This is a genomic window from Photobacterium ganghwense (assembly GCF_003025595.1).
GTDB lineage: Bacteria > Pseudomonadota > Gammaproteobacteria > Enterobacterales > Vibrionaceae > Photobacterium > Photobacterium ganghwense.
The window spans coordinates 461,372-519,042 of sequence record NZ_PYMI01000003.1 but is presented as its reverse complement, the minus strand read 5'-3'; the positions used below and the strand labels follow the sequence as shown (position 1 = coordinate 519,042).

Below are 57,671 nucleotides of genomic sequence, written 5' to 3'. Positions count from 1 at the left end.
GATGACGGTTTCCTTTGATGTTGCCAGCAGAACAACATGGTGTTCAGAGTCCAGCAATGCGGCCAGCCAAGCGGTCGTTTCTGCGTTTTCGGCCGGATACCCTAACTCACGGGTCAATCCGTTGATGGCGCTGGCCTCGGCAAGTGAGGCAGGGACGATATCAAAAGGCAAACGTCTATCCTTGTACGCTGCGGCGATGTCTTCGCATTCAGTGTATTCAGTAAAGCCGGAGCTGTGCTGACAGCTCACTGGGTTACTTGGACTGACTGCTGATTTTCTGTATATCCGCCATCATCTGGTCGGCTTCTTTAACCTGCAATTTGACCTGCTGGGCCAGAAGCTTGAGGCGATCATTGTTCAGCATCGCCAGATGATCTTCTTCTGCCTTTGTCAGCTCGTCTTTGCTTTCAATCAGATAAATCTGATCTTCCAGCATTGCGATCTCACGCTCCAACTGCTCTAACGGGGTTAAGGTCTGATCCAGCTGCGCAATCCAGCGATCAAGCTGAGTAGTTGTCACGGATAATGACTGACTCAGCTGTTCATTGATGCAGTGTTCAATAAAATTATCATCATCTTTGGGCTCTTGATTCAGACACGTCGACAAAGACTGACGAAACGCTTTCTCAAGCCGTTGTTCACTCAGCCCGGAGACATTGGCAAGGTTGGAAAATTCGCCGTCCCGTTTCATCTGGTTAACGGTAAATTCCACCATGCTGTCGATCATATCTGAGCCGTAGGAGGCAAAACTAAGTGTCCCTATAAATAAAGACAGAATGAAATTCTTTTTCATACTGAAACCTGTAATGACAAAATCCTTATTGAATTCAGGCGTTATACCCGCCAGATAATCGATACCATGTGAATGGGTCAAAGATACCGCACTGAGAGATATCTTTGCGAATCAAATTTTTCACTCATCTCTTGCCTTGGCGACCGCACTCAGCGAGTTCAGCCATGTGCCCTTCCCTTCTGCGGCAAGAAAAAGACCAAAGGTAAAAAGGCAACCGTCGGTATGTTAGCCAAGCACACCCACTGCCCCTGACTGTACATAAGCGTTTGTATTATTTTAGTATTTGCGATGCCATAGCACTGACAATCCACTGCGGATTTACATACAGGCTTCTGGATGCATTTACATGGATATACATACATTGTACGGCATACTATGCACTATTCCGCTCCTTCAAGATAGTGTGCGCTGTATTCCAGTTTTACAACTGTGATTCATTTTACTTGTCACGGCACTCGCCAATACTTCCGGCTTTCCTGGCTCATCATCGGTTAAGCCGATGCCGGGCGCACTGATACCTCTCCTGCCGAACCATCTTTAAAAATATTCGCTCTCACACCGAATCGCTCAGGCATACCCCAGCATGACGGCGGTGAACTATTTACGGAAATACTGATTACTAAAACCCAATCGAATAGAAAAAACCGATTGATGCTATTGAGAATTCCATCTGCGACAAGCTCTAGCTGCGTCTATATTCAATGTCAGTAACAGAGAGCTATGTAAAAACGACAGACTGAAAGTTAGTTGAATTGAAAGCGACATGAAGAAAGACGCACTCATCATCCCTACCGAACAGGAGTGACCTATGAGCAACGAAGGTAAGTGCCCGGTAATGCACGGAAGTAACACTCGCTTAAGTGGCGTTGGAACCAAAAATGTAGACTGGTGGCCTAACCAGCTTAACTTAAGAATTCTTCATCAAAACGACCGCAAGGCGAATCCAATGGGGGAAGGCTTCAATTACAAAGAGGCATTCCTTAAGCTCGATCTGAACTCCGTTAAAAAAGACATTGAAGATGTGCTGACCACATCACAGGACTGGTGGCCAGCCGATTATGGCCATTATGGCCCGCTGATGATTCGCATGGCCTGGCACGCCGCCGGGACGTACCGTACCGGTGACGGACGCGGTGGTGCTTCAACCGGTAACCAGCGTTTTGCACCTTTGAACAGCTGGCCGGACAACGGCAACCTTGATAAAGCCCGCCGCCTGCTTTGGCCGATCAAACAAAAATATGGCAAGAATCTCTCCTGGGCGGATCTGTTTATTCTGACCGGCAATGTGGCACTGGAATCCATGGGCTTCAAAACCTTTGGTTTTGGCGGCGGCCGCGAAGATATCTGGGAACCAGAGGAAGATATTTACTGGGGTGCCGAAGACGAATGGCTGGGCAACAAGCGTTATTCGGGGGTTCGTGATCTGGAAGACCCACTCGCCGCGGTGCAGATGGGCCTGATTTACGTGAACCCCGAAGGCCCGGACGGTAATCCTGATCCGGTCGCTTCCGGTAAAGATGTGCGTGAAACCTTCGCTCGCATGGCGATGAACGACTATGAAACCGTTGCCCTGACCGCCGGTGGTCACACTTTTGGTAAATGCCACGGGGCCGGTGATGCCGCATTGGTCGGACCCGAGCCGGAAGCCGCACCTATCGAACAAATGGGGCTGGGCTGGAAAAGCAGCCATGGCAGCGGGAAAGGCCGTGATGCGATCACCAGTGGGCTGGAAGGCGCATGGACACCGACTCCGACCACCTGGGACAGTACATACTTCGCCATGCTACTGGGCAATGAATGGGAACTGACTAAGAGCCCGGCTGGGGCCAACCAGTGGAAACCCAAAGTGGTGACCGACAGCAATCAGGCGCCGGATCCGGAAGATGCTTCTAAGCGCGTCAACATCATGATGACGACAGCAGATATGTCGATGCGGGAAGATCCTGAATACCGTAAGATTTCCGAGCACTTCCACCAACATCCGGATGAATTCGCCGATGCCTTCGCCAGAGCGTGGTTCAAGCTGACTCACCGCGACATGGGGCCAAAATCCCGCTATCTCGGTTCAGAAGTGCCGGCTGAAGACCTGATCTGGCAAGACCCGGTTCCTGCCGTAGATCATGCACTGATTGACAGCAATGACATTGCCGCACTGAAAAAAGTCATTCTGGAGTCCGGACTGTCTGTCACTGAACTGGTCTACACCGCCTGGTCTTCCGCTTCGACGTTCCGTGGTTCCGACTGCCGCGGCGGCGCGAATGGCGCTCGCATCCGTCTGGCACCGCAGAAAGACTGGGAAGTGAATCAGCCTTATCAGTTACGCAAAGTGCTGAGTACTTACGACGGTATCCAGAAAGATTTCAACTCCACCCAATCTGGCAACAAAGCCGTTTCGTTGGCCGACTTGATTGTGCTTGGCGGCTGTGCGGCTGTCGAGAAAGCCGCTAAAGATGCCGGTTTCAGTGTAACGGTTCCGTTTGAGCCAGGTCGTACTGATGCGACCGATGACCAGACCGATGCCGATTCCTTCGATGTACTGGAGCCGATTGCAGATGGTTTCCGTAACTATACGAAGAAACAGTACACCGTTTCGGCTGAAGAGCTGCTGCTTGATAAAGCACAGCTGCTGACCCTGACAGCACCGGAAATGACCGTACTGGTTGGCGGACTGCGTGTCCTGAATGCCAACTTTGGTCAGTCCCAACACGGGGTATTTACCGACAAACCGGGCGTTCTGACCAATGACTTCTTTGTTAACCTGCTCGATATGAACACCGAATGGAAGTCAACATCCGACGATGCTCAGGAGTTTGAAGGCATTAACTACAAGTCTGGTCAGGCTAAATGGAAAGCGACGCGTGTCGATCTGGTCTTTGGTGCAAACTCACAATTGCGAGCCATTTCGGAAGTCTATGGCGGCGATGACGCGCAAGAGAAGTTTGTCCATGACTTCATCAAGGCGTGGACCAAAGTGATGAATGCGGACCGGTTCGATCTGAAATAACCGACCCCGGTTGGCATACATCCGACCTGGAAATGGACGGGCTATATCAGCCGTCCATTTCATGCTGCGTTTGGTCCTCTATGAATAAAGCAGTGGCGCAGGGACGCCGGAGTGTTTCGCTTATTTATCTATACCTATAACCAACGTCCAGCCAACCTGGCCTATGCGAGATGCAATATACGTGTAAAGGCTGGCTAGCTGACTGGGTGAATGAACAATCCGGTGACCCAATATCAATCAGCGGCTGACAGGCCATACCTGCCAGCCGCTTTTTATTTGAGTCGCATGTTATTGGTGACTCGAAAGATAACAAGAGAGAACGATAACAAGTTAGCCAAACGTAGAGGAACCGTAGCAGCCGGACTGCCAGACAGCTCTATCAGGCAATCTGGGACGCCGTGTCTGGCTTGCGCTTGAGCATCATCAGGCGCGGCAGAATCAGGCCGAGGATCACCACGGCAATTCCCACGAGTTGCAACTGCGTAACAGACTGCCCCAGTAAAAATGCAGTCAGCACAGAAAAGACCGGAACAAAATTAAAGAACAGCGACGCTGTTGACGATCCCAGTTCACGCACGCCATTGAGCCACAGCAGATACCCCGCCACTGTGCCAAACAACCCGATATACACTACATCAATAATACTAATAGCCGGGCTGTTAAACAGTTCCGTGATCGGGTTCAGATCCGGAGTCAACAGACACATCACACCAATAACACCGGCTCCGCTGACCATCCCCACGAAGGTGTAAGGAATCACCGGCATCCAGCGGCTGATCCCCTGGCTGAAATAGGTGTAGAAACTCCAGGCCAGCATCCCCACGAAAATCATTTGATCGCCCTGATTTAGAGTCAAACTCAGCAATATCTCAAATTGTCCATTTGTGATCACCAGCAATACCCCCGACAAACTCACCAGCAAACTGAAACATTGCGAAAAGGTCGGTCTGGTGCGTTGCGCGAGACACGCAATCAAAGAAGTGATAAGCGGACTGAGCGCCATGATCAGTGAACCGTTGGCGGCGCTGGTATAAGTTAAGCCGGTAAACAAACCCAGGTTAAGACCACCTACCCCCACCGCGCTCACCAGTATCACCCATAACCACTGCTTGCGTGTGATTGAGAGTGGTTGACCGCGCATCAAACGGAGATAGAGTGCGAGACAGGCGGCAGCAATCACAAACCGCCAGAAAACCAGTGTCAGGGCATGTATTTCACTCAGTGCGTGCTTGCCTATCGGGAAACAGCTTCCCCAGAAAAAGGTACATAAAATCAGCAGTATCACGGATTTTGATGTTGATGAGAGCTTCATTGATAAAAGCTTGGTTATGGATGCCATTGTTACTCCGCATAACTTGTCAGATGAATACCTTTAGTGTATTGATTCCACCTAGTGGATAAACTGGCAATATCAGGACGGTAGATACCAATAATGAAACCTAACTATTCTCTCGACGATCTGCGCTGTTTCTGTGCAGTGGCCAGACTGGGCAGTTTTAAGCAGGCAGCCCAAAGCTTATCCATGCCACTTTCCACGCTCAGCCGCCGTATTCAGCAATTAGAAACCGACTTGCAACTCAGGCTGCTAAACCGCGATGCACACCGGGTGTCGCTGACTCATACCGGACAGCAGTATTTCCAGCGAGCCAGCGCACTATTTGATGAGCTCAGTGATATTGGTGAAGACTTGCATCGGGACAAGCATGAGCCGAAAGGTAAAATTCGACTCAATGCCCCCATCAATGCAGGCTCTCAATTTCTGCGGGACATTTTTTTCGATTTCATGGTGCAATATCCGGATATCCAGCTCGATATCGGATTTTCCAATACGCTGGTTGATATTGAGGCAGAAGCCATCGACGTCGTATTTCGGGTCGGTAGCCCTGTTGTTGAGAATTGGATCGCACGCCCGCTGGTCGACATCCATTTTATTGTTTGTGCTCAGGCCGGTTACCCGATCGACACAATTACCGAACCCGGCGCACTGTGTGGCCATCCTGCCGTCATTTGCCATCCGATGACGACCTGGGAGCTGATTCACACCGATACAAGGCAAGAGTTTGACTATCTCGTCGGTACTGGTGTCCGGCTGGAAGTGGATGAGATCCGGATGCTGACCCATGCCATTAAAGCAGGGTTAGGCATTGGCTATATTCCTGATTACCATGCCCTGCCGCTGATTGAAGCAGGAAAACTCAGCCGGGTGCTGCCAGACTGGCAAAGTAAAGCCCGAACCTTGTTTATGCTCTACCGTGACCGCGACCACCTTCCGCTGCGGGTGCGTTTGTTTGTCGAGTTTGTGCTTGCTCGTTTTGCTCAGGACGCTAACTAGTTGAGTACTGAGTAAAACAGAGTCTGCTGAATATGGATAAGTCATTGCTGAGTCATTGCTTCACCTGACCGAATTTTTTTAGTTTCTCTCCCTTTAAATCCCCTTTAAATCCCCCTCAATGATCCCTTTTCCCTTCAGCCACCTCCGGCTCGCTATCGTTTCGCGAGCCCTGAGGGTCTGTTCGCGCCGTCACGTCTTCCCGGCCGAATGCCATCTCTTTTTTCAAGCGCTCTTCAAAATCGATAAACAGCTTGTAGTAGTTATTGTCAAAGCGCTCCTGTTCACCGGCTTCACTTTTCCATGCAGCGTAGAGTGCATCCGACAACTCGGCATCCACTGACTTATAGGTATGCTGCCTGTTTTCCACAAACTCGGGGGAGCAGCCCAATACCCTAAGGGCAGCGGCACCAATTTCCACCGCAGAGTGATACGTTTCCGACTCAATGATATCCGCCCCGGCCTGACGAAGCAGGTAGCCATGACCACGGTCAAATGCCCGCACCAGCACCTTTAAGTTGGGGTATTTATGCTTAACATACTTCACCAGCTGAATCGCATTGTCACGATTATCTATGGCAATAATCAGCATCGCGGCATGCTCAATCCCTGCGGTGTGCAGCAATTCCGGTCGGGTTGCATCACCAAAATAGGCTTTCGTATTAATTTTCCTCAGGTTATCGACCTGCGCTGCCTGATGGTCAAGTACGACCGTTTTAATGCCGTTAGCCACTAATAAGCGGTTCACAATCTGACCAAAACGCCCGATGCCTGCGATAATGACCGTGCCCTGCTCGTCAATATGATCCGCTTCGCGTTCATTAGACGTCTGCTCAAAACGGGGCAAAATGACTTTCTCAAAAAAGATAAACAGCAATGGGGTCAGCAACATCGACATCGCAACCACCAGAGAGAGCGTCTGACCAATACTTCCCGGCAGCACATGATTCTGCACGGTGTAATTGATCAGCACGAAGCCAAACTCCCCCGCCTGCGCCAGGCTCAGGGCCAGCAACCAGCGACTGCTGTTCCGGATCCGGAAGATCGTCGCCAGAACAAACAGAATCAATGCTTTTAGCACGATGATCCCGACAGTCAGACCCATAACCAGAAAAAATTCGCTAAACAGAATGTCAAAATTGATCCCAGCACCGACCGTGATAAAAAACAGCCCCAGCAACAGCCCGCGGAACGGTTCGATATTGGCTTCCAGCTCATGCCTGAATTCACTGTTGGCGAGGACAACACCGGCGAGAAACGTACCCAGTGCCGGCGATAAACCCACCAGTGTCATCAGCACTGAGACCCCAATGACCAGCATCAGTGCTGCTGCTGTAAAAATCTCTCTCAGACCAGAGCAGGCAACAAACCGCAGCAACGGACGGCTGAGATAGTGGCCCCCAACCACAACCAGTGCCATCGAACCTGTGATGACCAGACCATAGGCCCAGCCCGGTAAACCGGCTATCAGGCTCAGCTCCTCATTATGGTCAGCCACTTGCTGCGTGACATGGCGGGCCTTCTCCACCAACTCAGGTAACGCCAGTAAGGGAATAAATGCCAGCATCGGAATCACAGCAATATCTTGGAACAACAGAACCGAAAACGCATTCTGGCCTCCCTCGGTGCGAGTCAGCCCTTTTTCATTAAATGTTTGCAGCACTATCGCGGTGGACGATAACGCCAGAATCAAGCCGATGGCCAGTGCCACGCTCCAGGATAAACCCAACCATATACCCAGCCCCAAAATTGCCGCTGCTGTCCCAGCCACCTGTAACCCACCCAACCCCAGCAGGCGATGACGCATCGCCCACAACGACTTGGGTTCTAGCTCCAGACCAACCAGAAACAGCATGATCACCACACCAAATTCCGCGAAATGCTGAATAGTGGTGGTTTCGTCACCCACCAGACCGATCACCGGCCCAATCACAACCCCGGCGATCAAATAACCCAGCACTGAGCCCAGTCCGAACAAAATAGCCAGAGGCACTGCAATCACCGCCGCAACCAGGTAAATAAAGGCATAAATAAAATATTCCGACATGGCGTATCCTTTGCAGTCAGCGCGTGGATCAGGCTAAAACCACCGCTGATCAAGCCAAATGAGGTATTAACAACGTAGCTGGCGAGCACCTGTTTCGCCATGTTAACGTCATATAAAAAGCACCATATTAACAATGTGGTGCACTGGCATACCGCGTTAGGTGGCTGAATAATAAAAGTGCAAAGGTACAGGGAACGTAAGCGCGAACAAGAATCGCGAACAAGAAATAACGGGCAGAATGCCGTTAGTACAGGCGATGAGGCGATGAGGCGATGAGGCGATGAGGCGATGAGGCGATGAGAATACGCGTTTTATCAGAACGCGGAAATGAAAAAACGGCTTACAAGCGCTAACCTGTAAGCCGTCATTTTTAATGGTGCCCCGGGCCGGACTTGAACCGGCACGCCGCGAACGGCGAGGGATTTTAAATCCCTTGTGTCTACCAATTTCACCACCAGGGCACACAATTTTGTGAGATATCGCTTAATGCCATATCTTAATTGTCTGCTTCAAAGCACTCCGGATGAGAACTTTGAGAATGGAGGCGCGTCCCGGAGTCGAACCGAGGTCCACGGATTTGCAATCCGCTGCATAGCCACTCTGCCAACGCGCCTCTGAATATCCGCTATCGGCCTTGCCGCTGCGGTATGGTGTGCATTCTACGGATTGCCTCTGTTGAGTCAACAAAAAAATCATGCAAAAAAATTCAATCGTTTGATATATGTACGGATAGGCGTTAAAAGTGTGCGTTTCATCCTATTTGGCCTTTTTCGTCACTCAGTTACGAGGGAGCAGTCCCCGTTTTATCTTACGATTTTCTGCGTCTTCTTTTTCTGCTTCTGCCTGTCACGTCAGCAGTGTTTTCGATCTCTCCTTCCCTCTTTGATCCGGTTCGAAATAGCATCCTTGAGCCCTGCTCTTCTTGGCCCCCAGCGAAACCCTCACCTGCCCCGTCAAATGCAATGATGTTTATATTTGATAATCGAGTGAAATTGCCGGAAAATAGTGAGCCAAATCACACTAACTTTGCCTGTTATGCTTCGAATACTCAGTCTGGTCATCATCGGGCTTCTGCTCTCAGCGTGTACGCCCAAGGCCCCTCAGCCCGTGACGGTTACCCTCAGCTTCATCACGCTTGCGCCTACGCACCTGTTAACGTCTCACAACCGCTTTGATCAGCACGCGACGCAGCAATGGCTGAACGATAATCTTCGCCGACACCAGACAGCAGCAAATACAGCCACCCAAAACCAGAGCTATCTGGCATTTTACTCCTATCAGTGGCCATCACAGCCGGTGCTGACCCCGGCTTTTTCTTATGTAACCGCATTGATGCTCAACCCGGTCACCGCACGTCAGGTGGCTGACTCACTGTTACCTGAACAGGCAATCCTGGCCAGTAATATCAATTTCGGTACGGCGCAATATGGTGCACAACTGTACGCGTATAATCCGAAAAAAGCCCGTGCCGAAGCCTTTGTTCAGCAGATACACGGTGAGCAAATTGCCTATTTATCGCTGATTCGCCAGTCGCCACAACCGGATGCTTCCCCACAGACTGAAGATCTGCAATTGATCGCCAATACCGTCGATCGCCTGCAAATTCAGGGCATCAACAAAGTCGTCCTGTTGAGCCAGTTTGCCCCAACCTATGCTCCCCAGATTGTCAACGCCGTTAAAGGTCTGGATGTTGTCATCAGCAGTGGCGAACAAGCGGCGCTATCTCTGAAACAGAACACCACACTGGCCACCTTCCCGGCACAGCAGATGCGATGGCATTCACTTTCCCTTCATTTTGATGATCGGGGAAGAGTGCAGTCTGCGGAATTTCTGCCTCTCTGACATAAAGCGTGTCTGACGCAGTGCAATCAGATATGCGCACCGACGAAAAAGGCGAGTCTGACACTCGCCTTTCTTCTCTGCCTGTTACTATTGCCCTGTTACATCAGGCGACCAGCTCTACCGCCTCTCGCACCAGACGACCGATTTCTTCCCAGTCGCCATTATCAATCAGTGAAGGTGCCACCATCCAGGTGCCGCCGCAGCAGGCCACCCGGTCAATCGCCAGGTAATCGCGAACATTGGCTTTACTGATTCCACCGGTCGGCATCAGAGAAATATCGACGTACGGTGCCAGCAGGGATTTGATCATATTGATTCCGCCCGAGGCCTCAGCCGGGAAGAACTTGAGAAAAGTCAGACCCAACTCAACCGCCTGCTCAACCTGACTCGGGTTGTTTACGCCCGGCACGACCGGAATACCCTGCTGCTGACAGTATCGTACCGTGTTCGGATTCAAACCCGGTGCGACAATAAATTCCGCGCCGGCCGCTACTGCCCGGTCAACCTGTTCAGCATTCAAAACCGTGCCCGCGCCAATGCAAAGCTCCGGGTACGCTTCACGCATCAGCCGGATGGCTTCTGCTGCCGCTTCGGTACGAAACGTTACTTCGGCCACCGGCAAACCATTTTCCACCAGCGTTTTAGCCAGCGGAACCGCCTGCTCGACCTGATTAATCTGGATGACGGGAATAATTTTATACGACTGTAGTTTTTCAATTAGTTGCTGAGACATGTACTGAGAGTTCCTTTTTCACAAGAATGCTTTTCTATCAATGTGTTCGGCCAAACTTTTTGGTCAATTTTTTGATCAGGACTTTTGGTCAGGCTTCCGATTACGCTTTAGTTCACTATGTCGTGAAAGCTGTTCGGTCAGAATTTCCGTTACGGCTATCTGTCACAAAAGCGCACTCATCGCTTCGCGAGGAATAATCGCCCCCGGGTGCTGAATAACAATCGCAGCCAACTGGTGCCCTAATTCTGCAGATTGGGTTTCATCAGCGCCGGTAAGGCGACCCGCCAGATAACCGGCTGCAAACGAGTCCCCGGCTGCACAGGTATCCACTACGTGTTCAACCTGATTGGCAGCCACATAAGTCACTGTCGGCTCAGCCGATTGTAAGTGGCTGACCACTTTGCACGGATCGCAGCCGCGCTTAATCACCACTTCCTCACAGCCAAACATCCGGCAACGGGCAACTATGTCGCTATTTCCCCACACTTTGTGGTCATCGTCTTCAGTGACCAGCGCAATATCGACAAACCGCAATACTTGGCTGTACCAGTACTGGGCCTGTTTTGCCGTCCAGAGCTGCGGCCGAAAGTTATTGTCAAACATCACTTTACCGCCATGCTGGCGATGCTTTTCCAGCAGAGTAATCAATGTGGCTTTTGCTTCTTCCGCCAGAATGGCCAGGCTGATGCCACTGATATACAGCGCATCAAACTCGTGATTATCAATGGCCTGCTCCAGCGGCGAGAGATCGGTCGCAAAGTAGAATTTCGCCGCACTGTCATTACGCCAGTAATGGAAATGACGTTCACCATTGGGCTCAGTTTCAACCAGATAAAGACCCGGTAATTTATTTTCCAGTTTGCGAACCAGCCGGGTATCGATGTTTTCTTCCTGCCAGGCACTGAGCATATCCCGGCTGATATTATCGACACCTAATGCGGTTGCGTAACTGACGGAGAGATGACGGCTGGCCCCTAGGCGTGACAGATACAGCGCAGTATTGAGCGTATCGCCACCGAATGTACGCCGTAGCGGTTGGCCGCTGAGCTCCACCATACACTCACCAAAAAATGCAATGTTCACGCTGTCACCTTCAGTGTTTTTAAGAGTTGTCATTAAAGCGTAATCGATGATGCAGGCCTTACATCACAACAAAGACCTGCATTTTGACGAGTTTTAGAGAATTATTTTGCTTCTACAGGACGGCCTTCTAAATCCGGCTCCTGGTTCTGTTCCATCGCGGCACGTTCGGCATCCAGTAACGCTTTCGCCTCTTCCTTCGTGACAGTATTGGCGGGTGTCAGCAGGCTCACGCCGACTCCGACGACCAGAGCGGTCAATACCGACGGTATTACAGGGTTACCCCAGAACGCTCCCCATTCCGCATTCAGCATGACAGAGAAAGAAGCCGCTGACGCGCCAGCCAATGTAGCCAAGGCACCTTGCCAGTTGTAACGACTCCAGAAGCGTCCCAGCATGCCGCAGACAAACATGCCTGACATCACGGTCGAGATCATTTTAGTGATGTAGCCAATGATGTCGTTTGACGTCAGTGCGAACAGCAGGGCCAGACTGATACAGATCACCAGTGCATAGCGTGAGTAAGTCACCATTTTGTCTTTGCCCGGCACTTTGCCGGTAAACATGATGTAGATGTCGCGCAGCAGAATAGACACCCCGGCAATCGCATCGGAACTGGCGCTCGACATAGTGGCAGACAGACCGGCAATCAGCACAATCATACCGACTGCGACCGGCAGTACCGTGGCGGCAACGTACGGAAAGGCATAGTTGGCATTATTCAGATCCGGGTTGATAGCGTGGGCCGACATCCCGATAACCGCAGGAATAATGGAGAAAAACAGGTACAGTACGCCAGACATCGTAAACGAGCGGCGAATGGTCTGCACATCCTTACCCGAATAAATACGCTGACGGAAAGAAGGGGTTGCCAGAATCCCGACCCCGACAACCAGTGCCAGTGACAACGCAGGAATCATCCCCAGTTTTTCGATACCCAGGACACTCACAGCAGCCGGATCCATCGCTGCATAGAGGTTTTCAAGCCCACCAATGTGCTGCACCGACAACACCGCCATCAGGATAAATCCGGCAAACAGGATGATTGCCTGAATGGTATCGGTCCAAACCACCGCGGTATAACCGCCAATCACAACATAAATCGTAAAGGCCGCAGCGATAATGATTTTTGCCGTATTGAGATCAATGTCGGCAATCCATGCCAGGTACATGCCGCCACCAAGAATGTGCGCGCCCAACCAGCCAATTGAGGCGATAAAAATCAGAATTCCGACGACATTTTTCACGATCTTGTTGGCACCGACATAGTAAGACAGCTCTTCACTCATGGTCATGAAGTTCAGTTTACGAACCGGGGCAAACCAGTAGGCCAGCAACAAAATCCCGACTGCGCCACCGATCCCGTACAGGGTACCGGCCCAGCCATTTGCATAACCAAAACCGACCGCGCCCATACTGGAGCCCGTCCCGACCATGGTGGCGACCGTGGTGCCAAGCACCAGGAACAGAGGCAAGCCTCGCCCGCCGAGCAGGAAGTCTTCGCCAGATTTCTGATGGCGGGAGACATACCAACCCAGCCAGATTAAAAAAACCACATACGCACCGAACCCGGTGAGAAAGAGTGTACTGTTCATTCCATACCTCTTATAATCCGTTATACCAGCTGGAACAGTTATCTTTATGAATTGTAAGGAAGATTATTGCTTCAGTTGGTTTATGCTTTTATTTGCTTGGGGACGTGGGTTTCCCTTCCCCGCGATTTACTGATATTTCAGTTTGTTTTTTAAAGGGTTGGTACTTTGCCAACCTTTTTCTTTATCGGTTGCTCTGGAAACCGCTCAGAGCCATGTTGCCTCAGATCTTGCAGAAGGTAATAACGACTTACCTTCTTCCAGTTTCCTGGCGTTTTTCCCGGCTTTTTCCTGACGTTAGTTTTATCAACCGCACCGCATTTCGGTTATATTCAGAGTCAGCGCTGAACGCTCAGGGTTGCTCCGCGCTAACTTTGCTTAGGCTTCATCCGACCCGCGGTTTACGGTGTTCGCCCGGAACCAGGTATTCCTCGAACTAGCGACGATCTTCGCGGTAGCAGGTAACGTCCACTTCCACTTTCACGTCGACCACCAGATCACAGACCATGCAGATACGTGCCGGTGGGTGCTCGCCAAAGAATTCTTTAAACACTTTGTTGAATGACTGGAAATAACGGGCATCGGTCAGGACAACCTTCACGTGCACCACGTCTTCAAGGCCATAACCGGCTTCTTCCATAATGTTGACGCAGTTCTGGATTGCCAGACGCGATTGCTCAACAATACCGCCTTCCACCACTTCGCCATCAATCATTGGCGTCTGGCCGGAGACGTACAGGAAACCTCCCGCCTGCGTAGCGCGGGCAAATGGCAGGTGCTGACCGCCGGTACCTGTACCGCCTTCAATGCCATAGCGTGTGATAGTCATAATTGCTTACTCCAATGTGGTTGCTAAAATCAGGTCTGTCATCGAATCGAACTGCAAACGGCGTCGGTTCATGCCAGGCCAAGAATTAAGAATCAAGAATCAAAAATAGAGCCAGATTCAGCGCTGCTGACGGTACAAAAACCGCCCGCAACGTTGGGGACTGACTTCCCCGTTCAGATAGCTGGTATGGCCATTCACCATTACCTGCTCAATGCCTTTGGCTGCCGCAATGGGATGGGCGAAATCCGCCACATCAATGATGGTGTTCGGGTCAAACAACACCAGATCCGCATAAGCGCCTTCGCGTATTTCCCCACGGTCAGCCAGACCAAACCGCCTTGCCGACATACCCGTCATTTTGTGGACAGCCTGTGCCAGCGAAAATAGCTGGCGTTCCCGACTGTAATAACCCAGCACCCGGGGAAATGCGCCCCAGAGTCGTGGATGCGGATGCGGATCATTCGGTAAGCCATCCGACCCCACCATGGTCAGGCGATATTTCAGCACCCGCTCAACGTCTGCTTCATCCATACAGTGGTAAACCGCACCGGCCGGTTGCAACGCTTTGGCCGCATCCAATAACGGCAGTGCCATTTCGTCAGCAATTTGCTTCAGGGTTTTTCCCGCCTGCTCCGGTAACGCTTCTGACCAGGTAATAAAGATGTCGAAATCGTCCGTCACCTGATTCAGATCCAGCGTGGACGAGCTGGCCGAATACGGATAACAATCACAGGCAACATCCTGGTGCTGGCTGGTTGCTTCCATTAACTTCAGCACTTCAACGGTTCGTCCCCAGTTTCCGGCACCGGCACATTTAAGATGAGAGATCACCACCGGCACTCGGGCGTGACGTCCGGTTGCAAAGGCTTCTTCCATTGCAGCCAGAATCTCTTCAAACTCAGTGCGCATGTGGGTCGTATAAATCCCGCCGAAGGCCGCCAATTCTTCCGCCAGCGCCATCACCTCTTCGGTCGGAGCCTGTTTGGCAGAGGCATAAGCCAGCCCCGAACTGAGGCCCAACGCACCGGCTTGCATCGCCTCCCGCAGACGTGCTTTCATCGCCTGAATTTCCAGGGGGGTCGCCGCACGGTAAAGGTCATCCATTTCGTTATTGCGTAACGTGGTATGGCCAACCAACGCCGCCACATTGACCGCAGGCGCTGCCTGCTCAACCGCGCGGGCATAGTTCGTAAACGTCGGATACTGGAAATCAGCCTGCTTGCCGAGCAAATTCATCGGGTCCGGCGGGTCGCCTGCCAGCACGGCCGGTGAGGCGCTGATCCCGCAGTTGCCAACAATAACCGAGGTCACCCCCTGGCTGATTTTGGCGAGACAGTCGGGATAGCGGATCACGTTGGTGTCGTCATGGGTGTGAACATCAATAAAGCCCGGTGCCAGCGCTTTACCATCACCGTCAATCACCACAGTCGCCTGGCATCCCGCCAGGTCACCAATGGCTGCAATACGATCCCCGGAGATGGCAACATCAGCGTGGTAAGGCTCGGCACCCGTGCCGTCAACAACCTGAACATTTCGGAATACGGTATCGAACTGCATGAAACTTCCTTCTTTCTTTCGCTAAGCTTCACAACCCGACCGACTGTTCCGGTGAGGTTGTGGTTAATCGCCGAGAGGCTGGCGGTCTTCTCCACCGCGATGGCTGTCCAGCGCCATCTTCAGGCGGCGCAATTTGTCACGGCTCCGGCGTTTATGGCTCAGTGCCAGTTCCGTTGACAACACATCAATCATTGCCATCATCGCGTAACGTGAAGCCGATGGTTTATAGATAAAATCGGTTTCCTTGGTCACTATCGGCAACACAAGATCACTGACTTCTGCCAACGGAGAATCCTTGGCTGTAATGGCAATGACGCTCATCCCGTACTGCTTCGCAATTGAAGCCGGTTCCACCACTTCCGGGGTGTAGCCGGTCGCGGAAATCACCACCATCACATCATTGCTGTCGGCAGTGGCTGCCACCATACGAGCCAGCAATCCGTCGTTGTAAGCCGTAACGGCATACCCGAGCCGGAACAGGCGGTATTGCAACTCCTGAGACAGAATGGTGGAACCGCCCCCCATCCCGACAGCCAGAATTTGCCGCGCGTTCTGTAGCAACTCGACGGCTTGCGCCACATCCTGCTCATTCACAACTTTACGATTTATGTTGATCACGTTTTTGATCGATTCATAAACCCCTTGAATACCGGACTGATCCGGCGATTCATGAATGAACCGCTGCCCCAGAGCCAGCGACTGTGCCAGCTTTAGTTTCAGGTCACGGACATTCTTGCAACCCACCGCTTTGGCAAAGCGGGTAATGGTGGCTTCACTGACCCCGGCCTCTTCTGCCAGCTGGCTGATGCTGTAGCCCGAGGCTGCAGCTAAATCATCCATCACCAGCATGGCCACTTTCTTTTCGGCCTCACGTAATTGCGAAAATCGTTCAGTAATTCTGGAAACAATATCGACTTCAATCGTCACGGCTTTCACCTCTCTCGACACAGCAAATGGTAGATTCAGGGCGGGTGCAAAACAGTGAGAAACAGCACAAATCATTCGATAATGTTTGATAGTTTCTAACATCACAAATATTATCAACAAGCCAAAAGGCAGCAATAACAAGCCCTGAGAGCTATGTTAGGAGAATAATAAATGAACCAAGCAAATAAAAAGTATGTTAGTAAATATCAAGACAGCCATCACAAAAAATGGCCTGTAGGTACTAAAGGGATTTGGGTAAATGAAAAGGAAAGCGGCCGATACAGCCTGATTCACGAAGAGATTTCGCTGCCTGCTGCAGTGCTTCGGCAATCCTCACTGACTAACAACCTGAACTGGATGCAGCAGTTTGCCCGCCACCATCAGGTTCAGCTGGCACCTCACGGCAAAACCACCATGACCCCAGCCCTGTTTGAGCAACAACTGGCAGCCGGGGCATGGGGAATCACCGTGGCTACCGCGCCACAAGCTGAAGTCGCCGTTGAGGCAGGTGCCAAGCATATCCTGATGGCCAACCAGTTAGTCGGCAAAGCAAACATTGCAATGGTCCGGCGCCTGCAGCAGCAACACGCCGTCACGTTTTATTGCTGTGTTGATTCCGCTGAAAATGCCCGCCAGCTCAGTCAGGCATTTGAGCAAGGATCGCAACCGTTACACGTTTTGATCGAGTATGGGGTGCCTGGCGGTCGTTGTGGCTGTCGCTCTGAGCAGGACGTTGTCGCACTGGCCGAAACCATCCACACGCTGCCTGGGCTGATCCTCTGTGGTATCGAAGTGTACGAAGGGGTGATCCACGGGGCCAATGCGGAAGCAGACATCCGCGCCTTTCTGGCCAGCGCGATAAACACCGTTGAACATCTTACTGAGCGACAGCTGATTACTCGCTCCCAGCCTGTCATTACCGGCGCTGGCTCGGCCTGGTACGATGTTGTCGCCGAGAGCTTCGCTGATCACCCTCACCTGCTGGCAATTATCCGTCCCGGCTGCTACCTGATTCACGATACCGGTATTTATCAAGATGCGCAGGCAAACGTGATGGCACGCGCGGAACGCAATCAAGGGGCGACTTGTGATTTAGGCGGTGACCTGGAATCAGCACTGGAGATTTGGGCTTACGTGATTTCCAGACCGGAGCCGGGCAAAGCGGTGATCGGGATGGGTAAGCGCGATGTGGCTTTTGATGCCGGGCTGCCTATTCCTGAGCGCGGTTACCGTAATGGTCATACTCTTGATATTGATGGGCTAAAGGCCATCGCCATTATGGATCAACACACCTTTGTTGAGGTTCCCGAAGGGCATGATCTGTCAGTCGGCGATATGATCGCTTTTTCCACATCGCATCCTTGCCTGACTTTTGACAAATGGCGCTACCTCTGCGTCGCTGATGAGGACTATAACGTGTCCCAATGGGTTGAAACATTATTCTGAATTTCACGGACATGAGGCCATAATTATGCCAACCTGCTGATTTTCATGACCAGCTTGAGGCGGTAAGCCAATACTTACCGCCTGTATCGCACTTAATGACAGCCTATTTCCGGCCTGTTTTCAGCCTACCTCCTACCAGAAACCACCCATAAAACCTTGTTTTTGATAAGGTTTATATCGTTAAATCCCTTTGCGAAACGGGAATTGAAGTGTATCATTCCGCCACCAGTTTCACCGTGCCACAAAGGATACAAGCATGGATCTGACATCTCTTATTGAAGGTACGCTTTTCGGCCTTATCGTACTGTTGATTGGCCTGTCAGGCGGTTCTTTTTTTACTATGGCGACCGCTAAATCAACTGAAGAAACCAGTGCTACAGAGTCTCGCATTGAGTTTGGCTTTTACGGAGTGGCGAGTCTGGTATTTGCTGCCCTGCTATCCGGCATTCTCAGCTGATAACTGGCCATTCCATTAGCCATTTCTGCTGAATCAACCGTTCAAATCTGATACAGCTCTAAAGGCAGCCCATCCGGATCCTGGAAGAAAGTAAAACGCTTCCCGGTCACTGCATCTGTTCGAATGGGCTCTACTGCCACACCTTTCTTTTGCAGGTAATCTGCCACTTCTTCAACCGAATCGACGGCAAAGGCAAGATGCCTTAGGCCACAAGCCTCAGGAAAACTCGGGCGCGCTGGCGGTGACGGGAAGGAAAATAACTCAATCTGGCTGCCATCCGGCAACGCTAAATCCAGCTTGTAGGAATCACGCTCAGCACGATATTGCTCAGAAATGATCCGTAATCCCAGCACCTGGCTGTAAAAATGCTTCGATAATTCATAATCTGAACAAATAATCGCGGCATGATGAATGGCTTTAAGCACTCTTTCCTCCAGTGGCAATACGATGATGAGAGAAATTCTCTGTCACAGCACATAATACGTTAAACGGCACTTGAACATATTCACAAATGCGTCTGTATAGCACCGCTGGGGATAGCTTTGATGTCAGAAGTTAGCCCGCCCGATGCTTCATGCTTCATGCTTCGCAGAGCGCCACATTTTCGCGCTTGCCAACGATATCATTTGCTTTCGGCTTACTCCTTTCAGAGTGCTCTGTTTACGAGGCTGCTGTTTACAAGACACCTATTTATCTGGCTTCTCTTTTTGCGACATGCTGGCCGATTAAGTATTTCTGCTCAAAAAATTCCATCAGGGAATACAACCAAATAGAAAAGTTTTTTTAGCGTTAATGTCTAGAAAAGTATTTACACGGTGAATTTTTGCTTATATGTTGAAGAGGTTTTCAATACTAACGACCAGGTTTAAGCCATGTTTCGCAGCACACAATTACAATTTGATTGCGCGCCTTCGCTGACTACTCCTGTGTCGTTTGCAGCACGTGCCATTATTGCCGCTATTCTAGTGATTATTAACTAGGCTGGCGGCTTTCTCCGTCAGCCAGGCTGACGGAGAAATCGCCGTAATCTTTCTCTGTTTTTCCTCAGCCTTCCTGACGGTCCCAATAAACACTGACTACCGAGTAGTCAATTTGAGGACTTGTCCATTGAAAAGAAATGATTTATTAGCAATCGGCCTGATGACTTTCGCTATGTTTCTGGGTGCCGGGAACATCATCTTTCCGCCTTTTCTCGGACTACAGGCAGGAGAAGCATTCCTACCGGCAATGCTGGGATTTCTGATCACGGCTGTTGGCCTGCCGGCGCTGACTCTGATTGTGTTGGGCCACCTTAGCCACAGCAACCAACTGACATCAGCATTACCAAAACCCCTTGCGATCACTTTTTGGGTACTGCTTTTCACTGCCATCGGACCGGCATTTGGCATGCCCCGCGCTGTCACAGTCGCTTACGAAATGGGAATCAAACCTCTCGTGGAATCAGATTCTCTGATGGTGTTCTCAGCCGGCTTTGTTGCCCTGACACTGATATTGGCTTTTCGCCCGGGGAAACTGGTTGATTACATTGGCAAAGTGATGACTCCTCTGCTGGTTCTGTTACTGCTTGCTCTGGCTGCGAGCGCGGTGATCGCTCCGTTAGATACCCTGAAAGTCGCGTCAGCCGGTTATGAAATGCGCCCTGTTACAGAAGGTTTGATCCAGGGTTACATGACAATGGACGCGATTGCGGCTGTGGGTTTTGGCTGGGTCATCATCAAAGCTATCCTTAATAAAAATGGGGGTAACAGCCGTCATCTTTCAGGAATCACGGTAAAAGTTACGCTGATCTACGCCGTTCTGATGTCGGCTTGTTACCTAGCAATGGCATATGTGGGGGCCACCTCTGCCTCAGTGGCCAGCGAAGCCAGCAATGGCGGTGAAATTCTGACCCTGTATGTCGCAGAGGTGTTCGGTGTTTACGGTCAGTACCTGCTGGCGGCAATCATCATCATGGCGTGCCTGACCACCACAGTTGGTCTAACTAACGCCTGTGCTGAGTATTACCGTGAAACGTTTAGCACCCCGTTTGCACTGACCGCCACTATCGTTGTGGTACTGACAGGTGTCGTGGCAAACTTTGGCCTGAACCAGATCCTTGCCGTCAGCTTGCCTGTTATTCTGGTTCTGTGCCCGGTGGCCATCACACTGGTACTGACTGCCATGTGTTTTTCCGGTGCTAAGCGCCAGTCGTCTCACTACCGCCAGTCGGTGTACCTTGCATCGGTAGCGACCACGCTGGTTTTTGGCGGGCTGGACACCCTGAGTATTCTGGGCATGCTGCCGGAATCAGTCCAACCCATGCTGGAGCGCTACCTGCCGCTGTACAGCGCGCACGCCAGTTGGTTGCCGCCTTGCCTGCTTGTTCTGGTAGTCGGTATGGTGGCATCGAGAACAAACACAGCGTCACCGTCTACCGAAAATGCGTAATTTTTTCCAAAAACAGGCCGTAAGTGAAGAGGAAATGCTGTAATTGAGCAGGAAATGTCGCGATGAGAGATAGCTTTTATCGCGCTTTTCCCTCAAACATTTCACCGAAACGGCTCTGCATTGAAAGGTGTTCTCGTACAGCTCGTCCTGATTGGATATTCGATTTACAGCAAGACCAATAACAAAAACGAGCACAAGACCAGAAAGTACCGGCCCCAACGCCCCTATCAATTCAACGCCCGCTATCAATGCATGGCTGCTACCAATGCATGACAGCCACAACAGAGCTGGACATGGTTATTTGCCCGCCAAGCCCTGCTTTCTCGGTGTTTTCGTCGGCATGTAATGAGTCAGTTGTGATGATTTTTTCGCCTGAAATTCTTAAAAAATTCAATGAATCAGTTTACAGAGGCGGAATTTGCTTATATGTTGTGTCCGTTGCCCGTAATAATTGATAAATCTTTTTATGCTGAACATTTTCACTAATCCCGCAAAATCTGCTGATTTGCTCTTGGCGAAAGCCAAGCGTGCGGTATTACGTGCAACACAATCTGTCGTCGCAGTCGTCGTCTTGGTCATCGTTATCTAGGCTGGCGGCACATTCCGTCAGCCAGGCTGACGGAAGATGAGCACACCTATCTTATTTTTCCCCAGCTGTCTGACGGTCCTAAGCAAAATACTTTGGTATGCAGAAGGATTCGTCCATGAAAACAAATGACATAATGGCCCTCGGCCTCATGACCTTCGCCATGTTTCTCGGTGCCGGGAACATTATCTTTCCGCCTTTTCTAGGACTGGAAGCCGGTGAACAGCTGATGCCGGCAATGGCGGGCTTTTTGATCACCGCCGTCGGCTTACCTGCCCTGACACTGATCGTGTTCGGCCGCCTGAGTGACAGCAAGCAGCTGACTCAGCCACTACCAACCTGGCTGGCCACACTGATCTGGGTCGCATTGCTGACAGCCGTTGGCCCGGCATTCAGCATGCCGCGCGCGGTCACCGTCGCGTACGAAATGGGCATCAAACCTTTCTTTTCAGGTGATCACCTGCTGACCTTTTCTGTTCTGTTCTGTGCCCTGACCCTGCTGCTGGCCTTTCATCCGGGAAAACTGGTGGATTACATAGGCAAAATCATGACCCCGCTGTTAATTCTGATGCTGTGCGTGCTGGCCATCACTGCCGTGGTCTCTCCCCTTGCTGCGCCACAAGCAGCCATCGGCAAGTTCGAAGATCTGGCACTGACGCAAGGGCTGGTTCAGGGTTACATGACCATGGATGCAATTGCTGCTGTTGGCTTTGGCTGGGTAGTGATCAAAAACATCAACAACAAGGGAGTAACAGCAGCATCTACCGTTCGCCGCATTACTCTGAAAGTGGCTCTGATTTATGCCTTCCTGATGGGATTGTGCTATCTGGCCATGGGTTACGTTGGCGCAACCTCCGCCCCGATAGCGGAAGGGGTCACCAACGGTGGTGAATTGCTGAGCCGCTACGTCGCGCACAGCTTCGGTGGCTTCGGACAATTTTTGCTGGCCGCGATTATCATCATGGCTTGTCTGACAACAACTGTCGGCCTGACCAATGCTTGTACTGAATACTATCAGCAGACGTTCAACGTCCCTTTCCGCCGTAGCGCCACCATCGTTGTGCTGGTAACAGCCCTGATTGCCAATGTAGGACTAGAACAAATTCTCGCGCTGAGCCTGCCTGCCATTCTGGTACTCTGCCCGGTGGCAATCGCACTGATTTTGGCCGCGCTGTTCTACCCAGCAGACAAACAGTATCAGGCAACATATGTCGCGGTGATCACTGTCGCCTTCGCTTTCGGCACGCTGGATGCCATGAGTATCCTGGAGATGATGCCAGCGAATCTGGACTCTTTACTGTCCGAGTGGTTACCTCTGTACAGTGCCCATGCCTGCTGGTTTCTGCCATGTAGTTTGGTGCTGTTAGGCCGTAAACTGATGGCGATTTTGCTGTCAAATTCGGTCAATAGCGCAGCCAAGAGCAATAAGATTGGGATCCAAAAAACTGAGACCCAATATACTCAGTCCCAAACCTCTGGAACTCAAAACTCAGAAACTCAAAGCTCAGGAGCCCAGCCTGCAGGAACCCAAACAACAGAGGCTTAAATCAGGCATCCCTTTCACGGACTCTGTACTGTATTAGCCCAATCCAATAAGCAGGACACTGCGACGGCAAAATAAAAGCGGGGCCGAGGTTACCCTCTACCCCGCCAAATTAGGCTTGCTGGCAATCATTCAGCGACGCCAAATAGTGGTCATGATAATCCCACCGAATACCGCCAGTAATAAAAATGGCCCGCCCCAGAGTAAATAAGTTTGCGGGGTCAACGCCGGTTTATATCGGACAAACTCGCCAAAACGCGATGTCATAAACCCAATCACCGCCTCATTGCTCTGCCCTTCATTGACCATTTGATAAACTTTCAGCCGTAAGTCTTTGGCCACCGGTGAATTAGATTCAATCAGATTCTGATTCTGGCACTGGGGACATCGAAGCTGGCGCGACAAGGCAATTGCCCGTTTTTGCTCTGCTGCCGATCGAAAGCGAAAAGTCTCGACCGCCTCAGTCACCACTTTATCCGACGCTGTAAACACTGCCACGTTTCCAGTTTGAGGCAAAGCCCGAGACAGCGACGCAGTCATTGTGGTCGATGCCGATTGCTGTACCACAGATATAGGAGCCTCTTGAGCCATCACCGGGTATGCCGCCAACATTGGTCCCCCGAGCAGCAATATCAACACGCCAGCCGACAGCGTCTGTTCAGCAACCGCAGGCTTCCCCAACAAACGAAGCCAGAGTCGTTTTATGCCATTTGCCACACTTTCCCACATGTTTTTTAATCCATTCATCTACGACAGCACGTTTGCCATTGTATTTAACTCCGTTGGGTCACCGTATTTGATGACCATGCAGGAGCTATTTTGAGTCACTAATGGTATGTCAGCGACTCAATAGCTTGCCTGACGCAACGAAGTAATCAGCGGCACGAACTCTTTCTGCCAGACCTTCGGCGTTAACGCCCCCATATAGCGATGACGGATAACCCCTTCCGTATCAACCAGATAACTTTCCGGCGTGCCATACACTCCCAGGTCCAGAGCCAGCAGCCCGTTTGGATCATACAGCACAGTACGGTACGGGTTACCTTCCTGCACCAGCACCTGTTGGGCAGCGGCCCGATTATCCCGATAATTCAGCCCAACCAGATTGACCCCATGCAAACGCTCAGGATCAGTGGCCAGTTGCATCAGAAACTGATGTTCAACCTGACACACCGCACACCAGGATGCCCAAACATTCAGCAGGCTCAGCTGCCCTTGAAATACCCTTTGATCGGCCCGCCCTTTAGCGTCCAGCAATGCCAGCGTAAAATCAGGCATAGGTTTGTTTTCTATTGTTACTCCTGCACTTTCTTTACCTTTTAACATCGCCCCCACAATGACAGCGATAACAGTAAAGGTCAGGATCAGTGGTAAATATCGACTGTGTTTTGCCATAACGTCCACACTACAATGACTTCACAATGTCAGTAATTTTTCTATATGTATGTCATATCCGACCGCCCGATACATTGACGGCTGTCACTTCTGTCAGCGGCGTTCATCGCCAGATACAGACTGCCAGACACAGATGGTCTGATTGAGAACCGGAGACGGCGTTTGCCTGTGCGCTGCGCGTTGACGGCGAAAACTGCAAATTGCCAGTATCCCCCCTGCCATCATCAGTAATCCTCCCAACCATAACCAACGTATAAAAGGCTTGTATTGAATCCGCACCGCGTAATCAGTCCGGTTTAGTTTTTCGCCCAACGAGATATACACATCACCGTGCCAGAAAGCATGGATACCCGGTTCACTCATTGTCTGAGTACGCACTGAATAATGACGGCGTTCTGGGGTGATCACCGCCAGTATCTGGGCATCTGGTTCATGGTTTTTCCGAACCTGAATTCTGGCCTGCTCCGCAGTGTAGTTAGGGCCAATCAACAGGGCTGTCTCATCATAAATAAACTGATAGTGCCCTAAGCTGAGTAGATCGCCCGGCCCCATTCGGCCACTGATTTCTTCCTCATAGTGACTGACTAATACCGCCCCAATGATGCTGACGGCCACCCCAAGATGAGCAATGACCATGCCGAGCTGGCGTATTCCTCCGCCTTTAAGCTGTTTGGTTTTCCTCGCCCGCAAGCGTAATAACATTGCCTGAACTGCCGTAATGCTGACCCAAAGGGCCGTAGAAAAGGCCAGACAAACGGTCAGATTGACACCGTGTTCGAACAGCACAGAGAGCGCAACACCCATCACCACCGAGACTGACATAGGTGCCAACGCGCGCACAATAAGAGCTTCACTACTGAGTTTGTGCCACCGAATCAGCACTCCGAACCCCATCACGGTAAAAACCAGAAAACTGAGCGGAATAAACATCGCGTTAAAATAAGGCGCACCCACCGAGATATTCCCCAGCCCCAGTGCCTGAAACACCATGGGATAAAAGGTACCCAGCAGTACCGTCAGCGTCACCACAGCCAGAAGGCTATTACCGATTAACACCATGGCTTCTTTCGAGCAGAGACCAAATTGAGCCGGGAAAAAATAGCGTTCTGCCCGAAGGGCAAACAGTACCAGCGCCACAATCAGGATCAGTGACAGAATTGCCAGTAGCGCCAGCCCTCTGGCAGGGTCGACCGCAAACGCATGTACCGAAGTCAGTACGCCCGAACGCACCACAAATGTGCCCAGCACACTAAGTGAAAAGGTGAAAATGGCGAGCAACAGACTCCAACCCACCAGAGCTTGCCGGAAAGCCGTAATCAGCAGAGCGTGAACCAGTGCCGTTCCGGTTAGCCATGGCATCAGTGACGCATTTTCAACCGGATCCCAGAACCACCAGCCGCCCCATCCCAGTTCGTAATACGCCCACCATGAGCCCAACCCGATACCAGCGGTCAGGCAAATCCAGGCGCCCAGCGTCCAGGGACGACACCACGCCGCCCACTGAGTAACCGGCTCTCGGGTTGTCAGGGCGGCAGTGGCAAAGGCAAAACTGACGGCAAAACCGACATACCCCAGGTACAACATCGGCGGATGCAGAATCAGTCCGATATCCTGCAACATAGGGTTAAGATCACGCCCTTCCAGCGGTACCGGCATCATTCTTACAAACGGGTTAGAAGCCAGCAGCACAAACACCCCGAAGATAAAAACCAGCAACATCAGTATTGCCAGCACCCGGGAAAAATAGTCCTCATCACGTTCGCGGCAACAGCGGGCAACAGCGACTGTCCAACCTGACAGCGCCAAAACCCAGAACAGTAACGACCCTTCATGCCCACCCCAGACAGCAGCCAGTTTAAAAAACATCGGAAGTTGGCTGTTTGAATGCTGTGCTATATACCTGACCGAAAAATCATCCAGCAGGAAGCTCCAGCCCAGCAGCACTGTCGACAGCGCAATCAGCCCGAAACAGCAATAGCTGAACGGCCAGGCATAGCGAAGCCAATCCTGTCGCGATCTAACCACACCGAGCACAGGAATGACGGTGCCAAACAACGCCAGTACAGTTGCCAGAATAAGTGAAAAATGTGCAATTTCAGGGAGCATTCCATCACCTTGTTAACCGATCGCCACAGCTTTCACTGTGACGATCCTTGAGTCACACCCGTCTGTTTACAGCGTTGTCAGCTGACCGGCATAGAGGATGAACGTCCGCAACATCAGCACCCCCACCAAACTCAGGCTGGTCACCAGCATAATAAAAGCCCGGTTGTGGCGGACTACCGCCGGGCTAACCGCATTGAGCCCAAGCGGCACCAGCATGCCCATGCCGATCACACCGTACCAGAACCAGCTTGCCCAGAAACCACCGCCAATTGCCGCCATCGCCGCGGCCTGACTCTGCCCACCGCCAAAATATAAGCCGGTAAAGAAGGCGAACAGGACAAACAGCTCGAACAACACCACAGGACGCTCAAACCGGTGCACCCAACTGGCACTGGCTCCGGTTGCCGACTCTTTGAAAAAGACCACTCCAACCAGCATGCAGGCGGCAGCACCGGACGACAGGCTGGAAAACAAGAACAGAATCGGCAGAATCGGGTTATTCAGTAGCGGGAAGGTTTGCAGCGCCGACAGCAGAAAGCCGGTATACGCAGCCAGCAGCAGCGCCAGAAAAGCCAGGAACAGTTCCACGGCACGTTCAAACCGGGTCAGCCAGTACAGTACTTTACCGACAACCGGAAACCGTGCCCCCAGCCATTGCGTTAACTCGTGGCGATAAATCGTCGCGATCCAGGCAAACAAGACGACCAGGTAAATCTGAAACAGCATCACCCCCATCGACATCACCGAGGTCGGATTATAGAAAATCATGATTTTCCAAAATGACAACGGTTTGGTCAGGTGGAAAACCAGGATCAGCAAGCCAACGATGATCCCAAACGGTGCCAATATCGCCGTAGCTTTTATGATCCCGTTACTGGCTGGATAACCGACAATCACTTTACGTTTGAGGTAAATGGCAATCATCACGGCCCCGGCGGACATGCCAGCAAGAAACAGGTAAATCGCAATGATCCAGTCCCAGACCAGCGAATCAAAATAAAAGGCTTCCGTGAATGTAGTACTCATCCTTTTATCTCCCCTTTTGCATGCGGCACCTTATAAAGCTTGGGTTGCGTGCCCAGCTCCACTTTCTGCCGGTAGACCGGTTTATTCTGAATCAGCTGGCTGATTTCACTGGTTGGATCGTTCAGGTCACCGAAGGTCAGCGCCTTCGTCGGACACGACTCCACACAAGCAGGCTGCTTACCCGCTTTCAGGTTAGTTTCGCGGCAAAAATCGCACTTATCTGCAGATCTCGTCACCGGGTTAAAGAAACGTACCTGATATGGACAGGCGGCAAGACAGTACCCGCATCCTACACATTTGAAATCATGCACATCGACGATACCGGTGTTTGGGTCTTTATACGCCGCACCAGTCGGACAGACATGAACACAAGGCGCATTGTCACAGTGCTGGCAGGAAATCCGTGTAAAGCGATAATCCACATTCGGGTATTCCCCCTGCGGCTCGCTCCGGACAATCTCCAGTCTGGACACGCCTTCAGGCACCTTGTTAACCTCCCGGCAGGCTTCAGTACATGCCGTGCAACCAATGCATAAGGTTTCGTCATGCACCATGCCATAACGGACTACGCCATTACCCTCTTCTGCTGCGACCAATGACTGGCGGCCAAGCAGTTGATTGGCTCCAACGCCCGTTGTGAAGATCACCGCGCCGGCTCCCATCAGAAAATTTCGTCTTGAACAGGTCATCGTCATCTCCCTACTTGGCTTTTTTCTGATCTGAGTGGCAATCGACACACAGCTTGATCTTCGACGACTTGCTGATCCCTTTCATCGGATCCTGCTCGGGGTGCACGTTATGACAGGAAGCACACGACAGATCCAAGGCGTGAACATCATGCGTCCAGTTCACCTCACGAAGATCATGAGGATCATGGCAGTTCACACAGGTTTCATTTTGCTGAGCAATCCACCGAGGGTCGGCGGCTGGTTTGGTTGTCCCGGCTACAGATTGAGATGGCGCAAATTTGATAACGGTAGGGGCACCATTACGGTGCTCGTCACTGATGGTGCCGTGACAATCAACACAACTGACATTACGGTTAGCAGACGTGTGTATGGCATCACCGTGTGTGCCTTTTAGCGTGTCCTGTTCATCCTTGTGGCATTGGGTACAGGCGTAATTCCTGTCCCGGATAAATTCGACAACGTGCCGTTCTGACATTTGAGGTGCAACAGAATTTTGCGTTGTGGCATTCGCAACCTGTTCAGGCTCTGAGTCAGCGGCAACATTCATGGAATATCCCCAAACCAGTATGGCCACCAACACGGTCAGCATACGGTTCAGGGCTACTTTACTATTGCCCATTTTTTTACCTTTTTATCGTCCCTACTGACATCCGTATCGCAGATATCAAAGGTTATGATTGATACATTTCAGCATGCACAGCACACTGAACCCGCTAGTGACCGTGTCACGTTCACTACAGACATCCTGTCTTCCGGGGCATCAAATCCATCACATCAAAAAGCCACAACGCTTATCAGGTTTTATTAAACAATATTTCGAATTGTGAAAATTTGCGATCAGCAACAATTACTTCCAAAGTGGCATTGAAAATGAACTTTTACTGATTTAGATCAAACCTGTTTTTGTCCTAATTATTTGTTTTAAATAGAAAACAAATAATTTAACCACTCTATATGAATGGTTATTGTAAATACCACTTTGGGGTTATTCCGTCAGAATTTTAACCTTCTCCACGTAACCAATATTTGGGCTTTGATCCAAAACAATAACGCTTCGTCTTTTTCATTTATCCCAAACAAATTTCAGTATTCTTCGAGTGACTCCGGTTTTCTGCCTCAAATCCGCCATCCTCACAACGCTTGGCCTATAACGAATCAGAATAATGGAGTAGCAATCGTGAGCAATTACTGGACACATAAGGCAGTCGCAATATCGGCGCTTTTGTCTGCCCTGTTCCTCTCAGCCGGCGCCACCGCAGACACCACTGACAAGGAGCGGATTGAAAGCAGAAACGAGACATTTGCCACCGCCCACCCCAATCAATATAAAACCTGGGCGGCAACCCAAGACAGCGAGCAAATAGAAGATGCCCTGGCAGAAGATCCAAATATGGTGATTCTCTGGGCAGGATACGGTTTTGCTAAAGACTATAACAAAGCCCGCGGCCACTATTATGCAGTGGACGATGTCCGCCAGACCTTGCGCACCGGCGGTCCCAAAGATGCTGATTCCGGCCCTATGCCGATGGCATGCTGGAGTTGTAAAAGCCCGGATGTGGCTCGCCTGATCGATGAACGCGGAGAAGACGGTTATTTTGCTGGCAAATGGGCGCGGCTGGGAGCAGAAATCAACAACCCGATCGGCTGCTCTGACTGCCATAACACCGGTAGCGACGATTTCAAACAAGGGAAACCCGCTCTGGCTTTGTCACGTCCTTATGCGGAACGTGCCATGGAAAGCATCAATATGAAGTTTGAAGATCAGTCCCGATTGGGTCAGCAGGCTCAAGTATGTGGTCAGTGCCACGTGGAATACTACTTTACTGGCCCGAATAAATCGGTGAAATTCCCTTGGGACAAAGGCACGACGGTTGATGAGATGGAGAGCTACTACGATGCCATCAATTTCAATGACTGGGTACACGGCGTCTCGAAAGCCCCTATGCTGAAAGCTCAACACCCCGGGTATGAAACCTGGCGAGAAGGTATTCACGGCAAAAACAACGTCACCTGTATTGACTGCCATATGCCGAAAGTACAAAACGAAGAAGGCGTGGTTTATACCGATCATAAAGTCGGCAATCCGTTTGATCGCTTTGAAGATACCTGTGCAAATTGTCATACCCAGGATAAAGCCGCGCTGAAAGCCATTGTTGCCAGTCGCAAAGCCCAGGTACAAGAAATGAAATTACGGGCTGAAAAACAGATAGTCGCGGCTCACTTCGAAGCTAAAGCAGCATGGGATGCCGGAGCCACAGAAGCTGATATGCAACCAATTCTGATGGATATTCGTCATGCTCAGTGGCGTTGGGATTATGCAATTGCGTCTCATGGCGTTCATATGCATGCACCGGAAGTCGCGCTGCGAGTTCTTGGGACTGCCATAGATAAAGCCAGCGATGCCCGAACCAAAGTGGTTCGCCTGCTTGCAACCAAAGGAATCACAGACGAAATACAGCTACCGGACATCTCCACCAAACTCAAAGCGCAGCAAGCGCTGGGGATGGACATGGAAAAACTCAATGCTGAAAAAGACGACTTCCTGAAAACGGTGATCCCGGAATGGGATAAACAAGCCGAGGCGAGAGAAGCCAGTTACAGCAACTAAACCCACCCCGCCCCGGCACCTCGCCGGGGCTGATCAAACCACTCACCGGCAATCTTTCTCCAGCAACCTTTCTCCAGCATTATCGCAGCGATTTATCGTCACTAAATGCCAGTCTGCCCTGATAAGGTACGATCATTAACCGACTTTTGGGGTGTTCGTTGTACACATACATGCTGGTCGGTGAGATGCGTTTCATCGCAGTTTGTCGCCAGAATTGCTGATTATTCAGGTTCAGACTCTCAATCGACGCTTCCGTGATCACTTTGGTATTGTCCTGATGCGACGTCACCAACAAAACCGAATTACCGAAAGCATACATAAAAATGCCTTTCAGCACGGTATAGCCATTGTCTTTATGGGGATCAGGATAATCAATGAGCACATACTGGCCCGCTTTACAGCTACCAAATTTCTTGTGACTCGGCGTTTCGATACTAAAGCTGAAATTGCATCCCAGCCCATTAATAACCGGGTACATCAGCAGTAGCAACAGAGGAAGAATCAGAAACTTAGCCTTCTTCATGAACTCGACCTGTTACATCAATATACATACGCCCGTTAGATGCCGATTCAGGCATATCATTCAGTCGTAGCAGCTCGATATTGCCGCAAATCTGTTTACCATCGACAGAAATACAAGGGGGTGACTGCCAGCTGGACATCCAGAGAGTCACCCACAGCAACATGATGGCCGCGCACAGCAACAATCCAAACTTTCTGAAAGACTCACGTTTGACTTTTGGCACACTCATCCGCATTGGCATGGCAAAGCCTGAAGCATGGGATTGCTCCTTAGGTGCATGTTTCTGATGAGAAAGCTTCTGATTATGTTCGCCCTGCGACAGGCCATCGCCCAGCTTCGCTTTCCTCATCTCCGCACAAGGATCGCTGTCATTCACCAATACGCTTTTCGCAGCAATACCCTTAGCCGTACTATTTTTCGGGACAATGGCGCTATCTGGAGTTGTTATATCTGAAACAGCTGAATTTAACACAGCGTCATTCGCACCAGCGTTATCTTCATCAGTAAGTGTTACCGTCGGAGAATCCGCCACCACTGAAACACCAACCGCGACAGATTGAGTTGCGGAAGCAGTATGAGTATCGCCGTTATTCCATACCGCATCCGACGCGTGCTGTTCCTCGGTCTGAGCCAAGAGAGGCTCCTCTTCAGACGAATCAGCCATCGATTCATCTAACTTGTGTTTGGTAAAGGTGTCTTCAGCAATCGTAAAGCCAGTACCTTTTATAGTAATGATGATGTCTGACTTATTCTTAAACGCTTTACGCAAGTTAGCGATTGCAACATTCAGTGAATTTGGCACAACAACTTTCTCCGGCCACCCGATTTCCAGCAATGTTTCTCGGCTGATGACATCACCGCTGTTTTCAATCAGGTACTGGAGGATACGCGTTTCACTGGCGCTTAACTTCGTTGTGTTTTCAGGTGTGACATAGGCACTCTTCTGAGGCTCGAAAATATCATTCTTATGTTTATAGACGTTCATTTGAATGCCACCTTTGACGTTGAGCCGCTTTGTTGAGACTGATTGCGGCACTTTTTTGGCGCTTTCTATCCGGCAAAAGGGATAAATTTACGCTATGCATCGGCTTTTGCCGATTTTACATGCAACCCCCGCAATAAAAAACACCATTTTTATTATTATGAATGCTACTGTTTGAGTATCTTACCATGAAGCGGTAGGCAAGTTTATGCCACTTTATACTTAAACAATACCTTGCCAGCTCAACCGGTTAAAAAACGTGCCAACCACTTTTATTATGTTTCACAGTGGTAATAATTTTGACGCCATTTTTCTTATCTTGAGCTTTTTAGCCACCTTTCCCCACTGGCATAAATCCAGCTTAAAACTCATCAAACGCCTCCAATAAAACACACAAACCAATGTTTAATAACGTTTTTTATGTTTTTTTATACTGAGAAACCAGGGTTTTATTTATACACCAAGCCTAGCTTTCCCTACGACTTGTGATTTATATCACTTTTTATAGAAATTTTTAAGATCAATGCAGCGTCATAAAATTGACCCTCACATAAAAAATCTTAAATTTATTGAACATCATTTTTTATTAGTTGTCCGTTCACAAAAACCAACACACAATGTGCCTCGTTCCTTGACACAAACCACTTAGCGGCAACACAGAAAAACAATCAGTCGCCGCGCAAAAGAAAGTGGTCAATTAGGTAAGTTAAGCATTGGAGTTTATGATGAAATTGAAGTCTCTATCTCTATCAGTTCTGGCTGCACTGTCTCTGGGCGTTGCAACTTCTGCAATGGCTGATGAAGCAAATACACAATCTATCGACAAATCAGGTTGGTGGATCGGTGCTGGCGTTGGTATGGGCATCGTGGACAGCGGCGACGTTGTACCTGGTTCTCAAAGCGAAGGCGTGAGCACTAAGCTAGAAGCTGGTTACGACTTCAACAAAAACGTAGGTCTGTACGGTAGCTACGACTACATGCACGACCTGGGTGAAGCAGACCTGCACATGGGTACTCTGGGTGTTAAAGGTAACTACTACTTCACTGAGAACCTGTCTGTATTCGGTAAGCTGGGTGCAACTTACATCTTTGCTGATGAGAAAAGCGCTGGCGACCAAATCCGTGACCTGAAAACTGACAGCTTCAGCGGCACCATCGGTGCAGGTCTTGAGTACCAGCTGACTAACGCTGTTTCTACTAAGATCGGTTACGACTACTACCAGAACCTGGAAATCACAGACGGTAAAGACACTGATCTGCACCAAGTTTACTGGGGTATGACTTACAAGTTCGGTCAACCAGCAACTCCAAAAGTAATCACTGAGCAAGTTGAAGTGGTTAAAGAAGTTGCAGTTGCAACTGAAGTACCTGTAGCGACTCGTTCTTCTTACGTACTGCCTTACCAAACTGGTCAGGTTAAACTGAACGACTACGGCCGTTTCAACCTGAACGAAGTTGCTTCTACTATGCGTGCGAACCCAGAGCTGACTGCTGACATCGTTGGCCGTACTGACTCAACTGGTTCTCAAGCAGTGAACGACAAAGTATCTAAAGCACGTGCTGAAGCTGTAGCTCAGTACTTGGTGGACAACGGTGTTGAAGCTTCTCGTCTGAACGTATCAGCAGTAGCTAACACTAACCCACTGACAGACGCTGAAGGTAAATCTCTGATCGAGCGTTCTGTACAAATCGTTCTGAAATAAGATTCATCAGAATTGATCGGCTCAACAAGAGCTTAGTTTTAAAAATGCCGGCAACTGCCGGCATTTTTTTTCGATACTTCCTTGATTAGTTGCGCTTTATCCCCTCTTTCGGAGCAAAGGCGAATAACCAAGATGGTATTGGGAGAACAATATTGAAAACGATGAAAAGTGGCTTCCTTATCCTGTTGCTGCTTGTCCTGACAGGTTGTTTCACAAATCAGCAGATCGCTGATCAACCCGCGCCATATCAAGGGGACTGGACATTGATGGATGCTGTCCATATTCCGGGAATTACGATGCGTGATGCAAGCATTCACATTGCAACGGATATGAGTATCAGTGGTTTCACCGGTTGTCACCTGTTTACAGGTAACCTCAATAAGCCAGAGGCCCTGACGGTACCCATGCAACATGACCTGATGTGCCTGCCGGAGATTGAACAACAGGAAGCTTCCATTTTATCGGTACTCAGCCAGCCTACACGAATCAAAGTGGTTGACGACACACTGATTATCAAAGCCAGCGATCAACAACTGATTTTCGAAAAAGCCGATATATCCTGATACAGCCAGCGCTCAAATCCGGGCGCTGCTACACCACAATACCTTCCGCTCTGCGCTCAAAAACGACTGAGCCTGACCACTTTACGCACAACCCAATATACAAACCAGCTCATAGCCTTTTATAATGGCGGTTTGTGTCTCGCAGGTGTATGTCTGCAAAGAAATCGAACGGCTTATGCTGTACGCTTGTTTCCGTTTCTTTCTTGTTAGCTGCTTTTTTTACTCGTTCATTAGTCAGAGCACGGCATAAATACCTGATATTTACCAAATGGAGCTTGGTGATGTTTAGAGTCTGCCTTATTGGCATCAGTTTGCTTTTTCTTACCTCGTGCAGTCTGCTTTTAAGCGATGTCGATCGTGAACAAACCGTCTCCAGCAGCCTGGTGGACTTCCTCTATCCGAATACACAAGATAAAACCGTGATTCAGCCTACTATCCCAACGCTTCATTTGCCGGTGAATGTGGGGATTGCATTTGTCCCTTCAGCTAATCGCCATCAGACCGGGATTCACCCCGCAACGCAAACAGAGCTGTTAAGCAAGGTAAAAGCCGCTTTTGGCGATTACGATTTCATCAACCGGATTGAAATTATCCCTGAGACCTATCTGAAGCGCGGAAAAGGGTTTGATGCCCTTGCTCAGGTTTCGCGCCTGTATAATGTCGACATTATGGCGCTGGTGTCTTATGACCAGCTGGCTCAGTCTTCAGAAAACAACGCTGCCCTGCTCTACTGGACCATCGTGGGGATGTATGTGATTCCGGGTAACAGCAATCTTATCCAGACTTTTGTTGATACCGCCGTGTTTGACATTAACAGCCGCTCGCTGCTGTTCAGAGCTCCTGGTGTCAGCAAACTGGAAAATCGGTCGACAGCTGTCGGCGTTACCTCTTCACTGTCAGAGCAATCGCTCAAAGGCTTTGAGTTGGCGGTTGCCGATATGACAACAAACCTCAACAATGAGTTGTCACACTTCAAAACCCGGGTAAAAGAAGAAAAAATTGCCAATATTTCCCATCGGGACGGATACAGCGGCGGCGCATGGCCAATTTGGGCACTTTGCCTGTTGAGCGCTATCGCCTTTTGCAAACGTGAAACCAGAAAGTCAGTTAACTCAAAATAAGGATAGAATTTTGCCACACTGCATTATTGAATATTCCAAAGAACTGGAAAAGAAAGTCAGCCCGCAAACACTGATCAATCATGTGTATCAAGGAGCCCTGGCCTCGGACTTGTTTGAAGGCCCCGATATCAAAACCCGTACCCTCGCTTATGAACATCATCAGACTGGTGATGAAAGACTGGACTTCATCCATGTATCGGTGCGTATTCTGTCAGGCCGCACCGACGTGCAGAAACAAGCTTTGTCTCACTCAGTGCTGTCCCAGCTTCAATCCTTATCACTGCAGTCTGTCTCTCTGACAGTCGAAATACTGGATATCGATCGCAGCAGCTACGCCAAACATGTCGCCTAACCTTGGGCACATGCAGACGGATGACAGATAGCGCCCATAACGGGCGCTATTTTTTTCACTTTTTTTGTATTTTTTTGTCTTGTCGACAACAATTAATCAATCTGATTCATATTATCCTAATTACAAGGAGGTTGAAATGAATACCCCTCGCTTTTATAAACGTCTGAATCGGTTCTGGGCAGCAGTGTCGCTGCTGATTCTCACTGGTTTACTCACTCACCCCGCCCAAGCTAACCTTTTGATCAATGGAGGATTCGAGGATCTCGATGTTGCGGACGGATCCTGGCAAATCTTTTCTTCCGGCACACCCGGATTAGCCTGGCAAGGGGGCAACGTTGAAATCTGGGATTCAGTATTTGGTTTTGAAGCCAGCGAAGGAGAGCAATTGGCTGAACTGAATGCGCATCCGGGACAGAGCAGCTATTTCACCCTGTTTCAGTCGTTCAATACAAGGGTAAATCAGCTTTATCAGCTGTCATTCGATTACGCCGCCCGCCACAATGGCCATGAAGCCTTCCAGGTTGACGTCAGCGGCCTGACCAACCGGCTGAGCCGACATATTGATGATCACACGCCGTTTAGCTGGAGTCATTTCAGCGGTACATTCCTGGCTGACAGCGCACTAACAACCTTACGTTTTACCTCAGCCAATCACGGAACGGTTGGCAATTTGCTGGATAACGTCAGTGTCAGGGTGATTCCGGAGCCGGATCTTCTGTTTCCGATGCTGCTGTTCATTCTGGCAGTGATGGTTTATTTGCGCCGTCGCAAGTTATCCGGTTCCTGAATCCTTTGGAGCACTAGCTGTTACTCAGTAACGACTGCGCCCGATGGATAGACTGAATAATCGAGACTCTGTCCAGATCACGGTACTCGGTATCGAGCGCTAACTGCCAGGTGTCGATTGCTTTCTGATACCTGGCTTCCAGAAAATAATCGGAAGCCAACAACAACAAGGCAGACAGATTATCCGGTTCAAGCCTCAGGGCCTGATCCAACCACATCCTCCCCCTTTCCGTAAATCGTTGTTGATGCTGGTAATAATCGGCACTGGCCAATGCGGCATAGAGGTTTGCCTGTGGTGTTCCAGCCAGTCGCTGCGCATAACCAAATACAGTAACGGCATCGCCAAACCGATTATCGGCCATGTAAGCGTTGCCAAGAGCAAACCACAGCTCGCCGTTTTGCTTATCAGCACGCAGCTGATCCTGGATTTGGCTGATTTGCTGCTGATTCCAGTCAGATACTGTGATTGGCGTTTGAGTTACATCTTTTGTATCTCGGGCCTGCCATGTGTGCAAGTCACCAAGGTACAGATATCCGGAGACAGCCAGCCCAGCCATTAGCAATGAAAGTCCGATGGAATGAGGCATGACCCGCCGATGCTGCTGGTAGCTGTGACTGATAATGACTGCCGCCACCAACATAGCCAGCCCGGCTATCGCTGCCATCCCTATCACTGAGTCAGCCAAATATCCCGTCTTTGCCCACATCCCGACACTCCTTTCTGCCATGCACACGATAGCTCAACCCGTTGTTGTCCATCATGTTACCAGAGTGATTTTGGAGGCAAGCGAGAGAATGACGCTTTGTTAATACAGATCAAGCCAACCTGAAAGACGAACACCGGACTGTGATCACAACAACAGGTTCACTCCGTCAGTTGAAGGCGTGATACAGACCACAGCGAAAGTACCATCCGGAACCGGAAACAAAAAAGACAGCGAAATCGCTGCCTTTCAGTTTTAGTAAACGGTTCAGAGTGTAAATCCGCTTACTTAAACGTGACTGTTTAAGCCCAAATAGTTCGTCCAGCTTTTCAGAACTGCATTACAGCTCAAAGTCACCGAATGCGTCTTGCGCTACCTGACGCTCAAGAAACGCAACCAGATCATCGTGGCCACCAATGTACTGACCATCCAGAATAATTTGTGGCACTGTGCGAACAACGTTTCCGGTCGCTTGCTCAATAAAATCAACCATGGTGATTTTAGACAGGTCAGTTCCCAGAACCAGAGTGGTGTACTCAGTGCCACGTGCATCAAGAATCGCTTTCGCCTTCACACAGTATGGGCAGCCTGGCTGAGTAATAACCAGATTTGTGTAGCCCGCAAGCTGTTCCATTGTCATATCAGACATTGTTATTCACTTTCTTATCAGGGTAATAATGGCCGCTAAGATAATCGATGGCCTGCCTGCTGACAAGTCCGTTAAAAAATGCAATCTTCTTCGCTCCAAAAACTGCTCAGACGAGTCGCCGAGCCACTACGCCCACTACGCAATGTGCACAGGGATTCGCCGACGGCCGAACGCGTGGTCTCGCGGGCTGAAGCGACCAGCCAGTTGATAACCGCAATACTGGCAATGCCCGTTATCTGTCAGGTGCTGCTCACCCAGCTGATACCAGTTTCTGACCAGCACATTCCGACCACAACCGGGGCAATAGGTGCTGTCTCCGTCCTGATCAAAAATATTTCCGACATAGGCATAATGCAGACCATTCGCCAAGGCGATTTCACGCGCCCGTTTAACCGTTTCAGGAGGGGTACACGGCTTATCCAGCATTTTAAAATCAGGGTGAAACGCACTGAAGTGAATAGGGACATCCGGCCCCAAGTTGTCGGCAATCCACCGGGTCATTGCGTCAATTTCCTGCGGACTGTCATTCTCATCCGGGATCAGCAACGTGGTGATTTCGAACCAGACCCGGGTTTCATGCCGCAGGTACAAGAGTGTATCCAGCACCGGTGCCAGATGGCCGCTGCAAATCTTATGGTAGAAGTGTTCAGTGAACGCTTTGAGGTCAATGTTGGCAGCGTCCATCTCTGCATAGAATGCCTGTCGGGGCGAATCGCACATATACCCGGCGCTGACCGCAACACTGTGAATCCCCACGGCGTGACAGGCTTTGGCTGCGTCAACGGCATATTCCATAAAAATAACCGGATCATTATAGGTAAAGGCAATACTGTCACAGCCATAACGCAACGCTGTCTGCGCCAGTTGTTCCGGCATCGCCGCGCTACCAAGAGTGTCGATTTCGCGTGACTTGCTGATACTCCAGTTCTGGCAGAACTTACACCCCAGATTACACCCTGCCGTCCCGAATGAAAGCACTGAACTGCCGGGATAAAAGTGGTTCAACGGTTTTTTTTCAATGGGATCGATACAAAATCCGCTGGATCGGCCATAGCTGGTCAGCACGATTTCACCATGTCTGGCCTGACGCACAAAGCATGCTCCGCGTTTACCATCACGCAGACGGCAGTGCCGTGGACACACATCACAAACTACCCGCCCGTCATCCAGCCGGTGCCAATATTGCGTCGGGAAATACTCCGGGGGCTGTCTCATCATAATCACCTAAGTGAGTATTTTGTTCCTATACTCAAGTATAAGCCTTGCCCGGCCAGGACAAAGGTTCAAGACCGCGCTAATTACGTTGCCTTCCACACCTTGCTGTCTCCTGACCCTTCGTTATGAAACGGATGCTCATTATGAACGTACGTCCACCAGCTGTTGCCGGCCAGTTTTATTCTCATTCGCCTGACTATCTGGTGAGTCAGTTAAACCGTTGGCTTACCCCCGATGAGCGGAATTCCGCCACGCTTGAACAACAGCCGATTCGTGCTCTTATTGTGCCTCATGCCGGTTATATCTACTCTGGTGAAGTCGCGGCAGGCGCCTATCGTTGTCTGAGGGCGCAGGCAGACAGGATACGCCGGGTGATCCTGATTGGCCCCAGTCACCGCTATTATTTTGAGGGCTGTGCCTTGCCTTCAACCCGCTTTTTCAGCACGCCGTTGGGTCAGATTCCAATTGACATACAAAGTGTTGATAAATTGCGGCAAATAGATGATATTGAGGTATCTGATCAGGTACACGCTCAGGAGCACAGCCTTGAGGTGCAATTGCCTTTTCTGCAGTCATGCCTGCATGACTTTACCCTGTTACCGCTCTTAACCAGTAATGTATCTCCGGCAAAAGTGGCGCGGCTGATTGACCCGCTCTGGCAAGGTGATGACTGTCTGCTTGTTGTCAGCAGTGATCTCAGCCACTTCCATACCTACTCAGCCGCTCAGCGTATCGACAAGCACACCTGTGCACTGATAGAACAATTTGAGCCAACACTTTCCCCGGAACAAGCCTGCGGCTCGACAGGCATTAATACATTGCTCTTACTGGCTAAACAAAGGGGATACCAACTTAAACGTCAAATAATGATTAACTCCGGCGATACCGATGCCGGGGACAAGGAGAGAGTCGTTGGATATGTCAGCTACATTGTGTCAGAACCTCAATAAGGGTGATCTCATTCAGTTACTGGATGTTGCCCGCGAAGCCATTCGCGGCCATTTTGCCGATGAAATTCCCCAGCCCCCACAACTGGATCTGTATGGCCGTAAACTCCTGCAGCCCGGTGCCTGTTTTGTCACCCTGACCGTCAATGGCCAATTGCAGGGGTGCCTTGGCACAATCGCGGCTCGCTCTCCGCTGGTGATGGAAGTGCACAATCAGGCGCGAGCCAGTGCCTATCAGGATCGACGTTTTCTGCCTTTAACCGAAGAACAGCTGGATGATTTGCAGATCGAAGTGTCTGTCCTGTCGTCACCGGAAACGCTGGATGTCAGCTCTGAACAAGAGCTGCTGAATTATCTGAGCCAAAATAAGGTCGGTGTTATTTTATCTGATCAGCATCGCCAGGCACTGTTCCTGCCGCAAGTTTGGGAACAAATAAAAAAGCCTGCCGATTTTCTTCGTCAGCTTAAGCGTAAAGCAGGCTGGAATGATGTGTACTGGTCACCAACGATGTCAGTGAAAACATTCACCGTGAGCAGCATTAAAGGCCACTATCATTTCAGCGGCATTTAATCGCCTGTCAGAAATCAGCAGTGAAATCACCGTCAGTACATCACGACTTCATTTACATGACTCAAAAAACAAGGCCCCGACATTCGGGGCCTTGCTGCTATTCAACTAGCTAAATCCACAGTTTTAACGGTTACTCTGATACACCTGCTTGCGACTTTGCCTTCGGAATAACGACGTTATCCGGCCCGGGAACAACCAATGATGACGGGGCTTGCGCTGTTTTCTTTACGAGACCATAAGGCAGTCCGCTAAACATGTCCGGCTGTTGCTGAATCGTCGGCACCGCTTTGGGTCCACGCCAGTCCAGCAGCATAATCGCCAGTACATTCCGGTGCTCACCATTCTCCAAATCGGTATTGCCGTCCACACCAGGGATCATGCCGACTTTGCGATTGAGTGACTTCTGAATCGCCTGGCGGGTCCGATCAACGATCGGATCATGCTCCAGCCCCGCCAACAAGAAGTTGATTCCCACCTCTGCAATCACATCTTCTTTGGTATCTGCCAGAATGGTCTCGATATTGGCGCGGTAATAGTCGTAAATCCACTGAAAATCAGACTCTTTCACCGGCTTCTGATAGTACTCGGCGGCCGCAAAAATAATATGCGTCAAACCATAGACTTTGTTCATCAACTGCTGGCGAGTCAGCTGATCATCGTTAGCGTCGGGGTAAGTCTCCCGAAACGCAGCAATGAAATCCTCAACCACGTCCTGCTCACCCAGCTGACGCAGCCAGTACACCTGATTGGCCAGCTGCGCAGCCCAGGCACGAATCATCGCCGGATCCGTCGCGTACTGACGGAAGTCATAACGGCGGATAACCTCCCGCAATGTCGGGTCGTTCCGATGTTTCAGACCATATTCATTGGCCCTTGCCATTGAACCTAACAGATCAACACCAAGATAGAGATAATGCGGATGTTTGAGGGTGACTTCATAGCGGATGTCACTGCGCAGATCCGACTTTTTATCGTATCGGTGCAAGCGCTTATCGGTATAAGCTTGAATTTGTTCAGGTGTGGAGACTTCAGTGGCAAAGTAATTCAGACGACTGGCCACGCGCGCCAGATCGGCCCAGATAGCCGCGGCGTATTTTGGATCCTGTGTCTGACGATACATACGCAAGCCATAATGCCCCATCTTGAAGGCGGGCAAAGTATAAAGCTGGCTTTCATAGGTCTGACGAATGAGTGCCGCATCTTGCTGATAACTCAGAAGCTGCGCGCTGGTTACCGCTTTAGGTGGCTCAGTAACCAGAGCGGCATCAGCCCAGCTTTGCGAAGTGGTCAGTGACAGCGAGGAAACAATCAGTACCGAGGCCAGAGTCAGGGCACGCAGGCGGGATCGCTGACCGGGGAACGCCCTTTGCTCATATGTTCGTTGCATAAATCGTTTCATCAATTCTCTCCATGATCATCCGCGTCAATCCATATTCGAACGCTAGCAAAGCATTTTACCGCAAGAGTCAGCACAGGGTAAAAATTGCTTTTACAGCAAAGGGCTGTTTTCAGATTTTGATGAATATTGTGATCCCGCGTTTAACCTAAACCCTGTGAGTCACTGGCGTGCGGTTGTCGGTAACACTGACCGGAAAGTCAGATTGATTCGGGGCTGCTTGGGTTTTCGCGTCTTAGGCACCGTATGCTGCCAATGGGTCTGCAGTTCTCCCGCCATGACCAGCAGCGAGCCGGATGCCAGACTGAACTCCAGTTTTTGTTGCGTTTTCAGGTGACGCAGCACAAACCGGCGGGTTTCTCCCAGACTCACGGACGCGATCACCGGCTCTACGCCCAATTCGGGTTCATTGTCCTGATGCCAGCCCATGTAATCTTCACCGTCCCGGTATTTATTGGCCAGTACCGAGTTAAAGCGAACACCCAGCAATGCCTCCAGCTGGTTGCGAATCGCCAGTAACGCTGGTGTCCAGGGGTGCGGATGCATGGTCAGGCCGGAATAGGTATACACGGCCTCACCGCACCATGCCTGTAGCCTGGGTTGCAGCACCTCACGACCATACATACGAATAGACTGTTGCTGCCAGGGCAGAGTCTGATCCAATTGAAGGTAGAGGTGATGAGCCGTCTCCGGCGTCCAGAAATGCGGGTGCCAGTAGAGTCGACCATCCTGTACAGGTTGCCAACCATAAGGGATACCGGCCAGCCCTGATTCAGAGGCCGTTGAACAAGATGTATCGCCGGTCTGTGATTGGTTTTCGCGGTCTGTATGCGACTCTGAATCCGGCTCAGAAAAAAGAGAATATTGCATAGCTTGTCTGCACAATGTAATTGCCTCAGCGGCTTTCATTTATCATGTTTTTTGTTATGGTTTTATTTGGTTATGGCTTTATTTTGGCCCAGCTCTCGCCAACGTTCACTGACCAAACAGTAACAAGAGCCACGCTTTCAACGATACACCTTTAACTTTAACTTTAACTTGAACGTTAACGCCAAAACGAGCCATGTTCAGTGCCGATCTTCAATGGCTACCCAGTCGCGAGGTGGGGGGCCGATATAGTCCGCACTCGGGCGAATAATGCGGTTGTGAGCACGTTGTTCAAACACATGGGCCGCCCATCCGGTCACCCGGCTCATCACAAAAATTGGCGTAAAGAGTTTGGTCGGTATTTCCATAAAATGGTACGCCGGTGCATGGAAAAAGTCGGCATTACAAAACAGGTTTTTCTCCCGCTTCATCACTTCTTCGACCCGAACAGAAATATCATACAGCACAGGGTCATGGGCATCTTTCGAAAGCTTCTCAGCCCACACTTTAATCAGCGCGTTTCGGGGATCGGCTTCCCGATAAATCGCGTGGCCGAATCCCATGACTTTTTCCTTGTTGGCCAGTTTTTTCAGGATACCTTGTTCCGCTTCATCCGGCGACTGCCATTGCTCAATCATGTCCATCGCCGCTTCGTTTGCCCCACCATGTAGCGGGCCTCGCAGCGTGCCGATGGCAGCGCAGACACAGGAATGAATATCCGACAGTGTTGAAGCGCATACCCGAGCAGCAAACGTGGAGGCGTTAAACTCATGCTCAGCGTACAAAATCAGGGAACAGTTCATGGCTTGCTTGAACATGTCAGAAGGCGGTGTGCCGGTCAGCATATGCAGAAAAAAACCGCCGAGGCTGGACTGGTCGTTGTAAGTTTCAATTCTGACCCCATGATGGCTGTACCGATACCAATAACAGATGATCGCGGGCAGCAACGCCAGCAGGCGATCCGCTTTATCGTGCTCTTCGCTGAAATCGTGTTCCTGTTCCAGATTGCCCAGTACCGAACAACCGGTGCGCATCACATCCATCGGATGAGCCGTAGCCGGTATCGCTTCTAACACTGTTTTCAGCGCCATTGGCAGGCCACGGTACGCGACAAGGGTATTTTTGTATTTGGCCAGCTCCGCACGATTGGGTAACTTGCCTTTCAGCAACAAAAACGCGACTTCTTCAAACTCGGCCTTGGTAGCCAGATCAGAAATATCATATCCGCGGTAAGTCAAACCGGTTCCGGTTTTCCCGACCGTACACAAAGCGGTTGACCCGGCAGTCTGACCGCGCAGCCCTTCCCCTCCTAGCGGCTTTTTGGGATCCAGCTTGTGTGATTCGGCATGCTGAGCAGCTGATTTGCGCGATTGAGGCATGGTCTACTCCCTGTCTCTGGCTCATAGGCTTTTGAAAAGCGTAGGCCAGAACCGGAAATTAAACCATTCTGCGCCGATGTCAGATCTCGCGTCTTTTCAAGGCGATATCCACCCACACTAAACGGTGGTCTGAACCTGCCTGAGGCCGGTCCCGCCCCGTTTCGTCGGTGATCAGCGCCCGTAACGGATCTTTCTTATCGGGCCAGAAAACACCACTTTGCAACACATCCAGAGAGGCCGATGGCAACACATAATCCAGCCGCAGTCCTGACAGATGCGTCCATTCACTGGCACGTCCCTCCCGGGGTTGCCAGGGGCGATAAAAACGCCCGCCAAGGCTTTTAGGCGTCATACGCCCGGACGCCACCGAACGGTGCACCTTTGGATGCAGCAATAACTGACGAATTGCCGATTTCATTCCATCGCCATCCATCATGTCTGCATTCAAATCCCCCATAACCACGAAATCGCTGCCAACCGACAAGCCACCCGCGTTGCCCTGATCGTCACGCAGGAAATCGCTGTTCTCGATGATCGCCCGCATCAGCACCAGCTCGTCATGATTTCGCCGGGCATTACGTTTCTCTTCCCCGTCAAACACCGGCGGGGTCGGATGACAACACAGCAGATGCAGTGCCTGCCCGTGAATTTCCACCGGAATATCCAGGTGATTTTTTGATGACAGCCTTAACGCAGCCTGCGCGGCCTCAGGGTAATAGCCCTTTGGCATAAGGTGGTCTGGAAGATCCTGCCACAGAAACCGTTGCCAGCTTCGGATTTCCCGCATGTTAATGGGATAGCGGGAAAGCAGCACAAAACCAAAGTGCCCGTGATGCTCACCAAACCCCTGAGCATCGTTAGGCAGTGTGATTTCTCCGTCGCCATCAATATCGACATTCATAGCCAGGCCGGTATTAGTGGGCGGCGCGTAGCGATAAGGATAAGTAATCGGGGTCTGTCCATGCTGCGGTACTTCCAGATATTCAGCGCAGAACAGTGCCAGAGCCCCATCATCTCCCCCTTCTCCAGGATGGTCGAACTCGCACAGCAACAGTACATCCGGGCGAACATGCTGAATAATCGCAGCCAGTTTCGTAAAACGGGGCTCATCTTTTTGCTTGAGCCGCTGATGGATTTTTCCCGGCTGGGGATCTGACATTGAAATATTGAAGACTGCAACACGCACAGAAGGCGGCAATGAAGACGTTTGCGAAGAAGACGGAGCTTGAGGCTGCAAAAGTATATCCTGACGATGATAGATTGGGGACGTTTGGTTAAGCACTGCCAGTATATACGGCTGTAAAATCAGTACAATACCGTTTATACGCATTACCGTGAACGTCCCGGACGTTCGTCATTTTCAGACCATAACCAGTTCAGAGAGCAACGTTTCCCGGAAACGTAATTATCTCATCACCTGGCTGATCGCGAGTCGTATCTGTCTGGCGTCCGACTCGGCACGGTGCTTAGCCGGCCCCAACTCAGCCAGCGCCTGCTGAAAGTGCGCCCGTTCAATACCGTTTTCCTGCATCAACCACAGTCCGACTTCTGTCAGAAAAAATGACGGTCGCATATGAGCGGCATGATACAGCCGTCCCAACCAGAACAGGTCCCACTGGCTGTCGCAAAATACACGTTCATATTTACCCAGTACCGCATTCAGATGCATGCAGACTTCACTGACCTGCACCCCTTCAGCGTGCAGCTTTTCCCGTGTAATTTGATGAATTTCCTGCTCTGCGAACTCATCCCAGTGTTGCCAGACATCGCTGGCGGTCAACGGGTTGATTAACAGGCTGTTTCCTGAACCATCCGGCAATGAATAGCCGACTTCGATGGGATAAGACTGATCGGACAGTCCCGACGCTTCAAAATCCAATGTTGCCCACATTGCACTCTCCCTGATGCGTTAGATAGGAACCTGCTGTCAATACCACGACATCCTGTCAAAACAATGGACAGCAGATTTGGTAAGCATTTTTCCGCTGTACCTGTATTTGGTAATAGCAGATGCCTGTGAACTACACAATAACTGTAGCCGGAAACATGACACTCATGGAGAAAATAGCCGGCGCACTCACTATTGATACAAATGGTATGGCAGCAACAGTATGTCATGCCTGACCACTGACAAAACAAACCGCTTGAGGCAGGCTTTTTCTATGCCGCGGCTTTAGTTACACTTTCCAGTCTGGTTCCCTGATTCTATCTGCCCTATGACACCGATTATCGGCTTTGCCGGTTACAGCGGCTCCGGTAAAACAACGCTGCTGGAAAAACTCATTCCCCTTTTAAAACAAAAGGGAATCCGCCTTGGTTTGATCAAACACAGTCATCACACAATTGAACCTGATAAACCGGGTAAAGACAGTTATCGCCTGCGGCATGCCGGCTGTGCTCAGACTTTACTAGCCACGAAAGAACGCCACATGCTGTATTTTGAATATCCGGAGCCGGAACGGGATGAGCCGCAACTGGCAGAATGCGTGGCGCAACTGGATCACAGCCAGTTGGATCTGGTGCTGGTTGAGGGTTTTCGCGACGAGTCCATCGCCAAGATTGAGATTCATCGTCCGGAATATGGCAAACCACTGCTCTATCCGCAGGACCCTTACATTATCGCGTTTGCCTCTGATGCCCCTGCCCCCCAAGGTTGCCACTTACCACAACTGGATCTCAACCAACCTGAGCAAGTGGCCGACTTTATCCTGCAATGGATGTCCGGCTCGGCATCTGAAATAACCGGCAAGAGTTAAGCGATTACCCTGCGTTTGGGCTGTTTTTTGCGTGTTTTAAAGCCGTTATTTTTATTTGTTACTTTTATTCGTCACTTTTTACGGATTACAGAGCTGAGCGGTAACTTTCAACACCAAGGCACTCGCTCAAAGGCTCGCTATTAGGTCGATACCGAAAAACGCGCTGAGAAGCCACTCTGCCGCCTTCTGTCCCCGCAATCAGCAATAAAAAAGCCGGATAAGTAATCCGGCTTTCCTTCCATTTTTACGTTTAACGTCAGTCAGTTCACACGATGCAACAAGGTTGTCATAAAGGGTTTTTACAATGCGCCCTGTCTTGAATCAAACCTACAGTGACGAAGCGTAATCATTATGAGCCGCCAACCATCAGAAGCACTGCTCGAAGCCATTCATACGATTTACCACGCCTTTCCGAACCTGAGCTATCGACCACGCCCGGACGACGTTAAGTTGCTGGCCGCGTACATGAAAAGTCGCGACAACAACTATCCGTCGCATCTGGATCTGCTTCTGCAGGAAAACAACCAACACATCGAACATGAACTGCAGCGATATCACAGCAAACAAAAATCAGTAAGCCGCTCACCACTGCTCGACAGTTAAGAACTCTGTTTCCAGGAAATACTGCTCAGCCTGCGGGACTTTCAGCCTGATTTCCCGACCGGTACGCTCAGTGCCGGGACGGAAATACGTTTCCGGCATTCGCTTAACAGACGTCCAAACTTTGTGCTTTTCACGGGCAATCACATCGCCGCTTCGGCTACGAAGGCGTAGTTCCAGCTCCACCAGCACCACCGCGTCTGTCGCGTCATTTTTCAGTCGTGTCGGAATCACCAGTTCGCCATTCTGGTAACTGGCGGCCTGCAACGTCAGCTCAATGCCACTGCGCTCATGAACACCAACCACTTTGCCGTTTCCTGGGATGATCATATCCCCCGGGATCGTGGCCATAGCCTGCTGGGATGCTGATGCCTGACCTGCGTGGCCGGAGGCAGAAGCTGACGTACCAACGGCAACCGCTGCCGCTCCGGCCCCGGGTTTGGGAGGAATAGGCAGTGAGGCCGGGCTGTTCTGACCCTGACGAACCGGAGCACGCGTGGCGCCCGGCGACACTGACGGGGTATCGTATTGCCAGGTATTGTCATCAAATAAGATCACCTGCCGACCATCCGGCAGTGTCGCTCGCATCGGCTCTGCATATGCCGCAGCACAGCCGACAGTCAGACAACCTAAAATAAAGGGTTTAATAAAAGCTTTTGTGTTCAACCTCATTCCTCTGCCCTGCGTACAGCATTAACGCTTAGCCTTACATTCTAACTTATTATCAAACCAATTAATTTTAATCTCACCCTGGTGTTCGTTATATGTCACATTACGACCGACATATTTAGTGCCGCTTGCTGTTGGCTTGGCCAGCACAATGATCTGATCATTGCCGCGCGTCAGCACAGCGCTTTTCGGATCCGTCTGCTCGTAGAACACGGCGGTAAATGGCTGGCTGTTGTCATTACAGTCAAGCGCAACAGCCTGAGGTACTTCCAACTGGCCACTGGTGATCTGCAAATCAATGATGCGGGTTTTGTACTCATACTCGGTACACGCGCGTACATCCACATCTTTCCAGCACTCGTTACGCCCTTTAATCCAACCACGCTGCATGGCACGTTGTAATGGTTTTTCCGTCTCCGGATAAGCCAGCATCGCCTGATCAAACACCTTCTGCATTTTTTGATCGAGCGCGGCCAGCCCACTGTCACGGCAAATCATTTTCTCAACTTCACCATGCGCTTTTGTACAGTCAAAAGCAGGTTCACCGGCAATTACGTTTGTTCCCGCCATTACCAGACCTAAACCTGCAAACCCAGCCCATTTCTTCATGGCCTTTCTCCTTATTCAGTCTAACCTTAGCCTGTCGCCTTTTTATGTGCATTTTCAACTTTAAGGCGAGCCACAAGATAGTAAACATTTACACCAATAAAATATCGAATTTATTAACAGTGTTAAAATAAAAAATTACCATCAACCGATATTTAATAGCATAAATGTGAAATTTTGGCCGTTAACCAGCAGCCAACGTTTTTTTATTCTCTTTATATCAACCTGGCTCTGCATATAAGCTTAGCTCTGCTTCGTATTTTGAATACTCAATGCCGTCGTTTTTAGCTGGCACCACAGTCAATTTTTATGGTGTTTTTTGTGGTTCGGATGTGAAGGTAACCGTTTTGATTTAGCTGCGTTAATCTGCCTACTCTTATTTTCCAGCCCTGCTTTGCCTGCGTTGATTTGCCGGCTTTCAGCTCGCGCAGAAACAATATGAAAAAAGAAGAGTCGGAACAAAGGCTGATAAGTGCTGCCGTCAGAAGAACAGTGGATGCTAGGAAAGCGGCCAGAGAAAAAATCACAACGTAGAAACAACAAATAAAAAAAGGCTCCCTGGCTGGGGAGCCTCAGTCAATTGACTCAAACTAGGTTAAGAGGAAATTTCGAATAAACGTAATGAGCGCTGATAATCAGCAATCAGGGTGAAACCGATTTCAGGGCGTGGCGAATCAACTTGGCTGCTAATCGCGCGGTATCACCCTGATAATCAAATTCTGTATTCAGCCCGGTAACATCCATGATGCGCACCTTACCACTTTCCATGATCTGCCGGATCACCATTTCAACCACAGGCAGGTTTACCCCGTAAATCCGGGATAAATTCACCCCTTCAGCAACCAGTGACGGAAACACCGACAAATCCAGACTCAGATGCACATGATCGACCCGTGCCAGGTACGCCTCAATGGTGGCCTGAATCCGCTTACGGTTTTTCATTTTCATCTCACGATCCAGTAGCCAGTCAGCTCCCAGTTCACGAGCATAAGCAAAGGTAGCCTGAGAGTTGGTATGGTCACACATCCCTAATCCAAGGTAGTGAAACTCCCGATGGTGCTCCTGGCAAAAGCTGGCTACCGAATGAAACGCCGAACCGGCGCGCACCGCCAGACTGCGTCGCAACTGAAAATTAGCATCAATATTGATGATACCGATTCGGGTTTGCCCGGCATTTGGCAGCTGAGCCATCCCGTCTTCGATGCCGTCACTCGCCTGATGCAAGGTGTCAGACAATGCCTGAAAACTGCCGATAGCCACTTCATGACCGCCCCCCAGCACAATTGGAAAGTGCCCTGCACGCAGCATACCGCATAACCGCTCATACTGGCGGGTTCGCATGGCTTCAAAGCCTGCGCTACCGGTTGCCCGCCCTTCCGTAGTGACTTCTTCCTCAATCACTCCGGCGTCATAGAGTGGCATGGCACCTAAATCGGGCAGTTTTGCCAGCATACGGCGGATACTGTCCGGGCCTTCCTTGGTTCCGATCAGGCTGTCGTAATAATTCAGGCTCAGATCACTGGCCATTCCCAGCACGACGGCTCCCGCCTTACGCTGCTCGGCATAAGGTTCAATCATGGCCAGGGATTGTTGGGTTACTGCACGACCGGCAGGTAACGAAAATGAAAACCAACGTTTAAAATCCAGCATGATTGCTCCTTAAAACCGTATTCTGTCTGTCAATTAAGAATCGGGTGGTAATACCCTGGCCGCTTGCAACACGGCATAAATAATTTGGTTTTTCCTTTTCAGTACCCGGTCTTCCGGTGCCATAACACTGACAGCACCTACAATTTTGTTTCCGGAAAAGACCGGGGCACTCACCCCAGACACCCCAAGGTCATACTCAGAAGTACTGATGGCATATCCTTGTTGCTTGATCTCCGCCAGCTCCTGCTGCCACTTCTGTGTCTCTTCAGGCTCAGTGATCCCGAAGTGATAGAGCGTTGACAAAATCCGCTGCTCCGGCAAATGTGCCAGAATCACTTTGGCAGATGCCCCGCGAATCAGTGGCTGGCTCTGACCTTCTTCATAGGCACAACGCAGTGCATGAGGACTGTCAATTCGGGCCATACACAGCGCCCGGAACCCTACGGGTACCAAGTACGCGGCCATCTCGCCGGTTTGCTGCTGAACCCGCTTTAATACCTGGTGTACGCCGCCAGATAGCGGTGAAAACTGCTGAAAGTTGCGCAGCAACTGAAGCGCTGCCGGGCCAATGCTGTAACAGCTTTGACGTGGGCTTTCTTCAATCAGGTTCCAGTTTTTCAGGATCACCAGGTAGCGATACATACTGCTGGTCGGCATACCTGTTTGTTCACTCAGGCACTGCGCCGTGATCGGCTCATCTGCCGATGCAATGTGCATCAATACCTGAAGCATTTTTTCGTTAGCGTTTAGTTTGTATTTATTGGTCATTGGGACGGTTCACTTCTGCCCATTGTTACTCATTGCAACCCATTGAAAGTCCGGATTACGCTGACAAGCTCATTAACTCTTATCCGCGCTTTCACCACAACCACCACTCTCACATTGCAAGAAAAGAAACGATAAAGGAAGGATTAATTCTTACAATACGAGAACAAAGACAATAAACATGAGAATGCCGGTTTCATCCACCGGAGAAAGAATGCAAGAAGATGCTCGAGCGCAGTGAGGTTTATTCACAACTTTCGCTGTCTTTTTAACCAAAAGTAGCGAAATACACCGGACTTACCCTGATTACGTTTTTCTGGTCAGCCACCAGCAAGCCAATGAGGCCAGCGTCACCATGATCACTCCCTGCCAGAATGCGGTCGTTAACTCGATATCCAGCAGCACTGCCGCAAAAAAAGTCGAGAATATCGGGGTAAAGTATGACAGCGTCGCCAATAACATCATATTGCCGCCAATAATGCCGATATTCCACAGCGCATAGCCCGCCCCCATAGCGACGGCGGCAAACAGTAGATCTGTCACTGCCCCCATCGACCACACCATGGCAGGCTCATCAGACATGAAGTATTTTGCCCACAGCGCCAGCGCCGTCGCCATGAAAAACCAGGTGATGGCGTTTTCTCCGTTAGCCAGGCGTTTGGTCACGTTGCAGTACACTGCCCAGATAAAAGCGCCGACAAAGGCCAATGTGTAACTGACAGGGTTCGTGGCGACATTCGCCGCTATCTGACTCAGAGAAAGTCCTTCATCGCCACTGACCGTCCAAGCCACTCCCAGAAACGCCAGCGCTAACGCCGGGTACAGCAACAGGCTGACCCGCTTTTTACTGACCATTACCGCCAGCAACACCGTCAGACAGGGCCAGAGATAATTGATGACCCCCATTTCGACGGTTTGGTGACGATCATTAGCCATGCCTAATGCCAGCGCCAGACACATTTCATAACTGACGAACAAGGCTCCGCCCACCAACAGATATTTTGGGGAAAAACGCCCCGGTCGAGGCAATCCGATGAAAATCGCTAGCAGCGCCGTACTGACGGTATAAATCATCGCGGCTCCACCTACCGGCCCCAGTTGCTCGGCGACATTCCGGATAAAAGCCACAATGGTGCTCCACATCAGGATAGCCAGACAACCTGCCAGCGTGTATTTGTGCGTTCCAAGCAAAATACTGTCCTTATAACTGCAAGAAAATTAACGAGAAAGAGGCCAATATAAACCAAACCGACAGGATGAAAAATACACGCATTGAGGATATTGACATCAAATCCGCCTCCGGATTCGATTTCCCCACGCTCTCGCCCTTTACTGTGGACAAAGCACCTGGCTAAACGTAAACAGCCAGAGACAGGCCATTTAACAAAAAAACCGCGGCATATGACTGCAGCGGTTTTGCTATATATCCTATCTGCCTGTCTACCTATCTGTGATTCAGCGCTATCAAACGTTGAAACACACCTAAGCTGACACCGTTAGAAACTGATTGGTTTGCGACCAGTTGCTTTATCTGCCGGACCGGACGCTCGGTTAGCCCCCTGACCGGCACTCTTTCCACGTCGGGCAGCTTTGCTATTGCCAGATGACTTAGCGTTACCTTTTCCCTTTTTCGACGGTGAACGACCAGGAGCCGCCTGACGCTTGCCTTTTTCAGCCCCTTGACGAGAAGCGTTTTTTTCGCTGCGTACGGCTGACGATGCTTTTTCTACTGAAGCTGCCGTATCTGCTGAAGAAGCCATATCAGCAGATGATGCAGAAGGTTTTGAAGGCTGCTCAGTGATCGGCTGGTCACAAATGACCAGGTAAAACTCTTCATTAAATTCAATGACATCGCCATCGTACACTTTGCGACGCTTACGTTGCTCAAGCTCACCATTTACGGCGACATACCCTTCCGCAATGACAAATTTCGCTTCGCCACCACCGCTGACTGCATTCGCGATCTTCAGGACTTTGTAGAGTTCAATAGGCTGAGCATTCACCTCCACACCAATTGCTTCTACTTCATATTCTTCATGTTGTTCTGACATTCTTTTCAACCTATGGTGAAACTCGGGCATTTCTATCAACAATTCTACCGTAATGATGCCTGGCATTCACGAAATGCCTGCGTTATCCTCTGCCGCCTGTTTGTGGTTTTGCGGTTTCTACGCCTGAAGCGGTGAAAAAACAGGTATCTACGCCCGCGGTTCTCCTCCCTGAAATGACGCACCGAGGGTGATGCTTTTTTAACCACCCCACCACAATATAGCTGCGACTGTTGCGGTTGATATTGCTTATTCGATATCCCGGCGACTTAACCAAACTACTCAGGGGATCGCATCATGCTGATTTTTGATAAAGATTTTGCCTTTGCCAGTCACGTTCAGGAAAATTCCAACCCACATGCTCAAACTGACACACGTACAGGTGAATCAGTAACGCCAACCACCCTGTCTGCACAAGAACAGACCCGGATTAAACAGCGAAAAGCGCTGGTGGCAGCCGTTCAGAAATCCGGGGGCTATACGACTTTAACCCCCAGTTGAATGCGGAGGATGCTCTGCCTATTTCGTGCCCATTGAATACCTTATAACCTCCTAAGCAGGCAGTCATTTCTCTGATGCCACAGCGTATGACAGGCGAAATCTGCACCGTGCTTCGCCGTCATACCCGCTGCCTTTTTCTTTCCGCACTACAGACAGCCTTGTCTGACCCCGCCTTTCAATTTGAACCTGGCCTTGTTACCCTAAACTTTAGCTCTACCCGCTGCGGCTCACATTCAACCCCATAAGGTTCTGCTGATGATATTTCGTGTTTTCCCCCTCCTCGCTTGTTTACTCTTGCCATTTTCCGCCCTGGCGGCCGAAAAATATTCCGAACAGGACCTGTATGACAGACCGTTGATGGAACGCTATGTGCTGGATGAGCTGAAAAGTCTGCGTCAGGATCAGCAGGATATTGAACGCCGGATGATCAAAGAAATCACTGACCGCGAGCTGGCCGTTGCGGATAAATCCATGAACTACGCCAATGTCACCGTCACCTATTTCTTCTACCTGATTGCCGGTGCGGCTTCGCTATTTGCGTTTATCGGTTGGCAATCACTTCGCGAGCTGAGAGATAACACCAAAAAAGTGGCCGAACAGCAGCTGAAAGATATTGCTCAGCAATACGAGAAGAAATTCCAGCGCCTTGAGCAAGATCTGAAGCGTAAAACCCGCATCATTACGCAAAATAACAAAGAGATTGAGATCATCAATGAGATCCACAACCTCTGGCTGCGCTCCCACAACCTGCATACAGCGGAGCAAAAAGTGGAAGTGTATGATGAGATCCTGAAGATTCGACCGGGCGACCTGGAAGCCCTGACCTACAAAGCCGATGCCGTGATGGAAATGCGTGAGTTCCACTGGGCACTCAGCTTGTGTAACCGGGTGCTGGAACTGGATTCATCCAACGCCCATGCTTTGTATCAGCGCGCCTGTGCTTACTCCTGTCTGGGCGCCGAAGAGCAGGCTATTAACGATCTGGAACGCGCGGTTGAAGACAGCGTATCGCTCAAAGAACTGGCCGCGGAAGAGAAAGACTTTGAAAATTTACGGGGCAACGAACGTTTCGAATTGCTAATTGCCCCGGCAGACACAGGACAAGCGCAGTAACCTTCTGCCGGTCGTACCAAACCAAAAGTGTACAAAGTCGGTTGAATACCGGCCTTGTACTGCTCAACCTGGCTTACTGGCTGAAACCGGCTGTCAGGCATTATCATCCGGGACATACTCAGCCTGAAGCTGTGCCACTGACGCCTGATACACCGCTTCCAGATCCGCCATATTCAGAGCCGAGACTTCCCCCTGTTTTCCGGCTTTTTCAAACCTCAGACAGACCTGAAACAAGCGGGTGAGCCCCATGGTGCCAGCCGCCCCCTTCAGGGTGTGCGCCTGACTGGCGACAGCCTTAGGATTATTGTCAGTCAAGGCATCATCCAGCTGTCGTAATGTTTCTGTGGAGGACGAGATGAACAGATGAATCATTCTCGTCACCATCTCTTTACCCAGTACCTGCAAATCTCCGCCAAGTACTTGAGGATCAAGCAGTGGAACCTTCTCCGTGTCTGTTTGGTCGCTCACTGTGCGGGTCTCCTTATTCACTTTGCAGGCCTCCTTACTCTTCACGGCCTCTTTTGGGATGGCATCGTTTTTCTCTATGGTTTTTTCTGCTGCCGCCACATCTTCTGCTGCCGACACATCGCTCACCAACGCAGACGAGGGACAAACGCGTTCTTGCCCGCCCAACAGCTGCCCGATGACATCCACCAGTTGGTGTTCAACCAACGGTTTGGGCAGGAAACCGGCAAAACCGGCATTCAGGTACTGTTCGACATCTTCATTAAAAACATGGGCCGAGAACGCCACCATCGGGATCTCCGCCTTGCTTGCATCTGATGCGCGTAAACGGGCCAGTAACGCGACGCCGTCCGTATCCGGCAGGTTGATATCCAGCAGCGCAATATCAAAACGCTCAGCAGCAAACAAGGCTTCTGCCTCTGCTCCATTCTCAGCCACCCTCACCGAATGTCCCAGTCGCCGCAAAAACCCTTCCGCGACCAGGCTATTAACCGGGTTGTCTTCGACCAGCAAAATGTGCGCCGGAGCCATCGCTGACACTTTCGCGTGAGAGGCCGATACCTGAGAAGCCGACATATGACAAGCCAAGACCTGAGAAGCCAAAACCTGAGGAGATGATGACTGAACAGCGGCAGTATCAACATTTACCGCCTGACGCTCACCCGGCTCCAGCGTGAGGGTGAACCAGAAGCAACTGCCTTCCCCAAGCTGCGAGGTAAGGCCAATCTCTCCGCCCATCGCTTCAACAATACGTTTGCTGATCGCCAATCCGAGTCCGGTGCCACCGGTTTTGTTTCGTCCGTCCTGCGCTTGCTGGAAAGCATCGAAAATCGTCGCCTGCTCGGCTGATGCAATCCCGACACCGGTATCTTCTACCTCAAACAGCAACCGCCCCGGCTGATGCACCGAAGCACTGATATACAGCGAAACCTGCCCATGCTCGGTGAATTTGATCGCGTTACCAATGAGATTGACCAGCACCTGACGCAATCGGGTAGCATCGCCCAGCCAGATATCTCCGACACCGTCGTCAATGTCTGTCACCAACGCCAAATGCTTTGCTTCAGCTCGGCTCAGCAACATGTCACGGACATCCCTGACCAGTTCCGGCAGGGAAAAATCCGCAGGCCGGATATCCAGGTGTCCCGCCTCAATTTTGGAGTAGTCCAGGACATCATTCAGAATATCCAACAGGGTGACACCACTGCGGTTTATTACATCCAGATAATGTGCCTGCTGCGCGGTAAGACCGGTATCAGCTAGCAGGGATGCGGTGCCCAATACCCCATTCATCGGGGTGCGGATTTCATGGCTCATGGTCGCCAGAAACGCTGATTTCGCACGGTTGGCCTGCTCGGCTTCAGCACGGGCCTGAGCATGGTTTTTCACTTCTTCATTAAGCTGGTTATTGGCCTGCTCCAGCTGGCTGGTTCGTTCGGCGACCTGACGCTCCAGACTGTTTTTATGTTGCTGCAGTTCATGCCGGGCGGCAGCTTCCGCCTGTGCCAGACGATGCCGTTCATAAGCGGTGTCACGGGCAACCATGATGGCCCTGCCCATTTGTGCCAGTTCGTCATCACCTTGGGTCGTCAGACGAATTGCCAGATCGCCCCGTGCCAGTGACATCAGCGCCTGGCTGTAGTCGTTAATCCGGCGAATCACCCTGGCATACACATAGCGCCACATAATCAGCACCAAGGCGACCATCCCCAGCGCCGAAATGG

At 50.6% G+C, this 57,671-nt stretch carries 52 protein-coding genes, 2 tRNA genes and 1 pseudogene (2 of these 55 running past the window's edge); 19 read left to right on the top strand and 36 right to left on the bottom strand.

Going from position 1 to position 57,671, the window contains the following annotated elements; all coding sequences use genetic code 11:
* Positions 1-171: the beginning of a GNAT family N-acetyltransferase gene (locus C9I92_RS12810; RefSeq protein WP_047883483.1), read on the bottom strand. The gene continues 261 nt to the left of window position 1, outside the view; 171 of the gene's 432 nt are visible here — the first part of the coding sequence; it begins with the start codon at positions 169-171; its stop codon lies off the left edge, out of view.
* An 82-nt stretch (positions 172-253) separates the two neighbouring features.
* Positions 254-793 carry a hypothetical protein gene (locus C9I92_RS12805; protein WP_047883482.1) on the bottom strand — a complete coding sequence of 180 codons (540 nt, stop codon included), beginning with the start codon at positions 791-793 and terminating at the stop codon, positions 254-256.
* Positions 794-1,601: 808 nt separating this feature from the next.
* On the opposite strand from C9I92_RS12805, the gene katG reads away from it, so the two are divergent.
* Complete coding sequence (katG, locus tag C9I92_RS12800; protein ID WP_047883481.1) at positions 1,602-3,797, top strand: catalase/peroxidase HPI; 2,196 nt, start codon at positions 1,602-1,604, stop codon at positions 3,795-3,797.
* 379 nt (positions 3,798-4,176) lie between these two features.
* Here katG and C9I92_RS12795 read toward each other — a convergent pair whose 3' ends face one another.
* Positions 4,177-5,136: a DMT family transporter gene (locus C9I92_RS12795; protein WP_242551856.1), complete on the bottom strand. Its 960-nt coding sequence runs from the start codon at positions 5,134-5,136 to the stop codon at positions 4,177-4,179.
* Positions 5,137-5,229: 93 nt separating this feature from the next.
* Here C9I92_RS12795 and C9I92_RS12790 point away from each other — a divergent pair, with 93 nt between their 5' ends.
* Positions 5,230-6,129: a LysR family transcriptional regulator gene (locus C9I92_RS12790; protein ID WP_047883480.1), complete on the top strand. Its 900-nt coding sequence runs from the start codon at positions 5,230-5,232 to the stop codon at positions 6,127-6,129.
* 115 nt (positions 6,130-6,244) lie between these two features.
* Here the strand turns inward: C9I92_RS12790 and C9I92_RS12785 are convergent, their stop codons facing one another.
* From C9I92_RS12785 to C9I92_RS12775, 3 genes are all read right to left on the bottom strand, one after another.
* Positions 6,245-8,173 carry a monovalent cation:proton antiporter-2 (CPA2) family protein gene (locus C9I92_RS12785; RefSeq protein ID WP_047883479.1) on the bottom strand — a complete coding sequence of 643 codons (1,929 nt, stop codon included), beginning with the start codon at positions 8,171-8,173 and terminating at the stop codon, positions 6,245-6,247.
* 374 nt (positions 8,174-8,547) lie between these two features.
* Positions 8,548-8,634: transfer RNA gene (locus tag C9I92_RS12780), tRNA-Leu, on the bottom strand.
* 78 nt (positions 8,635-8,712) lie between these two features.
* A tRNA-Cys gene (locus C9I92_RS12775) sits at positions 8,713-8,786 on the bottom strand.
* A 494-nt stretch (positions 8,787-9,280) separates the two neighbouring features.
* Between C9I92_RS12775 and C9I92_RS12770 the strand changes: the two genes are divergently transcribed.
* Positions 9,281-10,015: a hypothetical protein gene (locus C9I92_RS12770; protein WP_146149691.1), complete on the top strand. Its 735-nt coding sequence runs from the start codon at positions 9,281-9,283 to the stop codon at positions 10,013-10,015.
* Positions 10,016-10,118: 103 nt separating this feature from the next.
* Here the strand turns inward: C9I92_RS12770 and C9I92_RS12765 are convergent, their stop codons facing one another.
* The 6 genes from C9I92_RS12765 to C9I92_RS12740 form a co-directional block, all read right to left on the bottom strand.
* A complete protein-coding gene (locus tag C9I92_RS12765) occupies positions 10,119-10,748 on the bottom strand; it encodes a bifunctional 4-hydroxy-2-oxoglutarate aldolase/2-dehydro-3-deoxy-phosphogluconate aldolase (protein ID WP_047883477.1) in 630 nt (209 codons plus the stop codon).
* A gap of 162 nt (positions 10,749-10,910) precedes the next feature.
* Positions 10,911-11,864 (bottom strand): sugar kinase, encoded by a 954-nt coding sequence (locus C9I92_RS12760; protein WP_242551855.1) that lies wholly within the window; start codon positions 11,862-11,864, stop codon positions 10,911-10,913.
* Between the two features lie 68 nt (positions 11,865-11,932).
* Entirely contained in the window at positions 11,933-13,423 is a 1,491-nt protein-coding gene (locus C9I92_RS12755; protein WP_047883476.1) for a sodium:solute symporter family protein, read from the bottom strand.
* A gap of 433 nt (positions 13,424-13,856) precedes the next feature.
* Positions 13,857-14,249 carry a RidA family protein gene (locus tag C9I92_RS12750; protein WP_047883475.1) on the bottom strand — a complete coding sequence of 131 codons (393 nt, stop codon included), beginning with the start codon at positions 14,247-14,249 and terminating at the stop codon, positions 13,857-13,859.
* Between the two features lie 117 nt (positions 14,250-14,366).
* Positions 14,367-15,806, bottom strand: a complete 1,440-nt coding sequence (locus C9I92_RS12745; protein ID WP_047883474.1) for an N-acyl-D-amino-acid deacylase family protein — start codon at positions 15,804-15,806, stop codon at positions 14,367-14,369.
* A gap of 63 nt (positions 15,807-15,869) precedes the next feature.
* Positions 15,870-16,733 carry a MurR/RpiR family transcriptional regulator gene (locus C9I92_RS12740; RefSeq protein ID WP_047883635.1) on the bottom strand — a complete coding sequence of 288 codons (864 nt, stop codon included), beginning with the start codon at positions 16,731-16,733 and terminating at the stop codon, positions 15,870-15,872.
* A 171-nt stretch (positions 16,734-16,904) separates the two neighbouring features.
* Between C9I92_RS12740 and C9I92_RS12735 the strand changes: the two genes are divergently transcribed.
* Positions 16,905-18,179, top strand: a complete 1,275-nt coding sequence (locus C9I92_RS12735) for an amino acid deaminase (protein ID WP_047883473.1) — start codon at positions 16,905-16,907, stop codon at positions 18,177-18,179.
* A gap of 256 nt (positions 18,180-18,435) precedes the next feature.
* Entirely contained in the window at positions 18,436-18,636 is a 201-nt protein-coding gene (locus C9I92_RS12730; RefSeq protein ID WP_047883472.1) for a hypothetical protein, read from the top strand.
* A gap of 41 nt (positions 18,637-18,677) precedes the next feature.
* Here the strand turns inward: C9I92_RS12730 and gloA2 are convergent, their stop codons facing one another.
* A complete protein-coding gene (gene gloA2 / locus C9I92_RS12725) occupies positions 18,678-19,061 on the bottom strand; it encodes an SMU1112c/YaeR family gloxylase I-like metalloprotein (RefSeq protein ID WP_047883471.1) in 384 nt (127 codons plus the stop codon).
* Positions 19,062-19,743: 682 nt separating this feature from the next.
* Here gloA2 and brnQ (C9I92_RS12720) point away from each other — a divergent pair.
* Complete coding sequence (gene brnQ, locus C9I92_RS12720; protein WP_047883470.1) at positions 19,744-21,063, top strand: branched-chain amino acid transport system II carrier protein; 1,320 nt, start codon at positions 19,744-19,746, stop codon at positions 21,061-21,063.
* A 704-nt stretch (positions 21,064-21,767) separates the two neighbouring features.
* The gene (brnQ, locus tag C9I92_RS12715; protein ID WP_084712433.1) at positions 21,768-23,195 is read left to right on the top strand and encodes a branched-chain amino acid transport system II carrier protein; all 1,428 of its coding nucleotides are present in this window, start codon (positions 21,768-21,770) and stop codon (positions 23,193-23,195) included.
* Positions 23,196-23,324: 129 nt separating this feature from the next.
* Here the strand turns inward: brnQ (C9I92_RS12715) and C9I92_RS12710 are convergent, their stop codons facing one another.
* The 6 genes from C9I92_RS12710 to nrfB all read right to left on the bottom strand — a co-directional run bounded on the left by C9I92_RS12710 (position 23,325) and on the right by nrfB (position 29,027).
* A complete protein-coding gene (locus C9I92_RS12710; protein WP_242551854.1) occupies positions 23,325-23,921 on the bottom strand; it encodes a cytochrome c-type biogenesis protein in 597 nt (198 codons plus the stop codon).
* A 117-nt stretch (positions 23,922-24,038) separates the two neighbouring features.
* Positions 24,039-24,587 carry a DsbE family thiol:disulfide interchange protein gene (locus C9I92_RS12705; RefSeq protein ID WP_053061704.1) on the bottom strand — a complete coding sequence of 183 codons (549 nt, stop codon included), beginning with the start codon at positions 24,585-24,587 and terminating at the stop codon, positions 24,039-24,041.
* A gap of 93 nt (positions 24,588-24,680) precedes the next feature.
* Positions 24,681-26,693 (bottom strand): heme lyase CcmF/NrfE family subunit, encoded by a 2,013-nt coding sequence (locus tag C9I92_RS12700; RefSeq protein WP_084712432.1) that lies wholly within the window; start codon positions 26,691-26,693, stop codon positions 24,681-24,683.
* 66 nt (positions 26,694-26,759) lie between these two features.
* Positions 26,760-27,719 carry a cytochrome c nitrite reductase subunit NrfD gene (nrfD, locus tag C9I92_RS12695; protein WP_047883469.1) on the bottom strand — a complete coding sequence of 320 codons (960 nt, stop codon included), beginning with the start codon at positions 27,717-27,719 and terminating at the stop codon, positions 26,760-26,762.
* Positions 27,716-28,408, bottom strand: a complete 693-nt coding sequence (nrfC, locus tag C9I92_RS12690) for a cytochrome c nitrite reductase Fe-S protein (protein WP_047883468.1) — start codon at positions 28,406-28,408, stop codon at positions 27,716-27,718. The genes nrfD and nrfC overlap by 4 nt, the downstream gene beginning before the upstream one ends.
* Positions 28,409-28,418: 10 nt before the next feature.
* Entirely contained in the window at positions 28,419-29,027 is a 609-nt protein-coding gene (gene nrfB / locus C9I92_RS12685; RefSeq protein ID WP_047883467.1) for a cytochrome c nitrite reductase pentaheme subunit, read from the bottom strand.
* A 558-nt stretch (positions 29,028-29,585) separates the two neighbouring features.
* Between nrfB and nrfA the strand changes: the two genes are divergently transcribed.
* The gene (gene nrfA, locus C9I92_RS12680) at positions 29,586-31,016 is read left to right on the top strand and encodes an ammonia-forming nitrite reductase cytochrome c552 subunit (protein ID WP_047883466.1); all 1,431 of its coding nucleotides are present in this window, start codon (positions 29,586-29,588) and stop codon (positions 31,014-31,016) included.
* Positions 31,017-31,095: 79 nt separating this feature from the next.
* Here the strand turns inward: nrfA and C9I92_RS12675 are convergent, their stop codons facing one another.
* Positions 31,096-31,539: a hypothetical protein gene (locus C9I92_RS12675; RefSeq protein ID WP_047883465.1), complete on the bottom strand. Its 444-nt coding sequence runs from the start codon at positions 31,537-31,539 to the stop codon at positions 31,096-31,098.
* Positions 31,526-32,524 carry a winged helix-turn-helix domain-containing protein gene (locus tag C9I92_RS12670; RefSeq protein ID WP_084712431.1) on the bottom strand — a complete coding sequence of 333 codons (999 nt, stop codon included), beginning with the start codon at positions 32,522-32,524 and terminating at the stop codon, positions 31,526-31,528. Before C9I92_RS12670 ends, C9I92_RS12675 begins: the two co-directional genes overlap by 14 nt.
* A gap of 722 nt (positions 32,525-33,246) precedes the next feature.
* Between C9I92_RS12670 and C9I92_RS12665 the strand changes: the two genes are divergently transcribed.
* The 5 genes from C9I92_RS12665 to C9I92_RS12645 all read left to right on the top strand — a co-directional run bounded on the left by C9I92_RS12665 (position 33,247) and on the right by C9I92_RS12645 (position 37,047).
* The gene (locus C9I92_RS12665) at positions 33,247-34,224 is read left to right on the top strand and encodes an OmpA family protein (protein ID WP_047883464.1); all 978 of its coding nucleotides are present in this window, start codon (positions 33,247-33,249) and stop codon (positions 34,222-34,224) included.
* Between the two features lie 161 nt (positions 34,225-34,385).
* Positions 34,386-34,787 carry an META domain-containing protein gene (locus C9I92_RS12660; protein ID WP_047883463.1) on the top strand — a complete coding sequence of 134 codons (402 nt, stop codon included), beginning with the start codon at positions 34,386-34,388 and terminating at the stop codon, positions 34,785-34,787.
* 281 nt (positions 34,788-35,068) lie between these two features.
* Positions 35,069-35,908, top strand: a complete 840-nt coding sequence (gene rhlP / locus C9I92_RS12655) for a rhombotarget lipoprotein (protein ID WP_107193859.1) — start codon at positions 35,069-35,071, stop codon at positions 35,906-35,908.
* 10 nt (positions 35,909-35,918) lie between these two features.
* The gene (locus C9I92_RS12650) at positions 35,919-36,260 is read left to right on the top strand and encodes a 5-carboxymethyl-2-hydroxymuconate Delta-isomerase (protein WP_047883461.1); all 342 of its coding nucleotides are present in this window, start codon (positions 35,919-35,921) and stop codon (positions 36,258-36,260) included.
* 136 nt (positions 36,261-36,396) lie between these two features.
* Positions 36,397-37,047, top strand: a complete 651-nt coding sequence (locus C9I92_RS12645; RefSeq protein ID WP_053061703.1) for a carbohydrate binding domain-containing protein — start codon at positions 36,397-36,399, stop codon at positions 37,045-37,047.
* Between the two features lie 13 nt (positions 37,048-37,060).
* Here the strand turns inward: C9I92_RS12645 and C9I92_RS12640 are convergent, their stop codons facing one another.
* The 3 genes from C9I92_RS12640 to amrS form a co-directional block, all read right to left on the bottom strand.
* A complete protein-coding gene (locus C9I92_RS12640) occupies positions 37,061-37,753 on the bottom strand; it encodes a TPR domain-containing protein (protein WP_053061702.1) in 693 nt (230 codons plus the stop codon).
* A gap of 337 nt (positions 37,754-38,090) precedes the next feature.
* On the bottom strand, positions 38,091-38,399 hold the full coding sequence (locus C9I92_RS12635) for a glutaredoxin domain-containing protein (RefSeq protein WP_047883460.1): 309 nt from the start codon (positions 38,397-38,399) through the stop codon (positions 38,091-38,093).
* Positions 38,400-38,534: 135 nt separating this feature from the next.
* A complete protein-coding gene (gene amrS / locus C9I92_RS12630; protein ID WP_047883626.1) occupies positions 38,535-39,614 on the bottom strand; it encodes an AmmeMemoRadiSam system radical SAM enzyme in 1,080 nt (359 codons plus the stop codon).
* A 143-nt stretch (positions 39,615-39,757) separates the two neighbouring features.
* Here amrS and amrB point away from each other — a divergent pair, with 143 nt between their 5' ends.
* The gene (amrB, locus tag C9I92_RS12625; protein WP_047883459.1) at positions 39,758-40,564 is read left to right on the top strand and encodes an AmmeMemoRadiSam system protein B; all 807 of its coding nucleotides are present in this window, start codon (positions 39,758-39,760) and stop codon (positions 40,562-40,564) included.
* A complete protein-coding gene (amrA, locus tag C9I92_RS12620; RefSeq protein ID WP_047883458.1) occupies positions 40,533-41,132 on the top strand; it encodes an AmmeMemoRadiSam system protein A in 600 nt (199 codons plus the stop codon). Before amrB ends, amrA begins: the two co-directional genes overlap by 32 nt.
* 220 nt (positions 41,133-41,352) lie before the next feature.
* On the opposite strand, the pseudogene C9I92_RS12615 reads toward amrA, so the two are convergent.
* The 5 genes and pseudogenes from C9I92_RS12615 to C9I92_RS12595 form a co-directional block, all read right to left on the bottom strand.
* Positions 41,353-42,519, bottom strand: a pseudogene (locus C9I92_RS12615) (DUF3541 domain-containing protein); the annotation flags it as partial.
* 171 nt (positions 42,520-42,690) lie between these two features.
* The gene (locus C9I92_RS12610; protein WP_084712430.1) at positions 42,691-43,398 is read right to left on the bottom strand and encodes an alpha-ketoglutarate-dependent dioxygenase AlkB family protein; all 708 of its coding nucleotides are present in this window, start codon (positions 43,396-43,398) and stop codon (positions 42,691-42,693) included.
* Positions 43,399-43,595: 197 nt separating this feature from the next.
* Positions 43,596-44,774, bottom strand: coding sequence for a bifunctional 2-methylcitrate synthase/citrate synthase (gene prpC, locus C9I92_RS12605; protein WP_047883457.1), 1,179 nt, complete (start codon positions 44,772-44,774; stop codon positions 43,596-43,598).
* A gap of 79 nt (positions 44,775-44,853) precedes the next feature.
* The gene (locus C9I92_RS12600; protein WP_047883623.1) at positions 44,854-45,933 is read right to left on the bottom strand and encodes an endonuclease/exonuclease/phosphatase family protein; all 1,080 of its coding nucleotides are present in this window, start codon (positions 45,931-45,933) and stop codon (positions 44,854-44,856) included.
* A 246-nt stretch (positions 45,934-46,179) separates the two neighbouring features.
* The gene (locus C9I92_RS12595) at positions 46,180-46,665 is read right to left on the bottom strand and encodes a hypothetical protein (RefSeq protein WP_047883456.1); all 486 of its coding nucleotides are present in this window, start codon (positions 46,663-46,665) and stop codon (positions 46,180-46,182) included.
* A gap of 325 nt (positions 46,666-46,990) precedes the next feature.
* On the opposite strand from C9I92_RS12595, the gene mobB reads away from it, so the two are divergent.
* Together mobB and C9I92_RS12585 are read left to right on the top strand one after the other, a co-directional pair.
* Positions 46,991-47,530, top strand: coding sequence for a molybdopterin-guanine dinucleotide biosynthesis protein B (mobB, locus tag C9I92_RS12590; protein ID WP_047883455.1), 540 nt, complete (start codon positions 46,991-46,993; stop codon positions 47,528-47,530).
* Positions 47,531-47,881: 351 nt separating this feature from the next.
* A complete protein-coding gene (locus C9I92_RS12585) occupies positions 47,882-48,133 on the top strand; it encodes a hypothetical protein (RefSeq protein ID WP_047883454.1) in 252 nt (83 codons plus the stop codon).
* Here C9I92_RS12585 and C9I92_RS12580 read toward each other — a convergent pair.
* The 6 genes from C9I92_RS12580 to C9I92_RS12555 form a co-directional block, all read right to left on the bottom strand.
* Positions 48,113-48,796, bottom strand: coding sequence for a DUF3157 family protein (locus C9I92_RS12580; RefSeq protein ID WP_047883453.1), 684 nt, complete (start codon positions 48,794-48,796; stop codon positions 48,113-48,115). The two genes, C9I92_RS12585 and C9I92_RS12580, sit on opposite strands and share 21 nt — an antisense overlap.
* A gap of 27 nt (positions 48,797-48,823) precedes the next feature.
* The gene (locus C9I92_RS12575; RefSeq protein ID WP_053061701.1) at positions 48,824-49,408 is read right to left on the bottom strand and encodes an MliC family protein; all 585 of its coding nucleotides are present in this window, start codon (positions 49,406-49,408) and stop codon (positions 48,824-48,826) included.
* Positions 49,409-50,047: 639 nt separating this feature from the next.
* Positions 50,048-51,055 carry an arginase family protein gene (locus C9I92_RS12570; protein WP_242551853.1) on the bottom strand — a complete coding sequence of 336 codons (1,008 nt, stop codon included), beginning with the start codon at positions 51,053-51,055 and terminating at the stop codon, positions 50,048-50,050.
* A 33-nt stretch (positions 51,056-51,088) separates the two neighbouring features.
* Positions 51,089-51,823, bottom strand: coding sequence for an IclR family transcriptional regulator (locus C9I92_RS12565; RefSeq protein ID WP_047883452.1), 735 nt, complete (start codon positions 51,821-51,823; stop codon positions 51,089-51,091).
* A gap of 303 nt (positions 51,824-52,126) precedes the next feature.
* A complete protein-coding gene (gene yddG / locus C9I92_RS12560; RefSeq protein ID WP_047883451.1) occupies positions 52,127-53,011 on the bottom strand; it encodes an aromatic amino acid DMT transporter YddG in 885 nt (294 codons plus the stop codon).
* A gap of 305 nt (positions 53,012-53,316) precedes the next feature.
* Positions 53,317-53,871 (bottom strand): RNA-binding S4 domain-containing protein, encoded by a 555-nt coding sequence (locus tag C9I92_RS12555; protein WP_047883450.1) that lies wholly within the window; start codon positions 53,869-53,871, stop codon positions 53,317-53,319.
* A gap of 294 nt (positions 53,872-54,165) precedes the next feature.
* On the opposite strand from C9I92_RS12555, the gene C9I92_RS12550 reads away from it, so the two are divergent.
* Together C9I92_RS12550 and C9I92_RS12545 are read left to right on the top strand one after the other, a co-directional pair.
* A complete protein-coding gene (locus C9I92_RS12550) occupies positions 54,166-54,369 on the top strand; it encodes a hypothetical protein (protein WP_047883449.1) in 204 nt (67 codons plus the stop codon).
* Between the two features lie 255 nt (positions 54,370-54,624).
* Positions 54,625-55,482 (top strand): TPR end-of-group domain-containing protein, encoded by an 858-nt coding sequence (locus tag C9I92_RS12545; RefSeq protein WP_047883448.1) that lies wholly within the window; start codon positions 54,625-54,627, stop codon positions 55,480-55,482.
* 93 nt (positions 55,483-55,575) lie between these two features.
* Here the strand turns inward: C9I92_RS12545 and torS are convergent, their stop codons facing one another.
* Positions 55,576-57,671: the 3' portion of a TMAO reductase system sensor histidine kinase/response regulator TorS gene (gene torS / locus C9I92_RS12540; RefSeq protein WP_047883447.1), read on the bottom strand. It continues 1,021 nt past the right edge of the window; 2,096 of the gene's 3,117 nt are visible here — the last part of the coding sequence; the start codon falls outside the window, past its right edge; it ends in the stop codon at positions 55,576-55,578.

Bases quoted from the DNA above. Each gene is read 5' to 3' on its own strand.
- C9I92_RS12600 (WP_047883623.1), bottom strand. From the start codon at position 45,933: ATGTCAGATCCCCAGCCGGGAAAAATCCATCAGCGGCTCAAGCAAAAA.
- C9I92_RS12545 (WP_047883448.1), top strand. From the start codon at position 54,625: ATGATATTTCGTGTTTTCCCCCTCCTCGCTTGTTTACTCTTGCCATTT.
- C9I92_RS12660 (WP_047883463.1), top strand. From the start codon at position 34,386: ATGAAAAGTGGCTTCCTTATCCTGTTGCTGCTTGTCCTGACAGGTTGT.
- nrfC (WP_047883468.1), bottom strand. From the start codon at position 28,408: ATGACCTGTTCAAGACGAAATTTTCTGATGGGAGCCGGCGCGGTGATC.
- C9I92_RS12565 (WP_047883452.1), bottom strand. From the start codon at position 51,823: ATGACCAATAAATACAAACTAAACGCTAACGAAAAAATGCTTCAGGTA.
- C9I92_RS12670 (WP_084712431.1), bottom strand. From the start codon at position 32,524: ATGAACGTCTATAAACATAAGAATGATATTTTCGAGCCTCAGAAGAGT.
- C9I92_RS12575 (WP_053061701.1), bottom strand. From the start codon at position 49,408: ATGAAGAAATGGGCTGGGTTTGCAGGTTTAGGTCTGGTAATGGCGGGA.
- C9I92_RS12765 (WP_047883477.1), bottom strand. From the start codon at position 10,748: ATGTCTCAGCAACTAATTGAAAAACTACAGTCGTATAAAATTATTCCC.
- C9I92_RS12570 (WP_242551853.1), bottom strand. From the start codon at position 51,055: ATGCTGGATTTTAAACGTTGGTTTTCATTTTCGTTACCTGCCGGTCGT.
- C9I92_RS12705 (WP_053061704.1), bottom strand. From the start codon at position 24,587: ATGGCAAAACACAGTCGATATTTACCACTGATCCTGACCTTTACTGTT.
- C9I92_RS12745 (WP_047883474.1), bottom strand. From the start codon at position 15,806: ATGCAGTTCGATACCGTATTCCGAAATGTTCAGGTTGTTGACGGCACG.
- C9I92_RS12710 (WP_242551854.1), bottom strand. From the start codon at position 23,921: ATGTGGGAAAGTGTGGCAAATGGCATAAAACGACTCTGGCTTCGTTTG.
- C9I92_RS12550 (WP_047883449.1), top strand. From the start codon at position 54,166: ATGCTGATTTTTGATAAAGATTTTGCCTTTGCCAGTCACGTTCAGGAA.
- C9I92_RS12555 (WP_047883450.1), bottom strand. From the start codon at position 53,871: ATGTCAGAACAACATGAAGAATATGAAGTAGAAGCAATTGGTGTGGAG.
- C9I92_RS12640 (WP_053061702.1), bottom strand. From the start codon at position 37,753: ATGTGGGCAAAGACGGGATATTTGGCTGACTCAGTGATAGGGATGGCA.
- amrA (WP_047883458.1), top strand. From the start codon at position 40,533: ATGTCAGCTACATTGTGTCAGAACCTCAATAAGGGTGATCTCATTCAG.
- C9I92_RS12755 (WP_047883476.1), bottom strand. From the start codon at position 13,423: ATGAACAGTACACTCTTTCTCACCGGGTTCGGTGCGTATGTGGTTTTT.
- nrfD (WP_047883469.1), bottom strand. From the start codon at position 27,719: ATGAGTACTACATTCACGGAAGCCTTTTATTTTGATTCGCTGGTCTGG.
- prpC (WP_047883457.1), bottom strand. From the start codon at position 44,774: ATGCCTCAATCGCGCAAATCAGCTGCTCAGCATGCCGAATCACACAAG.
- C9I92_RS12595 (WP_047883456.1), bottom strand. From the start codon at position 46,665: ATGTGGGCAACATTGGATTTTGAAGCGTCGGGACTGTCCGATCAGTCT.
- C9I92_RS12610 (WP_084712430.1), bottom strand. From the start codon at position 43,398: ATGCAATATTCTCTTTTTTCTGAGCCGGATTCAGAGTCGCATACAGAC.
- mobB (WP_047883455.1), top strand. From the start codon at position 46,991: ATGACACCGATTATCGGCTTTGCCGGTTACAGCGGCTCCGGTAAAACA.
- C9I92_RS12675 (WP_047883465.1), bottom strand. From the start codon at position 31,539: ATGAAGAAGGCTAAGTTTCTGATTCTTCCTCTGTTGCTACTGCTGATG.
- rhlP (WP_107193859.1), top strand. From the start codon at position 35,069: ATGTTTAGAGTCTGCCTTATTGGCATCAGTTTGCTTTTTCTTACCTCG.
- C9I92_RS12785 (WP_047883479.1), bottom strand. From the start codon at position 8,173: ATGTCGGAATATTTTATTTATGCCTTTATTTACCTGGTTGCGGCGGTG.
- C9I92_RS12585 (WP_047883454.1), top strand. From the start codon at position 47,882: ATGAGCCGCCAACCATCAGAAGCACTGCTCGAAGCCATTCATACGATT.
- nrfB (WP_047883467.1), bottom strand. From the start codon at position 29,027: ATGGGCAATAGTAAAGTAGCCCTGAACCGTATGCTGACCGTGTTGGTG.
- C9I92_RS12790 (WP_047883480.1), top strand. From the start codon at position 5,230: ATGAAACCTAACTATTCTCTCGACGATCTGCGCTGTTTCTGTGCAGTG.
- amrB (WP_047883459.1), top strand. From the start codon at position 39,758: ATGAACGTACGTCCACCAGCTGTTGCCGGCCAGTTTTATTCTCATTCG.
- C9I92_RS12635 (WP_047883460.1), bottom strand. From the start codon at position 38,399: ATGTCTGATATGACAATGGAACAGCTTGCGGGCTACACAAATCTGGTT.
- C9I92_RS12665 (WP_047883464.1), top strand. From the start codon at position 33,247: ATGAAATTGAAGTCTCTATCTCTATCAGTTCTGGCTGCACTGTCTCTG.
- brnQ (WP_084712433.1), top strand. From the start codon at position 21,768: ATGAAAACAAATGACATAATGGCCCTCGGCCTCATGACCTTCGCCATG.
- C9I92_RS12750 (WP_047883475.1), bottom strand. From the start codon at position 14,249: ATGACTATCACACGCTATGGCATTGAAGGCGGTACAGGTACCGGCGGT.
- C9I92_RS12795 (WP_242551856.1), bottom strand. From the start codon at position 5,136: ATGGCATCCATAACCAAGCTTTTATCAATGAAGCTCTCATCAACATCA.
- C9I92_RS12760 (WP_242551855.1), bottom strand. From the start codon at position 11,864: ATGACAACTCTTAAAAACACTGAAGGTGACAGCGTGAACATTGCATTT.
- C9I92_RS12805 (WP_047883482.1), bottom strand. From the start codon at position 793: ATGAAAAAGAATTTCATTCTGTCTTTATTTATAGGGACACTTAGTTTT.
- C9I92_RS12735 (WP_047883473.1), top strand. From the start codon at position 16,905: ATGAACCAAGCAAATAAAAAGTATGTTAGTAAATATCAAGACAGCCAT.
- C9I92_RS12645 (WP_053061703.1), top strand. From the start codon at position 36,397: ATGAATACCCCTCGCTTTTATAAACGTCTGAATCGGTTCTGGGCAGCA.
- katG (WP_047883481.1), top strand. From the start codon at position 1,602: ATGAGCAACGAAGGTAAGTGCCCGGTAATGCACGGAAGTAACACTCGC.
- C9I92_RS12730 (WP_047883472.1), top strand. From the start codon at position 18,436: ATGGATCTGACATCTCTTATTGAAGGTACGCTTTTCGGCCTTATCGTA.
- C9I92_RS12700 (WP_084712432.1), bottom strand. From the start codon at position 26,693: ATGCTCCCTGAAATTGCACATTTTTCACTTATTCTGGCAACTGTACTG.
- amrS (WP_047883626.1), bottom strand. From the start codon at position 39,614: ATGAGACAGCCCCCGGAGTATTTCCCGACGCAATATTGGCACCGGCTG.